The organism is Luteimonas sp. MJ250, assembly GCF_039548455.1.
Lineage (GTDB): Bacteria > Pseudomonadota > Gammaproteobacteria > Xanthomonadales > Xanthomonadaceae > Luteimonas.
In genome coordinates this window covers 56,021-111,475 of sequence record NZ_JBCLVB010000014.1, presented here as the reverse complement: position 1 = coordinate 111,475, position 55,455 = coordinate 56,021, and the positions used below count along the sequence as shown (strand labels likewise).

Genomic DNA, 55,455 nt, shown 5'->3' with positions numbered 1-55,455 from the left:
CGCGGCCGCGCGACTGGCCGGCGCTGGCCGCCGACGTGGCCGGCATGCGTGCGCGCATGCGCGCCGAGCTCGACCGGGGCGGCGGCGGCCTGTTCGACCTCAAGCAGGGCGAGGGCGGCCTGGTGGACCTGGAGTTCCTGCTGCAGGCGCTGGTGCTCGGGTACGCGGCGGAGCATCCGGGCCTGCTGGAGCCGCGCTCCACGCGCGCGCTGGTCGCCGCCTGCCGAGACGCCGGCCTGCTCGACGCGGCTGCTGCCGAAGCGCTGACCGCCGCGCATGCCGAACTGGTGGCGCAGGGCCTGGCCCAGACCCTCGATCGCCGCGCACGCATCGTTCCGCGCAGCGAAGCCCTCGACACCGCCCGCAACGCCATCACCGGCGCACTGCGCGCAGCCGGCCTGCACCCGCCCCCCTGACACAGGGCGATATTGCGCCCGCGCTCAGCCGGACTTCGCGCCCGCGTCGATGTCGATGTCGATGCCGGCCAGCCGCTGCAGGGCTTCGGCGTACTTCGCCCGCGTGCGCTCGATCACGCCGGCCGGCAGGCTCGGCCCGGGTGCGGTCTTGTCCCAGTCCAGCGTCTCCAGGTAGTCACGCACGAACTGCTTGTCGTAGCTGGGCGGGCTGGTCCCGGCTTCGTAGGCATCGGCCGGCCAGTAGCGCGATGAGTCGGGCGTGAGCATTTCGTCCATCACGTACAGGCGGCCATCGGCATCGGTGCCGAACTCGAACTTGGTGTCGGCCAGGATGATGCCGCGCCCGGCCGCGTACTCGGCGGCGAAGGCGTAGAGGCGCAGGGTCGCGTCGCGCACCTGCTCGGCCAGCTCGGCGCCGATCTTGCGCACCATGGCGTCGAAGTCGATGTTCTCGTCGTGGTCGCCGGCGGCGGCCTTGGTCGAAGGCGTGAAGATCGGCTGGGGCAGCTTTTCCGCCTGGCGCAGGCCGTCGGGCAGGGCGATTCCGCTCACGCGCCCGGTGCGCTGGTAGTCCTTCCAGCCGCTGCCGATGAGATATCCGCGGGCGATGGCCTCCACCGGGACCGGCTTCAGGCGGCGGGTGACTACCGAGCGCAGGCGATAGGTCTCGGCGTCCACGCCTTCGGGCAGCACGGTGGCCACGTCGACGCCGGTGAGGTGGTTGCGCACCAGGTGCTCGGTCAGCTCGAACCAGAAGTTCGACACCTGGGTGAGCATCTCGCCCTTGCCGGGGATGGGGTCTGGCAGGACCACGTCGAAGGCGCTGAGGCGGTCGGTGGCGACCATCAGCAGCAGCGGTCCGAACGCCTCCGGCCCGGAGCCGGGAGGCAGCGCGTACACGTCGCGGACCTTGCCGCGGTGGAGCAGTTCGAACCCGGGCAGGCGGGCTTCGAGCAGGGTCGTGGCCATGGGTCGTATCGCAGCCGTCGGGCGAGCATTGTAGCGATGCGCGGTGTTTGCGCGACCCGTGACGCTAGAATCAGCCGCATGAAGCGATGGTATGGAAAACTCCTCGGGTTCGTCGCCGGTTGGCTGCTGATGCGGCACCCGGCCGGCGGCCTCATCGGCCTGCTGATCGGGCACGCATTCGACAGCGACTGGTTCCGGCGCCCGGGCCACGATGCCTGGAGCGTCCTCGGCCTGGGTCCGGAGGCCAGCGAGGCCGAGGTCGACCTCGCCTATCGCCGGCTGATGGCCCAGTACCATCCCGACCGCATGGCCGGCGCCGCGCCCGAGCTGCTTGAACAGGCGCAGCGCCGCGCGGCCGAGATCAACCAGGCCTACGACCGGATCCGGACCAGGCGCCGCAGCGGCCGGTAGAATCGGCGGTCCAGGTGCGTCCATGCGCGCCCCGGCGCGAACCCGCGGAGCGGGCGCCGCCGAGGTTGGCGTGGCCACCGGCTGCCCACCTGTCCGCCTGCGAGCCCGCCATGCTGCCGACCGTCATCGCCCCGTCCATCCTGTCCGCCGACTTCGCGCGCCTGGGGGAGGAAGTCGACAAGGTCCTCGCCGCCGGCGCCGACTGGGTGCACTTCGACGTGATGGACAACCATTACGTGCCCAACCTGACCATCGGCCCGCTGGTGTGCAGCGCACTGCGCAAGCACGGCGTCACCGCGCCGATCGACGTCCACCTGATGGTGTCGCCGGTGGACCGCATCGTCGGCGACTTTGCCGAGGCGGGCGCGACGCTGATCAGCTTCCATCCCGAAGCGAGCGGCCACGTGCACCGCACCATCCAGTTGATCCGCGCCGCCGGCTGCAGGCCGGGCCTGGTGCTGAACCCGGCGACGCCGGTCGACGTGCTGGACTACGTGCTCGACGAGCTGGACCTGGTGCTGCTGATGTCGGTGAACCCCGGTTTCGGCGGCCAGGCCTTCATCCCTTCGGCGCTCGACAAGCTGCGCAAGGTGCGCGAGCGCATCGACGCCAGCGGGCGCGAGGTGCGGCTGGAAATCGACGGCGGGGTGAAGCCCGACAACATCGGCGCGATCGCGGCCGCGGGTGCCGATACCTTCGTGGCCGGGTCGGCGATCTTCGGCAAGCCGGACTACGCCGACGTGGTCTCGCGGATGCGCCGCGAGGTCGCGCAGGCCTGCGGCACCGCCGCCCCGTGAGCGCCGGTCCGGACTGCGACCGCCGCGTCCGGCTGCAGGCATGAACGCGCCGCGCTGGCTGCTGGTCATCAACGGCAAGTCCGCAGGCGACGATGCGCTGCGCGAGGCCGTGGACGCGATCCGCAAGCGCGGCGTGCACATCGACGTGCGCGTGACCTGGGAGCCCGGGGACGGCGCGCGTTGCGTCGACGCCGCGCTTGCGGATGGCGTTGACGCCATCGTTGCCGCCGGCGGCGATGGCACGCTGAGCGAGGTCGCGACCGCGCTGGCCGGACGTGACGCGGGGGCCGGTGCGCTGCCCGCGCTGGGGCTGGTGCCCATGGGCACGGCCAACGATTTCGCCTCGGCCGCGGGTCTCCCCGACGCGCCGCTGGCCGCGCTCGAGCTGCTGCTGGCGGAACCCGCGCGCGACATCGACCTGCTGCGGCTGGAGGTCGAGGGCGAGGTGCACTGGGCGGCCAACCTCGCCAGCGCCGGCTTCGGCACCCAGGTCACGCTCGATACCGACGAGGGCTTGAAGAAGCTGCTCGGTGGCCTGGCCTACCTGGTGACGGGGCTGGCGCGCCTCGGGCGGATCGACCCGATCGCCGCGCGCCTGCGCGGACCCGGCTTCGCGTGGGACGGCGGATTCATCGCCCTGGGCATCGGCAACGGCCGCCAGGCCGGAGGTGGCCAGGCGCTGTGTCCCGATGCCCTGATCGACGACGGGCTGCTCGACGTCACCATCGTCCCCGACCTCGAGGGCGAGGTCGCGGCCACGCTGGGCACGGTGCTGGCGGAGGGTCGTGGCGCCGCGCTCGAACGGGTGGCCGTGCGCGCGCGCCTGCCGTGGCTGGAGATCCAGGCCGCGCAGCCGATGACGGTCAACCTTGACGGCGAGCCGGTGGAAGGCCGTCGCTTCCGCGTCGAAGCCGTCGCCCGCCGGCTGCGCATGCACCTGCCGCCCGACTGCGCGCTGCTCGCTCCGGGCGACGCCGACCCATCCGCCACGGGGCCACGATGATTCCCGCCCAGTTCCATCTGCATGCCGCCGCCGGCCACACCCGCATCCCGGTGGTGCGCGAAGTGCTGTCCGACCTCGACACGCCGCTGTCGGTCTACCTGAAGCTGGCCGACGGCCCGCACAGCTGCCTGTTCGAATCGGTCGAGGGCGGCGAGCGCTTCGGTCGCTACTCGATCATCGGCCTGCCGGCCTCGCGGGTGCACGAGTTCCGGGGGCATCGCTACGCGCTGCGCGAGCACGGCGAAATCGTGGACGAGCGCGAAGTTGCCGATCCCTTCGCCGAGGTCGAGCGCCTGCGCGCCGAACACTCGGTGCCGGAGGTCGACGGCCTCCCCGGCTTCAGCGGCGGGCTCGTGGGCTGGTTCGGCTTCGAGACCATCGGCTATATCGAACCGCGCCTGGCCGCGGACGTGGGGCTGCGCGACGACCTCGGCACGCCCGACATCCTGCTGATGCAGTGCGACGAACTGGCCGTGTTCGACAACCTCAAGGGGCGGCTGTACCTGGTGGTGCACGCCGACCCGCGCGAGGCGCAGGCGCTGGCGCGCGCGCAGCGCCGGCTGGATGCGCTGGTGCACCGCCTGCGCCAGGCCGGCACCGGCTATCCGGAGACCCTGCATCCGGCGGCGCTTGGCGAGGCCGATTTCGTGTCCGGCTTCACCCGCGAGGGCTTCATCGACGCGGTGGCGAAGGTCAAGGAGTACATCGCCGGCGGCGACGTGTTCCAGGTGGTGCTGTCGCAGCGTCTGTCGGTGCCGTTTCAGGCGCGGCCGGTCGATGTCTACCGTGCGCTGCGGGCGCTCAATCCGTCGCCGTACATGTACTTCCTCGACGTCGGCGGCACCCAGGTCGTGGGCAGCTCGCCGGAGATCCTGGTGCGCATGCAGGGCGGCGAAATCACGGTGCGCCCGATCGCCGGCACGCGCCCGCGCGGCGCCTCGCAGGCCGAGGACATGGCCCTGGAAGCCGAGCTGCTGGCCGACCCCAAGGAGCGCGCCGAGCACCTGATGCTGATCGACCTCGGGCGCAACGATGTCGGCCACGTCTCGCGGCCGGGCACGGTGGAGGTCGGCGAGCATTTCGTGGTCGAACGCTACAGCCACGTCATGCACATCGTCAGCGAGGTCACCGGCAAGGTGCGCGAAGGCCTGTCCTACGCCGACGTGCTGCGCGCGACGTTTCCCGCTGGCACCGTCAGCGGCGCGCCGAAGATCCGAGCGCTGGAGATCATCCGCGAGCTGGAGCCGATCAAGCGCAACGTCTACGCCGGCAGCATCGGCTACATCGCCTGGAACGGCGACGCCGACATGGCGATCGCGATCCGCACCGCGGTGATCCAGGACGGCCGGCTGCACGTGCAGGCCGGCGCCGGCATCGTGTACGACTCGGATCCGGTCAAGGAGTGGGAGGAAACGATGAACAAGGGGCGCGCGCTGTTCAGGGCGGTGGCGCAGGCGGCGAAGGGGCTCTGAAGCCTGGCCTCGGCGCCGGGTGATTGCCCGGTTGTCCGCGTGCTGCCCGAAGCGTCGTACATCCGGACACCTCAGTGAAGACGGTGCCGGACCATGAAGATCAACGCTCCATTCCTTGCTTTTTTTCCGCTGATGCTGGCGTTCACAGGCGATGTCGAGGCCGGCCAGGACATCCAGAACGCGACGGGCATCTGCCAGGCGGCCCTGCCGGTATTCGACGGCCAGATCCGCAAGCGCCCCCTGGCGATCGGCAATGAAGGCGAAGCGTCGGCCTTTGTTTCATGCTCTCTGCGCAGCGAGTACCTGGGCGGGGGCCTGGGCGACTCGATCGGACTCCAAGTCCTGGTCACCAACCAGGCGGCGGGGACGAGCACCATCAACTGCACGATGGTCGCTGGTTGGGAATTCGGTGACACTCCTCCGCTGTACGTCTCCATGTCGGCGGTGGTGGCGCCGGGCAGGTCATCCAATATGTACTTCTATTCAACCGAAGGCTTCCAGAACCCTCTCAACCTGAGCTGCATGCTGCCTCCCGGCACGAGGATCGCCTCGATATTGCGGTCCTGGTTCGACAGCCCGGAACCCTGACAGGGAAAGCATTGCCGCCCGCAGGTCGGCTACGAGGCGCCGCGTCGCGCCAGTCGCGCGAATCCGTGCCACAGCAGCCACATGGCGCCGGCCAGGTAGGGGATGCAGCTCGGCACCCACATCAGCACGCCGGCCAGCTGCTGGTCGGCCATGACGTCGAGGCCGAGCTGCGGTGCGCGCTCGGCATAGACCGGGTACAGCGGCCGCGTTGCAAAGGTCAGCAGCGCGCCCAGGAAGCCCATCTGCATCATCACCGCGACCATCGCCACCACGCCGGCGCCGGCGCCGACGTGCGGGTCGCGGATACGACGCCACATCGCCGCCCACAGCCAGAGACCCGAGGCGAGGAAGCTTCCGTGCATCGCCCAGTGCACCGGGTCGCTGGCCAGCGCCAGGGTGGTCGCGACCGGCAGGTGCCAGGCCAGGAGCACCGCGCCGTGCACGACCGAAGCCATGGTGAGCGCGGCAGTGGCGCGCGAGGTCGCGGCACCAAGCGCGCGGTGAAGCCTTCCCGCGACGCGTGCGGGCAGGGCATGCGCGGCGACGGCCAGGGGCTGTCCCGCGAGCAGCAGCGGCGGCACGAAGGCGATCAGCAGCATGTGCTGGGCGATGTGCGCGGCCAACGACCACTCGCCGTAGGCATCGAGCGGCCAGGTGGTGGAGAGCAGCAGCACCATGACGCCGAGCGTGGCGATGGCCACACCGCGCGTTCCCACCCCTTTGCCGACGCCGGCGCGCACCCACAGCCGGCGCAGGCCGGCGGCATACAGCACGATCCATGCGGCCAGTGGCAGCAGCAGCCAGGGCGTTGGCGTCCACGCGGTGGCCAGCGTGGGCGGATGCGCGTGCCCGGCATGGGCGGACACGGCTCCCCACGGCAGCGCCAGCACGGCGGCCAGCAGCAGGACGGCGGGCGCCGGCATGCCTGCGCGCCACGACCGCGTAGCGCGCGATGGCGTTCGGGCACGTGGCCTCCGCGCCCACCACGGCCGCTTCGCGCCGTCGGGTGCACACTGGCGTGAACCTGTCGGGGGCGCACCGTGTATTTCTGGCTGAAGATCCTGCATGTGTCGGCGATGGTCCTCTGGTTCGCGGGCCTGTTCTTCCTGCCGCGATTGTTCGTGGCGCGCCGCCGCGGCCAGCGCGATGGCGCCGCGGCCTACTTCAACGTGGCCGCCAATACGGTGTTCTTCCGCCTGGCCACGCCGGCGGCCCTGGTCGCCGTGCTCTCGGGCATGGTGCTGATCGCCTTCGGCCCGAGCGGCGCGTGGCTGGTGATGAAGCTGGTGTTGGTGACCGGCGCGGTGCTGCTGCACCTGTACATGGGAATGGTGCTGTACGAACTCGGACAGGGGCGCGAGCGCCACGGCGTCGGTTTCTACCGCGTCCTCGGCTGGGCGCCGCTGGTGATCGTGCTCGCGGTCGCCGCGCTCACCGGCGCCAAGCCTGCAACGGTCGGCGATCTGCCGCCGCCGCCGGGGGCCACGGCGCGTTCCTGATTCGCCGAACGGGCATGCCGTCCGCGCGGTATCAGGCTTCCGGGGGGGCATCCGGTCCACGGTCTTCGCCGCCCTCGTGTCCGGCCACGCCGATGCCGTGGTGGAAACTCAGCCCGCCGCCCAGCCAGCCGGCAACGCCCACCAGCACCAGCATCACCGAAGACAGCAGCAGGCCCCAGGGCCAGACCGCCGCCACCGGGTCGGGCCAGCGCAGCCAGGTGTTGGCCGCCGCGACCGCAAGCAGGGTCACCGCCGAGATCGCATGGCTCCAGGCCGAGACGTGCCGGCGCACCACGCGGATCAGCAGCAGGTCGACCGTGCCGACGGCGCCGGCCACCAGGCCCATCAGCAGCCCCGCGACATTGAGCACGCCGGCCATCTGCGCCCAGAACGGCAGTCCACTCCACAGGTACAGCAGGTCCAGCGGCGCCACCACCGACAGGAACGCGATCGGGAACACCACGAGCATGGGATGCACCGGGTGCTTGCGGATCGCCACCCGGCTTTCGACGGTGCGGGTGAGCTGCGGTGGCGTTGGTTGTTTCAGCGAGCGGCGCATGTCAGGCGCACCCGGGCAGCAGCAGGACGGGGATGGTGGTGAAGCACACCGCGACGGTCGCCATCGCCGAGAGCGCGCCGGTGGTCGCGGCCGCGAAGCGGCGTCGTGCCGCCTGCGCCGGAGCGTCGCTGCCGGGCCGCGCGTCGCGCCAGGCGCGCAAGGCGCGCAGGCCCAGCCAGGCAAGGGCGGCGAGGGCGACCACCGTCAGGCCGGACAGCCACCACGCCAGTGCCTCTGCACCGGCGAAGCGGATGCGGTCCAGGCCTTCGGCACAGGCCACGCCCTGCAGCGAGTAGACGGCGACGAAATGCAGTGCCCAGACCACCATGGGGGCGGCGATGCCGGTGAGCCGGTATGGGGACAGCGGACCGGTCATGCCAGCCTCGGGAACAGGTGCAGGACGGCCCAAGCCAGCAGCCCCTGCGCCACGGTGTAGCGCCACAGCGCGGCGGTGACGCGCGATTCCAGCGGGCGGTCCGGAGTGACCAGTCCGCGTTGCAGGCGCGCGGCCACGAAGACCGCGAACAGGGCGGCGATCACCACGTGCACGGCATGGAAGCCGGCCAGGGTCCAGGCCACGGAGGCATAGGCGTGCACCTGCGGTCGGCCCGAAGGCAGCAGTGCCCAGCCGTGCGTGATCACGAAGACCATGCCGAAGGCGGCCGCGGCCAGCCAGCAGAGCGCGGCAACACGCCGGTCGTCGCGCCGCAATGCGCGGACGGCGAATCGCGTCGCCGCCGCGCAGGCCAGGAGCAGCCCGAGCGCGACCACCGCCAAGCCCATCGAGGACACGCCCAGGCCAGCAGGCGGCCAGGCTTCAGTGCCCAGCCACAGATAGAAATAGCTGAAGACAAGCGAAGCGAAGAGGGAGCCGTCGACCAGCAGCGAGATCACCAGCGCCCACCAGCCAGGCGCGTTGCGCGCGGCGTACTGGCTGGGGAGCGTCATGCCGGCTCCGGCCTCGAGCATCGCGGGTGCTCCGGGATGGCCCGTGGTCCACGCCCAGCGCCAGAGCAGCGCCAGCAGCGGAGCCACCGTCGCCAGCGCGAACCAGTAGGCCTTGGCGATGAAGCAGGCCAGCACTACCGCGAGCGCGATCGCCGCCAGCAGCGGCAGCCAGGTCGGACCAGAGATGCGGATCACCTGCTCCGGCTTTGCGTCGAGCAGGCCGGTGCCGAGCACTTCGCGATGCCCGTGGCTGGCATCGCCGAGCAGCCCGTCTGGACGTGCGCTGGTCTCGGCGAGCAACGGATCGGCCCACAGCGGATCGCGGCCCTGCACCTGGGGGACGGAGGCGAAGTTGAAGTTCGGGACCGGCGCCTGCATCGCCCACTCCAGCGTTCCGGCGCGCCAGGGGTTGCGACGGCAGCGGGGGCCGTGGCGGAAGCTGAGCGCGACGTCCAGCAGCACCGCCACCATGCCGATCGCGAGCACGAAGCCCGCCGCCGTCGACACCAGGTTGAGCCAATGGAAACCGAGTTCGGGCAGATAGGTGTAAGCGCGCCGCGGCATGCCCAGCAGGCCGGTGAGATACATCGGCAGGAAGGTCAGGTTGAAGCCGATGAACACCAGCCAGAACGCGGTGCGGCTGAGGCTCTCGGACGGCTCGCGCCCGCTGGCCAGCGGCAGCCAGTAGTACAGGCCCGCGAACAGCGGGAACATCAGCCCGCCGATCAAGACGTGGTGCAGGTGCGCGACGATGAAATGGCTGTCGTGCGCCTGCCAGTCGAAGGGCACCATCGCCACCATCACGCCGGTGAGCCCGCCGGGCACGAAGACGAAGAAGAAGCCGAACAGGTAGAGGGTCGGCACGCGCAGCCAGGGGCGGCCGGCCCAGAGCGTCGCGATCCAGGCGAAGACCTGGATGCCCATCGGGATCGCCACCGCCATGCTGGCCGCGCTGAAGAAAGCCAGCGCCAGCAGCGGGATGCCGACGGTGAACATGTGGTGCACCCACAGCCCGAAGCTGAGGAAGCCGGTCGCCACCAGCGCAAGCACGACCCAGGTGTAGCCCACCATCGGCCGCCGCGCGAAGGTCGACACCACCATCGACACCACGCCCGCCGCCGGCAGGAAGATGATGTAGACCTCGGGGTGGCCGAACAGCCAGAACAGGTGCTGCCAGAGCAGCGGGTCGCCGCCGCGCGCGACATCGAAGAACACGAAGTCGAAGGCGCGCTGCACCTCCAGCAGGATGCTTGCGAGGATCAGCGGCGGGAAGCCGAACACGATCATGAAGGACGTGACCAGCATCGCCCATGCGAACAGCGGGATGCGCCGCAGGTCCATGCCCGGGGCGCGGCTGATCAGGATGGCGACGATCATCTCCACCGCCGCCGCCACCGCAGCGATCTCGGAGAAGGTCACGCCGATCAGCCAGAAGTCGGCATTGAGTCCCGGCGACCAGGTCGAGTCGGTGAGCGGCACGTACATGAACCAGCCTGAATCCGGCACCGCGTCGAACAGGAAGCTCGAGTACAGGAACAGGCCGCCGAACAGATAGCACCAGTAGCCGAACGCCGACATGCGCGGGAAGGGCAGGTCGCGCGCGCCGATCATCTTCGGCACCAGGTACAGCGCGAAGCCTTCCATCACCGGCACCGCGAACAGGAACATCATGGTGGTGCCGTGCATGGTCACGAACTCGGCATAGCGCTGCGGGTCCAGCACCTCGTTGCCGAACCAGGCCAGCTGCAGCCGGATGAACATCGACAGCAGGCCGCCGATGAGGAAGAACGCCAGGCCCGTGACGATGAAGCGCAGGCCGATGGTGGAGTGGTTGACCGCGGTCAGGCGGCCGCGCCACCCGGGTGGCGAGCTCCACACGGCGTGCAGCGCGCGCAGGCGCGCGTCCATGTCGCCCGGCGCAGCGGCCCTGGTCGCGGTGCTCAAGGCGCGCTCCCGTCGCCCGCCCGCTCGGCCAGCCACGCGGCGTGCGCCGCGTCGCCATGCACCAGGACGTCGAAGGCCATGACCGCGTGCCCGGTGCCGCAGTATTCGGCGCACTGGCCGCGGACCGGCCCGCCGCGGTCGGCGCGCAGGCGCAGCAGGTTCACGCGCCCGGGGATGGCGTCGACCTTGCCACCCAGGCGCGGGATCCAAAATGAATGGATGACGTCCTTGCTGGTGATGTGGAACTCGACCATGCGTCCGCGCGGCAGCGACAGCGTGTCAAGCGACTCGGCCACCACCCGGCCGTTGTCGTCCAGGTAGCGGAAACGCCAGCGCCAGCGTTCGGCCACCACCTCGATGCGCGCATCGACCTGGTCCGCCGCGCCGGTGATGCGCGCGCTCGAGACCGAACCATATACCAGCAGGCCCGCCAGCAGCACCGGCGGCAGTACCAGGCCGCCGCCGACGATCAGGCGCTCGGGGCGGGGCAACGCGCGCGTATTGCGGCCGCGGTACAGCGCACGTGTCACCAGCGCCATGACCAGCACCCAGACGGCCAGCGCGCCCCAGAACATCGCCCACCAGATGCCGGCGATGGCGGCCGCGGACGGCCCCGCGGGATCGAGCGCCGACTGCGGGCCGGCGCACGCTGCAAGCAGCAACGCAGCTGGCGCAGCCGCGCCGCGAACGGGCGGGAGGCGTGCCTTGGTCGCGACGATGTCAGTCCCCTCCTGTGGCTGGCCGGACCGCCTGGCGGGAGCAGGTGGGTGCGGTCGGGACAGGCTAGCCATGCGCGCGCCGCGTGCGTGTGAATGCGCGCGCGCCGTCGGCTTTGGGCGAGAATAAGCGGCTTGGGAGGCCCCGGTCGCCACCCGGCGGAGCCACGCAGCCATGCTGCTGATGATCGACAACTACGACAGCTTCACCTTCAACCTCGTGCAGTACCTGCAGGTGCTGGGCGCCGAGGTGGAGGTGATGCGCAACGACGCGCTCAGCGTGGACGCGATCGCGCGGCGCGCGCCGAGCCATATCGTGATCTCTCCCGGCCCGTGCACGCCCAACGAGGCCGGCGTGTCGCTGGAGCTCATCGGGCGCCTGGGCGCAACCACGCCGATCCTCGGCGTCTGCCTCGGCCACCAGGCCATCGGCCAGGCCTACGGCGGCCGCGTGGTGCGCGCCGGCCGGATCATGCACGGCAAGACCTCGGCCATCCACCACGCCGGCAGCGGCGTGTTCGCCGGACTGCCGGACGCCTACGAGGCCACGCGCTACCATTCGCTGGTGGTGGAGCAGGCAAGCCTGCCGGACTGCCTTGAAGTCACGGCCTGGACCAGGAACGCCGACGGCAGCCGCGAGGAGATCATGGGCCTGCGCCACCGCGAGCACCCGGTCCAGGGCGTGCAGTTCCACCCGGAGTCGATCCTCAGCCAGCACGGCTTTGCGCTGCTGAAGAATTTCCTCGACGCCTGAGGCCACCGCCGGTCCCCGTGCCGCGCTCCCGGCATCCCCCCATCGCTGACAGAAGCCAGTTCCCGACCATGCCCATCACCCCCCAGGAAGCCCTGCAGCGCACCATCGAACACCGCGAGATCTTCGAGGACGAGATGTTCGACCTCATGCGCCAGATGATGCGCGGCGACGTGTCTCCGCTGATGAGCGCGGCGATCATCATCGGGCTGCGGGTGAAAAAGGAGACGGTGGGCGAGATCACCGGCGCGGCGCGCGCGATGCGCGAGCTTGCGCGCAAGGTGGACGTCGCGGACCGCACGCATCTGGTCGACATCGTCGGCACCGGTGGCGACGGCGCCAACACCTTCAATATCTCCACGGCCTCGAGCTTCGTGATCGCGGCCGCCGGCGGGCGCGTGGCCAAGCACGGCGGGCGCAGCGTGTCGTCGACCTCGGGCAGCGCGGACGCCTACGAAGCCCTTGGCGCGACGATCGAGCTGCCGCCCGACGCCGTGGCGGACTCCATCGCGCGCACCGGCATCGGCTTCATGTACGCGCCGGCCTACCACCCGGCGATGAAGGTCGTGGCGCCCGTGCGTCGCGAGATGGGCGTGCGCACGCTGTTCAACATCCTCGGGCCGCTGACCAATCCGGCCGATGCGCCGGCGATCCTGATGGGCGTGTTCCACGCCGACCTGGTCGGCATCCAGGTGCGCGTGCTGCAGGAGCTGGGCGCCGAGCGCGCGCTGGTGGTCTGGGGCCGCGACGGCATGGACGAGATTTCGCTTGGCGCCGGGACGCTGGTTGGCGAGCTGCGCGACGGCAAGGTGCGCGAGTACGAGATCCATCCGGAAGACTTCGGCATCCCGATGGCGGCCAGCCGCAACCTGAAGGTCGATGGCGCGGAGGAGTCGAAGGCCATGGTGCTGGAGGCGATCAGCGACGCCGACGGCCTGCCGGGGCGGATCGTGTCGCTCAACGCCGGCGCGGCGCTGTACGTCGCGGGCGTGGCCGATTCGATCGCCGGCGGCGTCGAGCTGGCGCACGCGACCATCGCGTCGGGTGCGGCGAAGGCGAAGCTTGATGAATTCGTCGCCGCCACCCGCGCGCTGGGCAACGGCGCGATCGCGACCACTCCCACAGGCGCTTGCGCGGCGCCTGCGGGCTCTACGGTGGGAGCGGCTACAGCCGCGATCGATGCCCGCGGTCCGGCTGAAGGGAGCCAGGCATGAGCACGGTGCGGGCGCCGGACGTGCTCGCGCGCATCCTTGCGCGCAAGCTTGAAGAGGTCGCCGAGCGCAAGCTGTACGTGTCGCGTGCCGAAATCTTCATGCGTCTGGCCGACGCGCCGCCGGTGCGCGGCTTCGCGGCCGCGCTTGAAGCGAAGATCGCCGCCGGGCACGCCGCGGTGATCGCCGAGGTCAAGAAGGCCAGCCCGTCGAAGGGCGTGATCCGCGAGGACTTCGATCCCGCGGCGATCGCGCGCAGCTACGAGGCCGCCGGCGCAGCCTGCCTCTCGGTGCTCACCGACGTCGACTTCTTCCAGGGCGCCGACGACTACCTGCGGCAGGCGCGCGAGGCGTGCGCGCTGCCGGTGCTGCGCAAGGACTTCATCGTCGACGGCTACCAGGTCGACGAGGCCCGAGTGCTTGGCGCCGACTGCGTGCTGCTGATCCTCGCGGGCCTGGACGATGCGCGCCTGAACGATTTGTGCGTACAGGCGCTGGAGCTGGGCATGGACGTGCTGGCCGAGGTGCACGACGCCATCGAGTTCGAGCGCGCGCTGCGCCTGCCGATGGTCGATGGCCGCGCGCCGCTGCTGGGTGTCAACAACCGCGACCTGCGCAGCTTCGAAGTCTCGCTGGACACGACGCTGGCGCTGAAGGCGCAGGCGCCGCCGGGCCGCCGCCTGGTAACCGAGAGCGGCGTCATGACCGCCGACGACGTCGCGCTGCTGCGCGGCGCCGGCATCGATGCCTTCCTGGTGGGCGAGGCCTTCATGCGCGCCCCGGATCCCGGCGCTGCGCTGCGCGGGATGTTCGGCACGTGAGCGGCGATCCGATCGCGGCCATGGCCGCTCCCACGAAGGCAGGTCGCGATGGCCCTGTGGGAGCCGCTACAGCGGCGAATCCCGGCGAAGCGCGCCGCTACCGGACGCCGCGCGACGACGCCCCGCTGGTGGTCTTCGACTTCGACCACACCCTGTACGACGGCGACTCCGGCAGCCACCTGTTTGCCTGGCTGATCAAGCGGACCTGGTGGCGCCGGCTGCTGGCGCTGCTGCTGGCGCCCGTGTTCGGCCCGATGGTCGCATTCCTGCCGACGCGACGCATGGGCATCTCCGGCTTTGTCTGGGCCGGCACCGTTGGCTTCAGCCGCGTGCGTGAACTCGATGCGCTGATCGATGCCTACGTCGCCAGGCACGCCGAGGACATCCGCGGCCGCCTGCTGCCGGTGGCGCTCGAGGTGTTCCACGCCCACCGGATACGGGGCGATCGCGTGGTGGTGGCGACCGGCGCGCCGCCGGAGCTGGCACGCGCGATCCTGTCCTTCGTCGCCCACGAGGACGTGCCGGTGGTCGGCACCCTGGCCGGCCCGCGCTTCGGCGCCGTTGTCGCCGCGCGGCACTGCCACAACGAAGAAAAAATGCGGATGCTGCGCGAGCTGGGCTGGAGCGACATCGACGCCGCCTATTCCGACTCCTGGGCCGACCTGCCGCTGCTGCTTGGCGCGCGCCGGCCGGTGGTGGTGAATCCCAAGCAGGGCTCGATCGAACGCTTCCGCCGCGCACTGCCGCCGGGCACACCGGTCCTCAACTGGGGCTGCCCCGGCCGCGGCGGCGAGCCGGTCACCGCCGGCGTCGGCGTCAACGGAACGCTGCCGGCCGACCGCGTTTGAAGCCAGGCTGGCGATTGGCGGGGGCTTCAGCCCGCCAGTGCCAGCCAGATCTGGACGCCCGAGATCGCCAGCACCAGGCCGCCCACCGCGAACAACACCAGTCGCTCGCGCACGTGGCGCACCAGCAGCGCCGCCAGCGGTGCCGCGATCACGCCCCCCACCAGCAGGCCCAGGATCACCTGCCAGTGCTCCAGTCCGATCGAGAGCAGGAACGTGATCGAGATCGCCAGCGTGACCACGAACTCGGCCGCGCTGACCGTGCCAATGCTCGTCCTCGCCTCGCCGCCCCGGGCGAGCAGGGTGGACGTGGCCATCGGCCCCCACCCGCCGCCGCCGATGGCGTCGAGCAGTCCTGAGACGAAGCCGAGCACGCCCACGCGCTTCACCTCGCCCCGCGGCAGCCGGCGCCCGGCCGCGCGCAGCAGGATCAGCAGCGCAAGCACGAACAGGTAGCCGTGGATCCATGGCCTGATCGCCTCGCCGTCGATGCGGCTGAGCAGGCTGGCGCCGATGACGCCGCCGACCACGCCGGGCGCGGCCAGCCGCAGCATCAGCCTGCGGTCGACGTTGCCGAGGATGCCGTGGGCGGCACCCGAAACGCCGGTAGTGAACACCTCTGCCGTGTGTACGCTCGCGCTCACCGCCGCCGGCGGCATGCCCATGGCCCGCAGGATCGAGGACGACACCAGGCCGTAGGCCATGCCCAGCGCGCCGTCGACGAGCTGCGCGCACAGGCCGATCGCCACGAACAGGAGGAAAGGGCTCTCCAGCAGGTCCATGTGGGGTGTCCAGGCGCAGCGGGCGCCGACGGGAGGCGCGCAGGTTAGCCAGCCGGGCGTGACGGCGCCTTGTCGTGGATCAGGGTCGGGCCGGGGGCCTGGATCAGGCGTCGCCCAGGCGTTTGATGAAGCGCAGGGTGCCGTCGCCGAAGCCGCAGGCCCTGTAGAAGGCGTGGGCGTCGGTGCGCTGCGAGCCGCTGGCCAGTTCGACCCGCGCCGCGCCGGCGGCCCGCGCGCGGCGCTCGGCTTCGCGCAGCAGCTGGCGGCCGAGCCCGCGGCCCTGGGCAGCGGGCGAGACCACCAGCGCGGTGATCCGGCACGTGGTGGTGTCCAGCGGCAGGTAGTACATGAAGTCCAGCGCGATCAGCCCGGTGACCATGCCGCCGCAGCGCGCCACCACCAGGGCCTGGCGGTCGTCGCCGCTGATCACGGCGATCCGGCGGGCGGCATCCGCGGTGTCGCAGGGATAGCCGAGTTCGCAGAGCAGGACGGCGACATCGTCGGCGTCGATCGACGAAGCGCAGCGCAGGTCGGCGTCCGGAAGCACCCCGCGGGGTTCGAACGCGACCATCCGGCTCAGCGGGTGCCGAACAGCACGATGGTCTTGCCGCGTGCGTGCAGCTTGCCGTCGATCTGCAGCTTCTTGAGCACGCGTCCGGCCATCTCGCGCGAGCAGCCGACCAGGCGCGCCAGCTCCTGGCGCGAGACCCGGAGCTGGGTGCCGTCGGGGTGGCTCATGGCCTCCGGCTCCCGGGTCAGGTCGTGCAGGGTGCGGGTGATGCGGTCGGTGACGTCGAGGAAGGCCAGGCGACCGGCCTTGCGGCTGGTGTCGAGCAGGCGCCGCGAGAGCTGGGCTCCGATCGAGTACATGATCTGCGTGGCGTCGCCTGACAGCGAGCCGTCGAACAGCTGGTACAGACGCTCGTAGCTGATCTCGGCCAGCTCGGTCTGCACCCGCGTGCGCAGGATCACCTCGCGGACGTCGGATTCGATGAACAGTCCCATCTCGCCCACGAATTCGCCGGGGCCGAAGTAGCCCAGGATCAGTTCGCGGCCGTCGTCCTCCTCGGTGATGATGCTGACCGAGCCGCTGACCACGTAATACATGGTCCCGGCCTGGTCGCCCGGGCGGAAGACCTCGGTGCGGGGCGGATAGCGGCGACGATGGCAGTGCGCCAGGAAGCGCTCGATCGTCGCCGGTGAGGGCATGAGTGGATGCAGGGGTCGTTTTACGATGCTGATTATGGCCACAGGGCTGATAGTCATGAAGAAGTTAAACGGGGGATGAAGCAAGAGTAGGCCGTCAGCCCCCATCCGGCAAACCGTTGGTACCCCTGGGAGCGCCTCGCGCCGCTGCCCGGTCGCAGCCGCGGCCCCTTTGCCGCATACTCGCGGACTTTCCGCCCGAACCGGGGTCCGCACGACGTGGTCAAACCGCTGCCTCGCTTGAAACTGCAGGGATTCAACAACCTCACCAAGGCCCTGAGCTTCAACATCTACGACGTGTGCTACGCCGTCTCCAAGGACGAGCGCCAGCGCTACATCGAATACATCGACGAGGAATACAACGCCGACCGGCTGACGCAGATCCTGACGGACGTCGCCGAGATCATCGGTGCCAACATCCTCAATATCGCGCGCCAGGACTACGACCCGCAGGGCGCCTCGGTGACGATCCTGATCTCGGAAGAGCCGGTGATCGACAAGGCCGACGCCAAGGGCGTGATCTCCGACGCGGTGGTCGCGCACCTGGACAAGAGCCACATCACCGTCCACACCTATCCGGAAACGCACCCGCAGGCGGGCATCGCGACCTTCCGCGCCGATATCGACGTCGCCACCTGCGGCGTGATCTCGCCGCTGAAGGCGCTGAACTACCTGATCGAAAGCTTCGAGTCGGACATCGTGATCGCCGACTACCGGGTGCGCGGTTTCACCCGCGACATCAAGGGCAAGAAGCATTTCATCGACCACAAGATCAATTCGATCCAGGACTTCCTGGCCAAGAACATCAAGGCCCGCTACGAGATGTTCGACGTCAACGTCTACCAGGAAAACATCTTCCACACCAAGATGCACCTGAAGGACTTCGACCTCGACCAGTACCTGTTCGAGGAGAAGGCGCGCAACCTGTCGTTCAAGGAGCGGATGAAGATCGAGATGCTGCTCAAGCGCGAGATCGAAGAGCTGTTCCACGGGCGCAACCTGGTGGTGTGAACCTTGCTGGCATCGGGCGCCGCCGGTTACGCGGCGTTCGACACGGCGCTGGCAGGATGCAGCGACGATCCATCAGTGCGGGACGACCCGCACGCGGGGCCTGGCGCCCGCGCACGAAGACCGACGGCGGTCCGGAGCGAAGGCTCCGGGCCGTTTTTCATTGCATCCACCGAGGAAACGCCCCATGGCATGGATCTACCTGCTGCTCGCCGGCCTGTTCGAGATCGGCTTCGCGATCGGACTCAAGTACACCGACGGGTTCACGCGCCTGTGGCCCAGCGTGTGGACGGTCGTGACCGCGGCGATCAGCCTGTGGCTGCTGACCCAGGCGCTGAAGGTGATCCCGGTGGGCACCGCGTATGCGACCTGGACCGGGATCGGCGCGGTGGGCGTCGCGACCATCGGCATCCTGGCGCTGGGCGAGAGCGCTTCGCCGGCGCGGCTGGCGTGCATCGGGTTGATCGTCGCCGGCGTGATCGGCCTGAAGCTGGTTTCAGCCTAGAGGCGGTAGGCGACGGTCTTCATGAGCTTCGATGCCGCCGCCATCAGCGTCGGGATGGGCTGCGGCAGGATGCGCGCGCCGGCGGCCTCGGCGTTGTCGGCGTGGCGGGCCTCGTCGGCCTTCATGGTCTCGAGGATGGCGCGGCTTCGCAGGTCGGCATCGGGCAGCGTCTGCAGGTGTTCTTCCAGGTGGGCTTCGACCTGGCGTTCGGTCTCGACCACGAAGCCGAGGTTCCAGCCATCGCCGCGCAGGCCGGCCAGCAGGCCGATGGCGTAGCTGCCGGCATACCAGAGCGGGTTGAAGAGGCTGGGCCGGCTGTCGAGCTCGCGCAGGCGGTCGTCGCACCAGGCCAGGTGGTCGGTCTCTTCCTGGGCCGCCTCCAGCAGGTGCGCCCGGGTGGCCGGGTCGCGCGCCACGGTGGCCTGGCCGATGTACAGCGCCTGCGCACAGACCTCGCCGACGTGGTTGATGCGCATGAGCCCGGCGGCGTGGCGGCGTTCGGCGGCATCCAGCTCGACCTCGGGCTCGGTGGCGCCCGGGTTCGGGCGTTCGGCGCGTGGCCGCCCGGCCACGGTTTCCAGGGCGTTCTGGGCATCCGCCAGCAGGCGGTCGATAGGGGAGAGGGTGCGGGTGGTCATGTCCTCATTGTGCGCCGGCGCCGGCAAGTTGCGGTACCCGGCGCGGCCCGGTACAATTCCGCCTCTTGCGTTCCCTGAACGTGAAAACGCGAGGCGAAGTTCCGCAGGGCGATGGCCCGCGCAACCAGCCCGACCAGTCACCCCTGAGAGTTCCCGATGAAAACCTTTACCGCCAAGAACGAGACCGTCCAGCGCGACTGGTACGTGGTCGACGCCGCCGGCAAGACCCTCGGTCGCCTGAGCACCGAGATCGCGCGTCGCCTCCGCGGCAAGCACAAGCCCGTCTACACCCCTCACGTCGATACCGGCGATTACATCGTCGTGATCAACGCCGAGAAGATCCACGTCACCGGCAACAAGCTCGCCGACAAGATGTACTACCGCTTCACCGGGTACATCGGCAACCTGAAGTCCGAGACCCTGGGGCAGGCGCTTGAGCGCCACCCGGAGCGCGTCATCGAGCACTCGGTCAAGGGCATGCTCCCGAAGAACACCCTGGGCCGCGCGATGTATCGCAAGCTCAAGGTCTACAAGGGTTCCGAGCACCCGCACGCCGCCCAGCAGCCGCAAGTCCTGGATATCTAAGTCATGGCAATCACCCAGAATTACGGCACCGGCCGTCGCAAATCCTCCACCGCCCGCGTGTTCCTGCGCCGCGGTACCGGCACCATCACCGTCAACGCGCGTCCGCTCGACGAGTTCTTCGGCCGCGAGACCGCGCGGATGATCGTGCGCCAGCCGCTCGAGCTCACGAAGAACACCGAGAGCTTCGACATCTTCGTGACGACCCACGGCGGCGGCACCACCGGCCAGGCCGGCGCCATCCGCCTGGGCATCGCCCGCGCGCTGGTGGAGTACGACGAGACCCTGAAGAGCGAGCTGCGCAAGGCCGGCTTCATGACCCGTGACGCCCGCGAGGTCGAGCGCAAGAAGGTCGGTCTGCACAAGGCGCGCCGCGCCACGCAGTTCTCGAAGCGCTGATTGCTGCATTCAGGATCGCTTCGCGCGATCCTGCGTTACAATTTCCGCATAGCCCCGTCGCCAAGCGGTAAGGCACCTGACTCTGACTCAGGCATTCGGAGGTTCGAATCCTTCCGGGGCTGCCACATCGCCAGAATGCTGAAGCCCGCCTTGCGCGGGCTTCGTGCTTTCCGGGCCCGGCGCTGACGGTGGCGCCGGACCGGTCGTCCGCGAACCGTCGAGGGCATCGCCATGGCCGTCATCTTCCCACCGCCCTATACGCCCCGGGGTCGTGAACTGCAGGCCCTGCGCGACGAGGGGTATGCCGTGCTGTCGCCGGCCGCGGTGGCGGCGGTCACCGGGCTGTCCGCGGAGGCAATCGCCGGCCTGGGCCTTGGTTGGGACGCGCTCCCCGCTGACGACTACCTGCGCGACGGCGGCCGCTATCGCCGCCGCAGGCATTCGTGCTTCGTGGTCGATGGCGGCCAGGCGCGCCAGGCTCCGCACCGTGCGCACTGGCAGTCGGTGGACTACAACGCACTGCACGGGGGCATGGAGCGCATGTACCGGCCGCTGTCGCCGGAGCTTGCGTCGCAGCCGGCGTGGCTGCGGCTGCTGGGCGCGCTGGGCGTGCTGTGCAGCGGAGTGCGCGACGCCGGCCCCTGGCACGTCGAAGCCCATCAATTCCGCATCGACACCAGTGACGGCATCGGTCGGCCGACGCCGGAAGGCGCGCACCGCGACGGCGTCGACTTCGTCGCCGTGTTCATGGTCGGCCGAGAGGGCATCAAGGGCGGCGAGACCCGCGTCTTCGACGCGGCAGGGCCGGACGGCCACCGCTTCACCCTCGAAGCACCCTGGTCGCTGCTGCTGATGGACGACACCCGCGTCATCCACGAATCCACGCCCATCCAGCCGCTGTCCACCGACGGCCACGGGCATCGCGACACCCTGGTCCTGACCTATCGGGCCGGGGCGTTCCAGGGGGAGGACTAGAGAAAGGCGTGATCCACGGTGAAAGAATGCTCTCCCCACACCATCGCCGCAGCCCCGCTACAATCGCGGGATTGCATATTTCGTGGAGTGGCAATGAAGCTGGGTTCTCTGAAAGAGGGCGGCCGCGACGGCACGCTGGTGGTGGTGTCGCGCGACCTGTCGCGCGCCGTGCGTGCGACCGGGATCGCGACGACGCTGCAGCAGGCGCTGGAAGACTGGTCGAACGCGGCGCCGCGCCTGGTCGCGCTGGCCGCCGCGCTTGACGCCGACAGCGCCGACGGCAGCTTCGATCTTGAACCTGCGCAGCTGGCAGCACCGCTGCCGCGCGCCTACGAATTCCTCGACGGCAGCGCCTACCTGCCGCACGTGGCGCGCGTACGCCGTGCGCGCGGCGCCGAGGTGCCGGAGAGCTTCTACACCGACCCGCTGATGTACCAGGCGACCAGCGCCGGCTTCCTTGGCCCGCGTGATCCGGTGCGCGTGACCAGCGAAGAGCACGGCATCGACCTCGAGGCCGAGATCGTGGTGATCACCGACGACGTGCCCATGGCCGCCACGCCGGAACAGGCCGCCGGCCACATCCAGCTCATCGGCCTGGTCAACGACGTCAGCCTGCGCAACCTGATTCCCGGCGAGCTCGCCAAGGGTTTCGGCTTCCTGCAGTCCAAGCCGCGCTCGGCGCTGTCGCCGGTGTTCGTGACCCCGGACGAGCTCGGCGACGCCTGGCGCGGCAACAAGCTGCACCGCCCGCTGGTCACCCACGTCAACGGCGAATGGTTCGGCGCGCCCGAGGCCGGCGTGGACATGCAGTTCGACTTCGCCCAGCTGGTCGCGCATGCGGCGCGGACGCGGCCGCTTTCCGCCGGAACCATCGTTGGTTCGGGGACGATCGCCAACGAAGACACCTCGCTGGGCGCCTCGTGCTTCGCCGAACGGCGGACCGTCGAGGCCCTCGAGCACGGCGCGCCGAAGACGCCCTTCATGTCCTTCGGCGACCAGGTGCGCATCGAGATGTTCGATGCCGATGGTGCTTCGATCTTCGGCGCCATCGAGCAGCGCATCGAGCACCAGGCGGCACCCTGAGGCGAAGGGCGGGTCGCGCGCCGGATGCGCGGGCCCGGCCGGCCGGAGGGCGTTGTGGCAGGGATTGATCAAGGGGAGAGCATGGCGGCCGACAGCGACACGGGGACGGACGGAACTGGCAACGGCAACGGGACCCTTTGCCTGCATTCGTACTGGCGTTCAAGCGCGGCCTATCGCGTGCGCATCGGCCTCAACCTCAAGGGCCTGAAGTACGACACCGCCGCCGTGCACCTGGTGCGCGGCGGCGGTGAACAGCATGGCGCGGAGTTTGCCGCGCTCAATCCCCAGGAACTGGTGCCGGTGCTCCAGCATGGCCAGCGCAACCTGCGCCAGTCGCTGGCGATCCTGGAATACCTCGATGAAATGTGGCCGGAGCCGCCGCTGCTGCCGGCCACCGCGCGCGACCGCGCACGGGTGCGGGCGCTGGCACAGGTGGTGGCCAGCGACATCCATCCGCTCAACAACCTGCGCGTGCTGCAGTACCTCGAACACGATTGGGGCGTGCCCCAGCCCGAGCGCGAGGTCTGGGTGAAGCATTGGATCGACAAGGGCTTCCGCGCGCTCGAGGCGTTGCTGGCGGACAATCCGTCCACCGGCGAGTTCTGCGACGGCCACCAGCCGACGATCGCCGACTGCTGCCTGGTGCCGCAGGTCTACAACGCGCGCCGCTTCGGCATCGACATGGCCAGGTATCCCATCATCGACCGCATCGAACGACACTGCCTGGCGCTGCCGGCCTTCGACGCGGCGCGCCCGGAGCGGCAGCCCGACGCACCGGTAGGCTGACGCGCACCGGTGGGGTGAAGTTGCACTGCGATCGCGGTCATGGCCGCTTCCACCGCTCGCCGGCCCCTCAGCGCTCGCCGGTGTCGAAGATCTCGGCGTAGGGGTCGTGCTCGCCGTCGCCGCCTTCCGACAGCCGGAACTTGAGGTCCAGGCCGTCGCGCGAGTCGGCGGCGCGCAGCGCGGTCTCGCGCTCGATCCGGCCGTCCTTGTAGAGGCGGAACAGGCACTGGTCGAAGGATTCGATGCCTTCCTCCAGCGATTCCTCCATCGCCTGCTTGATTTCGTGCACCTGGCCGCGTCGCAGCAGGTCGCGGATCATGGGCGTGTTGATGAGGACCTCGGTCGCCGGCATGCGGCGGCCGTCGATGCCCACCACAAGGCGCTGGCTGACGACCGCCTTGAGGTTGAGCGACAGGTTCATCAGCACGTTCTTGTGCGCGGCCTCGGGGAAGAAGTTGAGGATGCGCTCGATGGTCTGGTCGGCATTGTTGGAATGCAGCGTGGCCAGGCACAGGTGACCGGTTTCGGCGAAGGCGATCGCGGCCTCCATCGTGGTCGCATCGAGGATCTCGCCGATGAGGATGACGTCGGGTGCCTCGCGCATCGCATTCTTCAGTGCGTTGTGGAAGGCGTGCGTGTCGAGCCCGACCTCGCGCTGGTTCACGATCGACTTCTTGTGCCGGTGCAGGTACTCGATCGGATCCTCGATGGTGAGGATGTGGCCCGCCGTGGTGCTGTTGCGGTGGTCGATCATCGACGCCAGCGTGGTCGACTTGCCGGAGCCGGTGGAGCCGACGATCAGCACCAGCCCGCGCGGGGCCATGATGATGTCCTTCAGCACCTGCGGCAGCTGCAGCTCCTCGATTGTCGGGATCACGCTGCGGATCGCGCGGATCACCATGCCGACTTCGCCGCGCTGCTTGAACACGTTGACGCGGAAGCGCCCCGAGTCCTGCAGCGACAGCGCCATGTTCAGCTCCAGGTCGCGCTCGAACTGCGGCACCTGGCCCTCGTCCATCAGCGAATAGGCGATTTTCTTGACCATGCCGGGAGGCAGGCCGGTATTGCCGAGGGGATAGAGCTTTCCCTCGACCTTGATGTACACCGGCGCGCCGGTGGTCAGGAACATGTCGGAGGCGTTCTTCTCCGTCATCAGCTTCAGGAAGTAGCCGATGTCCATCGTGGGATTCCCCTATCGCGCCGCACCGGATGTTTGCGATCCGGGCGGATGCTGTTGACAATGGCCGTGCGTCCCCTTTCCCCGCGGCGGCCCCCTTATGCGCACAAGCTTCGCACACTTCCAAATCCGCCTGCATGGCGCATGTCTCGTTCTTGCGGTCGCGCTTGCCGGCTGCGCCACCCTGCCGCCGCCCACGGCCGAGCTTTCGGCCGCCCGGGAGGCGGTGGCACGCGCCGATGCGGCCGACGCCCAGCAGTACGCCCCGCAGGACCTGGACCGGGCCCGCACCGCCCTGAGCCGGGCCCAGGCGGCCATGACCGCCGGCAAGGAGCGCGATGCCCGCGCCCTCGCGGGGCTGTCGGAGGCCTCGGCCGACCTTGCCAGCGCGCGCAGCGCACAGGCGCAGGTCGATTCCACCCTGGCCCAGCGCCGCGCCGAGGTCGCTTCGCTGCGCCGGAGCCTGGGCATGGAGGACCAGCGATGAGCCGCCTGCTGCTTGCCGCGGCCCTCGCGGCCCTTCTGCTGCCGGCTTCAGCCCTGGCCCAGCAGTCGCACGCGGCGGCCGCCGACGAAGGCCGCGCGGCGCTCGATGCCCGCCTGCTTGCACTCGACGCAGACCCGGAACGCCGGTCCCTGGCGGCCTACGAGCGCCTGCGCGCGCGCCAGGCAGTCGATGCCCTGGCTGCTGCACGCGGGGCGCAGGCCCGGACGGATGCCCGACACGTGGCCGAGTGGCGGACCGAGATCGCGGAGATCGCCGCCGCGACCGAACTGTCCCGGCGCGAGGTGGAGCGTCTGGACCGCGAGCGCAGCGAACTCCTGGTCGAGGCCAGCCGCCAGGACGCCGCGCGCGCGCGCGCAGAAGCCGAGCGCCTTCGCATCCAGGCGCAGATCCAGGCTGAAGAGGCCGAGCGCCTGCGGCTCGAGGCGGAGATCGAGTCCGGCGCCCGTCAGCGCGCCGAGGGCGTCCTGGACGATGTCGCCAGCACCCAGGCCGCGCGCCTGCGGGCGGCCCGCGAGCGCGAGGCCGAGCTCAAGCGCCAGGAAGCCGAACTGCTGAAGTCCCTCGAAGACCCGCGCTGAGCGCGTTCGGGGTCGCGCCGGCGCAGTGCGGAGCCCATTCCGGCCCCCTTCCTGAACCTTCGCCGGCCCCGGTATGGAAGGGCGCGGCCCGCGCCCTTGCCGCCCCTGCCGGGGAAGAGTAGGGTCGAATCAAGAGGCCGGTTCCGCCACGCGGCGCCGCCTCGCTGAAGGGACGGTATCGTGACGGACAGCAGCGACTCCAATGGGAACGTCGCCGCGGGCAAGCCCCCGCGGAGGTTCCCGAGGGGCCGTGTCTGTGTCCTGCCACTGCCGTTCCACTCGACACGCCCCGTGCCTCCAGGCCCGGGGCGTTTTTGCATGCCCGCGCGGCACGCATGCGCGGGCCAGGCTGAAGGAGGTCTCCATGTTCGAAGGGCAACCCCAGACGGAACTCGACGCGCTGTTCAGCAAGAATCCCGAGTTCAGGCGCCTGTACCACCACCACAAGGAGCTGGACAAGAAGGTGCTGGACGCCGAACTCGGCGTGCTGCCGATGGACGACACCACGCTGTCGCGGATGAAGCGCGAGAAGCTTGCCGCCAAGGATCGCCTGTCCACGATGTACCAGGCGCTCGACCACTGATCGCCGGATCCCCCACGTAAGGTCGAAAGCTGTCGCGGGCGGCGGCGCCCATCCTCGTCGGTCGCTGCCGCCCGCATTTGTGGCCTGCCACAGGCCCCGCACGGCCCACGCGCGTTTGCGCGCGATGCGATAATCGGCGCCCCGTCTTGCATTGACAGGTTGCCCGACATGCCGATCCACGAATCCGTCCTCGGACTCATCGCCGATACGCCCATCGTCAAGGCACAGCGCCTCGATGCAGGCGGCTGCGAGCTCTTTTTCAAGCTCGAAAGCCAGAACCCCGGCGGTTCGATCAAGGACCGCATCGGCATGAGCATGATCGAGGCCGCCGAGAAGCGCGGCGACATCAGGCCCGGTGACACCCTGGTCGAAGGCACCGCCGGCAACACCGGCATCGGCCTGGCGCTGGTCGCGCAGCAGAAGGGCTACAAGCTGGTGCTGGTGGTCCCGGACAAGATGAGCCGGGAAAAAATCTTCAACCTCAAGGCCATGGGCGCCGAAGTGGTGCTGACCCGCTCGGACGTCGCCAAGGGCCACCCCGACTATTACCAGGACCTGGCCGAGCGCATCGCGCGCGAGACCCCGGGTGCCTATTTCATCAACCAGTTCGGCAACCCCGACAACCCGGCCGCGCACGAGTTCGGCACCGGTCCCGAGATCCTGCGGCAGATGGCCGAGGTCGGTGGCGTCGATGCCGTGGTTTTCGGCTGCGGCAGCTCCGGCACCATGAGCGGCCTGTCGCGCTGCTTTGCCGAACATGCGCCGGAAGTCGAGATGATCCTTGCCGATCCGGTGGGCTCGATCCTGACCGAATACATCAACGAGGGCACGCTGTCGGAGAAGTCGGGAAGCTGGATGGTCGAAGGCATCGGCGAGGATTTCCTGCCGACCATCTCCGACTTCAGCCGGGTGAAGAAGGCCTACGCGATCAGCGACAAGGAGAGCTTCCTCGCCGGGCGCGAGCTGCTGGCGACAGAGGGCATCCTCGGCGGCTCCTCCACCGGCACCCTGCTGGCCGCGGCGCTGAAGTACTGCCGCGAACAGACCACGCCGAAGAAGGTGCTGGTGTTCGTGTGCGACACCGGCAACAAGTACCTGTCGAAGATGTACAACGACTACTGGATGCTCGACAACGGCTTCATCGAGCGCGAGCAGCATGGCGACCTGCGCGACCTGATCCTGCGCCCCTACAGCCAGAAGGACACCGTGGTGCTTGCGCCCGGCGACCTGCTGGTCACCGCCTACCAGCGCATGAAGCTGTACGAGATCTCGCAGCTGCCGGTGATGGACGGCGAGCGCCTGGCCGGGATCCTCGACGAGTCCGACGTGCTGCTGCATGTCTATGGCGACGAAGCCCGCTTCCGCGACCCGGTATCGACGGCGATGGTCAGCAAGCTTGAAGTGCTGGACGTGAAATCGCCGGTCGAAGCCCTGCTGCCGGTGTTCGATGCCGGCAAGGTGGCGATCGTCACCGATGGCGACCGGTTCCTGGGGCTGATCACCCGGATCGACCTGCTGAACTGGCTGCGGAGGCGCGCCGGCTGAAGGCGCACCCCGCCCGGCGGCGGGGTCGGCGAAGGGTCGGTTTCGCCGGCTCCGGTTGGGGCCGGGTTGGCACGCCGATGCTACAATTTGCGGTCTTTTCCAGCGGAATCACAGGCATGCAGGACGATCACGGGCAGGCCCGGGCGAAGGCCGCGGGCTGGGGCCACGGCACCAGGGCGATCCATGCGGGGCAGTCGCCGGATCCGTCGACCGGCGCGGTCATGACGCCGATCTACGCGACGTCGACCTATGCCCAGTCCAGCCCTGGCGTCCACCAGGGCTTCGAATATTCGCGCACCCACAACCCGACCCGCTTCGCCTATGAGCGCTGCGTGGCGGGACTCGAGGGCGGAAGCCGCGGTTTCGCCTTCGCCTCGGGGCTTGCGGCGTCCTCCACCGTGCTCGAGCTGCTGGACAGCGGCGACCACGTGATCGCCATGGACGACCTTTACGGCGGCAGCTATCGCCTGTTCGAAGGCGTGCGCCGGCGCAGCGCGGGGCTGGACTTCAGCTTCGTCGACCTCACCGACCCCGCCGCCTTCGAAGCCGCGATCACGCCGAAGACGCGCATGGTCTGGGTGGAAACCCCGACCAATCCGATGCTCAAGATCGTCGACCTGCAGGCGATCTCCACGATCGCGCGCAAGCGCGGCCTGCTGATGCTGGTCGACAACACCTTCGCTTCGCCGATCCTGCAGCGCCCGCTGGAGCACGGCGCCGACCTGGTGCTGCACTCGGCCACCAAGTACCTCAACGGCCACTCCGATATGGTCGGCGGCATGGTGGTGGTGGGCGACAACGCCGAACTGGCTGAAAAGCTGGCCTACCTGCAGAACTCGGTGGGCGCGGTGCAGGGGCCGTTCGACAGCTTCCTCGCCCTGCGCGGCCTGAAGACGCTGCACCTGCGCATGCGGGCGCACTGCGACAGCGCGCTGGTCCTGGCGGAGCGCCTGCAGCGCCACGCCGCGGTCGAGGGCGTGATCTACCCCGGCCTGGCTGCGCACCCGCAGCACGCGCTCGCCGCGCGGCAGATGGACGGCAGCGGCGGCATCGTCTCGGTGCGCATCAAGGGCGGCTACGAAGGCGCGCAGCGGTTCTGCGAGCGCCTGGAGCTGTTCACCCTGGCGGAGTCGCTGGGTGGCGTGGAAAGCCTTGCCAACCATCCGGCGGTGATGACGCACGCCTCGGTGCCGGTGGAGCGTCGCGCGGCGCTCGGCATCGCCGAAGACCTGGTGCGACTGAGCGTGGGCGTGGAAGACGTCGCCGACCTGTGGGCCGACCTGGACGCTGCGCTGGGTGCCGTTGCTCCATGACGCATGCGCGCGAAGCGGCGCCAGGACGCATCCCGGATGCGTCCGCGGCGCTCGCACTCGCTATCGCCGGCGTGCTGCCGGAAGGTGACGCCGCACCACGCCTGAGTTATCGCAGCGTGGGCGATGGCTACGATGATGCCCGCGTGGTGGCCGGCCGCGTGATTGCGGTTGGCGATGGCGTCCAGCTGGGATTCGACCTGCCGGCCGCGCCGATGGACTACATCCTGCTCGAGCCGGCGGCGGTGCCCGGCAGCTATCGCATTCCGCACATGACGTGGGCGGGAGAGACAGTGGCCGACCTCCGGCGGCGGGTGATGGTTGGCGGGGGCGCCGGGGACCATGCCGGTCCCGAAGGCGTGCGCATCGAGAACGGCCACGGCCGGCCGGCGGTCGAGTTCGATGTCCGTGGCCTTGCCGGTGGCGAAGGTGGTCGGCGTATCGAGCTGCTCCTGCAGCGCGGTCCCGATGGCGCCGCTGCCGCGGACGCCGTCGCGCAGCTTGCGGACCGCCTGTCGCGGCAACACGCCCTTGGCCATGCCGGTATCGCGCGGCTGGGAAGGGAGCTCGCATCCGCTTCCGATCGCATCGGCGACGTCATCGATACCGTCTCGGGCCTGCCGGCGGTCGCTGCCGGCCAGCTGCAATTGGGTGCCCGGCTTGATGCCCGGCTTGATGCCCTCGAGGCGGCGGTCGAAGGACGTGCCGCGGAACGATCGCTGGCCGGGCTCGTCGCCTTCATCGAGCGCACAGCTGCCGAGCGCGTTGCCGCCGAAGCCGCTGCCGCGGAAGCGTCGGCGCGCGACCTGGAGGGCATCCGGCGCGCGCTTGACGAACTGCGGGAGCAGGTTGATCGCGTGACCAATTCGGTGGAGAACGTTTTCTGGCGCCGCTGGCTCCGACGCCTGCGCAGAGGTGGCCGGTGAGCGCCGCGACACAGGACGTCCTGGTACGCCAGGGGCCGGTGCGGCTCGATCATGACCCGCTCAACCAGCTGCAGCCGCTCGAGGATGGTTGCTGGCTTGCTTCGGGCAATGACCCGCATTTCAGTGTCGACGTACCCCCGGAGTACCGGAAGGCCGGCATTGTCCGGGTAACCGCCGAGCTCGACGGAGAGTGCCTTGAGCGGCCCTGCGTGTACTTCGATACCGGCCACGGGTGGACCGAAGCCGGCCGCGTCGAACTGCGGCCCGACGGTCCCGGCTTTTGGGCCGCGGTCGTGCCGGTCACGGCGCTTGCCGGAGCGGCCCGCTTCGATCCCAGCGAGCACGCGGGCCGGTTCCATTTTCGCGGACTGCGGATGGAACGGCTCGACCCGGCCGGGTTGCTGCTGGACCTGATCGCCGAGGATTCGGCCGCATTCCCGGCGTCGGCCGCGGCGGTGCTTGCGCACGCCATGAAGCTGGGCCAAGCGGAAGGAAAGCAGGCGGCGTGCGAATGGCTGCTGTCGGGCGGTGCCGGACGCCTGCGGGAACCGCCAGGCTCCTATCCGGCCTGGATCAGCGCACATGACACCCTGCCTGGCGGGGCGCTGGAAGCGTTGCGCGGCAAGCTGCGTGCGATGCCGGCGCGGCCGCTGCTGTCGCTGCTCCTTCCCCTGCATGGCGCGAGCGACGACCAGCTCCGCGACTGCGTCGGCTCGGTGCAGGCGCAGTGCTATCCGGACTGGGAACTGCTGCTGGTCGGTGATGAAGCAGCCTCCCGATCCCCGTTCGTCGAGGCCGCGCTTGCGTCCAGCAGCCGCATCCGGCGAATTCCGGGACGTGCGGATGATGTCGCCGCGTGGAACCGGGCGCTTGAAGTCGCCGCCGGCAGCTTCCTCTGGCTGGTCGAGGGTGCACCGCTGCTGGCGCCGCATGCCCTGTTGGCCGTTGCCGAAGCGGCGGCAGCCCATCCCGACGCCAGCATGGTGTATTCCGACTGTGACCGGATCGACGCACTGGGCCGGCGTCATTCCCCGAGCTTCCGCCCGGCCTGGAACCCGGGCCTGTTCCTGTCGCGCGACTACGTCGGCGGCACCGCCTTGCTCAATACCCGCCTTGTCCGCGCGGCCGGCGGCTTCCGCGCCGACCATGCCCCGGCCGTGGGCGGGGACCTGGCGCTGCGCTGCCTCGACAACGGCGGGCGGCCACGACACCTGCCGCTGGTGCTCTCGCACTGGCCCGACGCCGGCGGCCCGGACCAGGCCGCGGTGGCCGTGGCGCGCCGCGCCGCGCTGGCCGGTCAACTCGGTGACCGCGTGCTCGCGGTCGAAGCCGCTGGCGACGGCGCGCGCCTGCGCTGGCCGCTGCCGGAGCCTGCCCCGCGTGTCAGCGTCATCATCCCCACGCGCGACCGGGTCGACCTGCTGCGCCAGTGCGTTGAAAGCATCCTTGCGCTGAGCACCTATCCGGACATCGAGCTGCTGGTCGTGGACAACGGCTCGGTCGAGCCCGCGGCGCTGGACTATCTTGCCGGGCTCGAGTCGCGGCCGCGGGTGCGGGTATTGCGTTACGACCGTCCGTTCAACTATTCCGCGATCAACAACTTCGCCGTGGGGGAGGCCAGCGGCGAGGTGCTGGCACTGCTCAACAACGACATCGAAGTGCTGACGCCGGGCTGGCTGGAAGAGATGGTCGCCAACGCGCTGCGCCCCGGCGTGGGTGCGGTGGGCGCGATGCTCTATTACCCGGACGACACCATCCAGCATGCAGGCGTCGTCGTCGGGCTTGGCGGCGTTGCCGGGCACGTGTATTCGCGCCAGCCCCGGGGCGCAGCGGGCGAGGAAGGGCGGGCGAAGCTTGCGCAGGACCTTTCCGCGGTGACGGCCGCCTGCCTGGTGGTGCCCAGGTCCGCATGGCTGGAAGTTGGAGGCCTGGACGAAGGTCTGGCCGTGGCGTTCAACGACATCGATTTCTGCCTGCGGCTGGGCAAGGCCGGCTATCGCAACCTGTGGACTCCGCACGCGGAGTTCTACCACCACGAGTCCGCCAGCCGGGGCAGCGAGGACAGCGAGGAGAAGCAGCGGCGCTTCCACTCCGAAGTGATGTTCATGGTCGAGCGCTGGGGGGACCAGCTTGACGATGACCCGGCCTACAACCCGAATCTTTCACTGCAGCATGGTGCGGCAAACGAACTCGCATCCCCGCCGCGCAGCGGCCTGCGTCACTGGCTTGGCCACATGGGCGTGGTCGTCGAATCGCCCCCCGAAGAAAAAGGACGTTGGATTCTCCGATGAAGGAACGTGACGCGGTCCCCCCGGCCGCCGGGGCCATCGTGCTGCCGCTGCGGCCGCACAACCACCTGCGCAATACGGCCGGCGACAGCTGGGAGGCCCTGGGCAACGACCCGTGCTTCCACTGCCTGCTGCCGGAAGCTGGGATCGAGGCGGGCTGGTATGAAGTCGATGTCGACCTGGAGCTGCTTCAGGGGCCCGGCATGTGGAGCTATTTCTACCCCGACTACGGCGATCCCGATCTCGAGCGGCACAAGATCCACGCGCCCCTGCGCGACGTCGGAGGCGGCAGGCGGAGGGCGATCGTGCTGTTCACCAACCACGTGCGGCGACTGCGCTTCGACCCCGCGCTGGCGGTCTGCAAGTTCCGCATCCGGGACCTCCGCCTGCGGCGCGTGACGCGAAGGGTCGCCGCGGCAAGCATGCTGCGCGCGCTGTTGCTGCAGGGGCCGGCCGGCATCGGCAAGCGGGTACGCAGGGCCGGGTCATTGCTGCTGAAGATGGTGTCCGGTGGTCCATCCGCGTTCGCCGGCTATCTCAATGCGCTGTATTCCAGCCCGCCGCAGGGCCACGCGCGCGTGGGTTACGAAACCTGGATCGAACTCTACGATCCGCAGACGCCCGAAGTGCTGGAAGGCGTGCGGCGTGAAGCATCGGAGCTTCCGGTGAAGCCGCTGTTCTCGATCATCGTGCCGGTCTACGACACCGGGGAGCGCTGGCTGCGCAGGTGCGTGGACAGCGTCCGCGGGCAGGCGTACGAAAACTGGGAGCTGTGCCTCGCCAACGATGCGTCGCCGTCGCCCCACGTGCGCAGGCTGCTGGATCGCTTCGCCGGGGAAGACGCGCGGATCAAGGTCGTCCACCGCGACAAGAACGGCCACATCTCCGCCGCTTCCAACAGCGCGATCGGGATCGCGACCGGTGACTGGCTGGTGCTGCTCGACCACGACGACGAGTTGCATCCGGCTGCGCTGGCGGAGCTGGCCGGCGCGATCAATCGCTTCCCCGACTGGAAGCTGGTGTTCACCGACGAGGACAAGATCGACGCGGAAGGTCGCCGCTTCGACCCGTACATGAAGGCCGACTGGAACTACGACCTGTTCCTCTCGCACAACTGCGTCAGCCACCTCGGTGCCTACGACGCCGCCCTGATACGCGAGATCGGCGGCTTTCGCATTGGCATCGAGGGCAGCCAGGACTGGGACCTGGCGCTGCGCTGCATCGAGCGGATCCGTCCCGACCAGATCGGGCATATCCCCAAGGTGCTGTATCACTGGCGGGCGATCGAAGGTTCGACCGCGCTTGCGCCCCAGGAGAAGGACTACGCGCACGACGCCGGCCTGCGGGCGATCGGCGAACACCTCGAGCGGACTTCGTCGACGGGGCGGGTGGAGGACATCCCGGGGCAGCGTGGAAACTATCGCGTGCGCTATGCGCTGCCGGAGCCCGCGCCCCTGGTGAGCATCATCATTCCCACCCGGGACCGCGTCGAGCTGCTGCGTGCCTGCGTCGAGTCCGTTCTCGAGGAAACGACGTACCCGAGCTACGAGATCATCGTCGTCGACAACCAGTCGCGCGAAGAAGCGACACGCGACTACTTCGCCTCGCTGGCCGACGAGCCTCGGGTGCGGGTGATCGCGCACGACGCGCCGTTCAACTATTCCGAAATCAACAACCGTGCCGCTGCCGAGGCCCGGGGCGCGCTCCTGTGCCTGATGAACAACGACATCACCGTCATCAGTCCAGACTGGCTCGAGGAAATGGCGGCGCATGCGTGTCGACCGGGGGTCGGTGCAGTGGGCGCGATGCTGTACTACCCCAACGACACCATCCAGCACGCCGGGGTGATCATCGGCGCGCACGGCGTGGCCGCGCACGCCTATTCCGGACATGGGCGCGGCTATCCGGGGCACATGAGCCGCGCGCGCCTGATCCAGGAGCTGAGCGCGGTCACAGCCGCGTGCATGGTGGTTTCACGCGAGGCTTTCGAGCGCATCGGCGGCCTGGACCCGCAGCTCAGCGTTGCCTTCAACGACGTCGATTTCTGCCTGCGCCTGCGCGAAGCCGGCTACCGCAATATCTGGACGCCCTTCGCCGAGCTCTACCACCACGAGTCAGCCACCCGTGGCTACGAGAATTCGCCCGAAAAGGCGGGGCGGTTCAACGGCGAAGTGGTGTACATGCGCGACCGCTGGGGCGAGGCCTTGCAGTACGATCCCGCCTACAGCAACAACCACAGCGTGACCGACGAGCTGTACCAGCTGGCTTTCCCGCCGCGCACGACATGGCCGGGTCCGTTGCTGCGATCCCGCGGCGACTGAGGCGCATGGTTCCCGGTTTCCGACACCTGTCCAATTTTTCCGGAGACGTTATGAAGAAGATGATCCTGATGGCTCCCGCGATCGCAGCGGTGCTCATCGCGGGCTGCGGCGCCGATCCCCAGACCAGCGCCGACACCGCACCGCCGGCCGCCGCCGCCGCCGTCCCCGCTGTCGACGTCGTACCGGCCCCGTATGCGATGGCCGCCGATGCCCCGACCAGCGGATATTGCGCGCTCGATTCCGCGAACGGCCAGCGTGGCGAGGTCGTGACCCTTCCGGGTTCCGATGTCGCCGTGTTCGGCGGCTGGGCGGCTGACGCCGAAAAGCAGGTTCCGGAAGGCGCGCTGTTCGTGTTCGGCAACGGCGCGGACAGCCATGCCGTCCCGCTGGTCGCCGGCGCCAACCGTCCGGACGTTGCCGCAGCGCTTGGCAGCGAGGCGCTCGCCCAGGCGGGCTTCAACCTGCGGCTCGACCTTGCCGGCATCCCCGCTGGCAGCTATGACCTGTCGGTGGTCACGGACCCGGCGACGTCCGCGCACTGCGACCTCCGGACCAGGCTGGTGATCGAGTGACGGCAGCCGGCCACGCCGATGTCTGATCCCGTCGTCATGAGTCGCGGGCAGGGATGGTGGTGGGCGCGACTTCTGGCGCCATTCTCCGCCCTGGGGGCCTATCGCGACCTCACCCGCGAACTGGTCCTGCGCGACATCCTCGGTCGCTACCGCGGCGCCACCTTCGGGCTGTTGTGGTCCCTGCTGGGTCCGCTGATGATGCTGATGATCTACACGGTCGCATTCGGGGAAATCCTGGGCAGCCGCTGGCAACAGGCGTCAGGGGGTGATGCGCCGTTCGGCGTGGTGCTGTTTCTCGGAATCATGGTGCACGGCTTTTTCGCCGAATGCCTCGGCCGCTCGCCGCGGCTGATGGTCGACAACGCGAATTACGTCAAGCGCATCGTTTTCCCGCTGCACATCCTGCCGTGGACGGTGATGCTCTCGGCGGCCTTCCACCTGGTGGCCAACGTGCTGGTATTCGCAGTGCTGGCGACGATACTGGCGGGCACGTTCTCGCCGTGGATCTTCCTGGTTCCGGTGGTCGTCCTGCCGCTGGCGCTGCTTGGAGTGGCGATGGGCTGGCTGCTGTCGTCGCTGGGCGTCTACCTGCGTGATCTCAGCCAGGCCATGCCGGTGGTGGTCACCGCGCTGCTGTTCCTGTCTTCGGCGATTGTTCCGGTGGACGCCCTGTCCGAGAAATACCAGCTCGTGTTCCAGCTCAATCCGCTGACGTTCTTCATCGACCAGGTGCGTGAAGTCGCTCTCTGGGGACGGCTGCCCGACTGGAGCGGGCTGGCCTGGCGCGGCGTGGCCAGCGTGGTGGTGCTGTACCTGTGCTACGCCTGGTTCCGGGTCAGCAGCCGGGGGTTCGCAGATGTCGTCTGAGACGGTCATCCGCCTGAGCGGCATCGGCAAGTCGTTCCCGATGTTCGACAAGCCCTACCAGCAGCTGCTGCACGTGCTGGCGCCGTCGCTGAAGCCGGTGAAGCAGTTCCACGCGCTGCGCGACATCAATCTCGACATCCGCCGCGGCGAAAGCATCGGCGTGATCGGCCGCAACGGATCCGGCAAGTCGACCCTGCTGCAGATCATCGCGGGGATCCTCCGGCCCAGCAGTGGCGAGCTGCAGGTGTCGGCGCGGATCGCTGCGCTGCTCGAACTAGGCGCCGGCTTCAACCCCGAGTTCACCGGGCGCGAGAACGTGCGCATGAATGCCAGCCTGCTTGGCCTGACCCAGCGGCAGATCGACGAGCGCATGGACCAGATCCTCGCCTTCGCCGAGATTGGCAGCCACGTCGAACAGCAGGTGAAGACATATTCGAGCGGTATGTTCATGCGCCTCGCCTTCGCCGTCGCGGTGCATACCGATCCCGACGTGCTGATCGTGGATGAAGCACTGTCGGTCGGCGACATCTATTTCCAGCGCAAATGCTTCAAGCGGATCGAGCAGATGCGCCAGGAAGGCTGCACGCTGCTGTTCGTCACGCATGCGGTCGACTCCATCCTGCAGCTTTGCGACCGGGGCATCGTCCTGGACGGCGGACGGCTGGTGTTCGACGGCGATACCCAGCCGGCGGTGAAGCAGTACCTGAAAGTGGTGTTCGGCGAACTGCAGGATGACGCGGCGCCTGCGTCCGACGAAGCGGTGGTTGAAGGTGCCGCGGCGACAGGGACGGGCGCGAAGGTGGAAGCCACGCAGGCGGACCTGGACCGTGCAGAGATCGAAGCCTTCATGGCCGCCGGCCCGCGCGAGCTGATGGCGACCCGACCCGGATACAACCGCGACGAGACGCGCCTCGGCGACGGGCGCGTGCGGACCGTGGACTGCATGGTGGTCGGCGGGCACGGCAACGGCCCGATGGTGCCCGCGCGCGAGCCCTTCCGCATGCTGGTGCGCTACCACGCGCCCGAAGCAATGGATCGCCTGATCTTCGGCCTGCGCGTGCTCACGGTTACCGGGGTGGTGGTCTACAGCTCCAACACCATGGTCTCGCGCGGCGAACTGTACGGCTGCGATGCCGGCACGACCCTCGTCGCGGAGTTCGGCCTCCGCTGTGCCCTGCTGCGCGGGCAGTATTTCGTGACCGTCGGCGTATCGCAGCTGGACGAGGACGGCCATGAGATCCATGCCATCGACCGCAGGACCGACGTGCTGATACTCACCGTGACCGGCGAGCTCAACCACGCCGAAGGCGTCGCCGACATGGAGGCCGGCTTCGGTTTCGAAGCGCGCACCGGCGGGATCCGGGTGATGCAGTGAGCGGCTGGCCCGCCGAGCGGCTGCTGGTGTCGTCGGTCAATGGAGGCGGCGTGTTCCTGCTCGGGCCGACCGGGGTCGAGCGCTGGTCACGGGTGGACACGGTCGGCATGTCGCTCGTGCCGACCGGCGCGGTGCTGGCCAGGCAGGCCGAAGGCATCGCCGAGCTGCGCTGGTTGCGCGGCGGTGAATCGATACGGGTGAAGCTGGCAGACCGTTCCCTGGATCTCCACGACGTCCGCCGGCACGGCGACCGTATCCACGTCGTGGCAACCCAGGCCAACGCAATCCTCGAGTTGGACGCGGATTTCGCCACCCTGCGGAACTGGGCGTTCCCGGGCGAGGAGGATTCGCAGCACATCAATTCCGTGTGCATGCACGAAGGTCGCCTGCTGGCCTCCAGGTTCGGGCGCTTTGCCACGCAAAGGGGCTACAAGGGCGCCACGCGCGGGGCCGGGGAGGTCTTTGACGTCGAAACCGGCGAAGTGCTGGTTGCCGGCCTGTGCCAGCCGCATTCGCTGGTGTCACACGCAGGCCTCCTGTGGCTGTGCGACTCGGAGGCGCGCACGCTGCGCAGCTACCGCGGGTTCGAGGCGGTCGGGGCGCTCGAGCTGGATGGCTATGTGCGAGGCCTGGCATTCGGTGTTGGCGGCATGCTCTACGCGGGACTCAGCCGCAGCCGGAACGCCGAGCCCGGCGAGCTTGGTTCGGCGTGCGTGGTGGCAATCGATACCGGAAGCATGCGCGAGCTTGCGCGCATGGCCTTGCCGGCGAACGAGGTCTACGAGATCGTCGTCGTGCCGCCAGCGGCGCTGGATCAGTTGCGTACCGCTGCCTTCGCCGATGCCATCGCGGAATACGACACCATGGTCGATGCCAGGAACAGGGCGGCAGGCAACGTGCTGGCCGAACTGCAGTCGCTGGCCGCCGTCCACCACCAGGCGAACCTGCGGATCGCCGCGCTCGAATCCGAGGCTGCGGGCACCCGTGTCGCGCTGGATGCAGCGCGGCGTGCACTGGCCAGCGCAGAGGTCCGCGCGCGGGAAGACTCTGCCTGGGCGGCGGTTCTCGAAGCAGGGCTCGCCGACATGGCGCCCACTTCCGCCGACGCCGTGGCAGTGCTGGCGTCGCGCACCGGCGTCCCGGTCACCGGGCTGGACTTCGAAGCGCACGAGGCACCGCTGGTGTCGATCCTGGTGACTTCGTACGGCAAGTTCGAGCAGACGCGGGCCTGCCTCGAGTCGATACGTGGGGCCGGCTGCGCCGTCCCGTACGAAGTGATCCTGGTTGAAGACGCCTCGGGTGAAGCCGAGATGGACCGCTTCGCGACCGTGCCCGGCCTCCGCTACCGGCGCAACGACGCCAACCTCGGCTTCCTGCGCTCGGTCAACGCCGCGCTGCCGCTGCTGCGCGGCGAGTACGTGCACCTGCTCAACAACGACACGGTCGTCAGGCCCGGCTGGCTGGACGGGCTGCTGCGTTCGTTTGCCCTTTTCCAGGACTGCGGCATGGCGGGTTCGATGCTGGTGTATCCGGACGGCCGGCTGCAGGAGGCGGGCGGCATCGTCTGGTCCGACGGCAGCGGCTGCAATATCGGCCGCGATGGCGATGCGAGCGATCCCGCCCACGCTTCGGTGCGTGAAGTGGACTACGTATCCGGGGCTTCGATCATGCTGCGGACCGGTGTGTTCCGCGAGCTTGGCGGCTTCGATGAGCGCTACGCACCGGCCTATTACGAAGACACCGACCTCGCGTTCCGCCTGCGCGAGCGCGGGCTGCGCACCTATTACCAGTCCGGCTCCGTGGTCGTGCACCAGGAGGGGCTGTCGCACGGCACTGACGTCGGTGGGGGTGGAAAGTCCTGGCAGGCGCGCAACCACCAGGTGTTCCGCGAGCGCTGGGCGACCGAACTGCAGCGTGCCCAGGTCGCGCCCGGGGAGCACGTGCTGCTGGCCCGCAGCCGCGCGCAGCTCAAGAAAATGGTCCTGGTGGTCGACGCCCTGCCGCCGCACACCGACGTCGACGCCGGGTCGCGGGCGATGTGGCAGTTCATGCGCCAGCTCTGGCTGCATGGCCTGGAGGTCAAGTTCTGGAGCCACCAGCGCGAGAACGACCAGCGGCACCTGGACCTGCTGTCGATGCACGCCATCGAAGTGGTGGGCAACGGTGCCGGCGGCCGGGACTTTGAAGCGTGGATGCAGGCCAACGGCCGCTACCTCGACTACGTGGTCCTGAGCCGGCCGCACGTTGCCAGCGACACGATCAACGATATCCGCCGCCACTCGGACGCGAGCGTCCTGTATTACGGGCACGACGTGCATTACCTGCGCCTGCAGCGCGAGCGCGAAGTGCTTGGCGACGGCGGCGACGCCGCCGGCGTTGGCATGAAGATGATGCAGGAGATGGAGCGGCGCATCTGGGTGGAAGCCGACCTGGTCCTGTATCCGTCCGTCGACGAGACCGCCTGCGTCAGGGAATGGCAACAGGCCAACGGCGCGCGCGGAGACGCCGCGACCATCCCGCTGTTCGCATACGATGCGCCAGCCCCGCTGCCCGAAGCCTCACACGAGGTGCTGCACGGCCGCGACACGGTGCTGTTCGTCGGCGGGTTCCAGCATGCCCCAAACGCCGATGGCATCACCTGGTTTGCCGAAGAAGTCTGGCCGCTGGTGCGGCGTGAACGCGCGAACCTGCGGCTGGTGGTCATAGGCGCAAATCCCAGCGAGCGGATGCTTGCCCTTGCGGATGACGGGATCGAGGTTGCCGGTGCCGTTTCCGAGTCCGATCTCGTCGCCGCCTATGCGCGCGCGCGCGCGGTCGTGGTGCCGCTCCGCTTCGGCGCAGGCATGAAGGGCAAGGTGCTCGAGGCGATGCACCTGGGCGTGCCCTGTGTCACCACATCGGTGGGCGCGCAGGGCCTTCGCGACGCCGCCTGCCTGGCCGTGGCCGACGACGCGGTGGAAATGGTGGATGCGCTCGTGCGAGCGGCCGACGACGATGCGTGGTGGATGCAGGCATCGAAAGCTGGCCAGGACTTCATCAGCGCGCGCTTCTCGCCGCAGGCGGTGTGGGAAGCGATCGCGCCGGTGGTGGACGACACACCGTACGCGAGCGTGGCGGAGCGCCTGGCCCGCCATGGCGGAAACGGCTAGCGCGCTTCCACCACGCCCCGGGACTGGACGAGCCGCGTATCGGCCTGGCCCTGTGCCAGCCGGGCCCGCAGCAAGTCCACGCGGATGCGCTCCTGCAGCTTGCGGTTGGTGGCGATCAGGTCCGCGAGCAGTCCGCACATTGCGGCCAGCGCGGACAGGGTCAGCAGCAGCGACGCGAGGATCAGCGACTGCACATGGCCGCCGCCCTGCCCGCTGAGGTAGTGGTACACGAACCGGACGCCGATCAGCACGCCCGGCGCGGCCAGCAGCACGGCCAGCCAGAAGAAGAAGAACATCGGGCGATATGTGACGAACACGCGGAAGATCGTCACCAGCGAGCGCCGCACGTAGCTCGAGATGCTCTTCACCAGGCGCGAAGGGCGCAGGTCCTCGTTGGTGCGGACGGGTACCGAAGCGATCCGCATGTTGCTCTGCCCGGCCTGGATGATGGTCTCGAGCGTGTAGGTGTAGGGGTTGAACACGTTGAGCCGCATCGCGGTTTCGCGCGAAATCGCACGGAAGCCGCTGGGGGCATCTGCGACGTCGGTCTTGCTTGCCATGCGCACCGCCCAGCTGCCGAGGTGCTGCAGCTTCTTCTTGATCCAGGAGAAGTGCTCGGTCTCGCTGATCGGCCGCGCGCCGATGACCATGTCGGCCTCGCCGGCCAGGATCGGCACGGTCAGCTGGGGAATGTCGCGGGCTTCGTACTGGTTGTCGGCGTCGGTGTTGACGATGACGTCGGCCCCCAGCGAGAGACAGGTGTCCATGCCGGTCATGAAGGCGGCGGCCAGGCCGCGGTTGACCGGATGGCGGACCACGTGGTCGACGCCGAGGCTGAGCGCGAGTTCCGCGGTGCCGTCGGTCGAGCCGTCGTCGATCACCAGCCACTCCACCGCATCGAAGCCGGCGACTTCACGCGGCAGCGCTGCGATCGCGATGGCAAGGGTGCCTGACTCGTTGAGGCAGGGGATCTGGATGATCAGTTTCATGGTGTTCCTGGTTCAGATGGGTGTGGGCGCGCTCACGGGGCCGGCGGCGCACATCCTGCATGCGACAGCTGTGCCATCGAGCCGTCGCTCTGTTCGGCCAGCAGCCGGATGTCGCACGGGGTGGTGCCCGGGGGAAGATTGTCGATGCTGAACTGGAAGCCCGAGCTCGCCAAGGGCTTTGAACCGAGCGCCTCTGCGACATCCAGCCTGGGCTTGCCGGTTCGCGCAGTGCCTACGACCTGGCCATCCGTGAGCACCAGGATGCCTGGAGCCGGCGTGAGATCGGCCTTGTTGGCCGCCCACCCCCGCAATCTTGCCGTGCCGTCCGACACCGTGATGCTGTCCACGTAGCCGGCCTGGGCGCCGTTGAGATTGAGCTGGACATCAAGCGGTGTGACCCCGGTGGCGGCAGGGTAACGGAGGGCTTCGACATTCGCAGCCAGCTGTGCGCGTACCTGCAGTCGGGTAGTCATCGAGGGCGCGACGCTCAGCAGCAGGGCTGCTGCGAGCGCGAACGTCGCCAGCAGTGCCTTGCCAGCTGCGGCGTTGCGGCTCTGAAGGAAGCAGAAAATGAAAATTGCCGGCAACGCATAGCCGTAGTAGCGCGGCTGCATTCCCGAAAGAACTCCGGCGTTCAGATGCGAGTTCCAGACAACCAGGACATGGGCCAGCACGGAGGTCGCGAGTGCCAGCATGAAGGCATTGGTCATCCAGGCATCAGGAGCGCGCCGGCTCCTGTAGGCGCTCAGCAGCCAAGCCAAGAGCGGCGCTGCCAGCATTACCCAGAACAACACTCCCCATCCGTCCAGCGGCGACAGGGAAGCGTGGGAAGTGATTGTCGGCAGTCGTCCCATCATCTGCCGGGTGAACTCGGCTGCGAACGACCAGAATGACAACGGGTGTGCCGGTGGATTGGGGGGGTACAGCGCCATCGCATTGGGGAACGGCGAGCCATAGGCGAAAATCGCATAGAGGTAGTAGGCGCTGCTGATCAGGGCAACGCCAGCCAGAGCCGCCAGCAGATGCCGGTTGCGCAGAGGGCTCGAGGCATGGCGCAACTGCGGCAGGGCCCAGATCACGAAAAACAGGCACAGGAAAAGGGCCGCGGTAGCCTTGCTGAGAAAGGTCGTGAGAACGCCGAGCGCGCCGATGTACGGCGCGATCCGCGGCCAGTACCTCAGCTGGACCAGCCCGTAGAATGCGATCGCAACCCCCAGGTAGGCCAGGTTGTCGTTGTTGATGCTTCCCGCCAGGAACGGAACCATCGGTATCGCGTTGGTCGCGGCGGCGATGGCGATCAGCCAAGACGTCGGCATCCCGAGTCCGCGTCCGGTCAGCATCCACAGAAAAATGCCCAAAGCGGCCATCACTGCGCTCAGCGCCCGATAATTCCCGTAATCAGCCACTACGGCCCAACCGAGCGCGCGACCGGTCAGGCCAAGTACGCTGTAGTAGAGAGGTGGATGGTTCAGGTAGTTGCCCCGGGACTCGCCGGGCAGGATCTGCGAACCTGCGTAGTCCGGGATCAGGCGTCCCTCGGTTGCGATTTCGTGCACATAGGTCGCGTGTGCCCACTCGTCGGGCGAAACGCCCAGGGCGGTGTCCTCCAGGGATATCCAGGCGCTTCCGAATGAGAACAACGCGATTGCCAGCGCCAGCAGAAGATCACGCCACCGCGTGGAGGTACCTTGCATACCGCCCGGTGGCATCGTTCCTGTCATGTCTTGGCTCACCTGCATATCGTTTCCATTCCTCGTCGTCCCGACCATGGTCCAGCCGAGGGGGCAGCTGCTCGAGCCATCGCGCTGACCGCTCCGATTCCATATTGTGCGTCATGGAGTCGGGACGAAGCCTCTCGTTCGTGCCAATCCGTGTGGCAACTTCCGTACGACCCGGGTGCGTGCGTTGGCCCTTGGCGGCCCCGTGATGGCCCGGACCAGTGTTTCCGTGCTGCCGCGGATTTTAGCCGTCATCGTCCAGCAGCGCGAACTGCCAAGTGGAAATGGCACCAAAGGGCAGTGCCGGCCTGTGAGAGCGGGGGGTTAGACTCCCGGTTCCGGATCCAATGGACGCAAATCGCCATGCTCGATGAAGCAGTGCACACGCATACACCATCCCCCAGCACCGGCAGCAAGCACTATCCGGATGCCGCCACGGCCCTGGCCGGCCTCGTGGCGGATGGCCAGGTTCTCGCTGTCGGCGGCTTTGGTCTGTGCGGGATCCCGGAAGCGCTGATCGCGGCCCTGCGTGATTCTGGAGTGCAGGGCCTCACCGCCATCTCCAACAATGCCGGCGTCGACGGCTTCGGCCTTGGCCAGCTCCTGGAAACGCGGCAGATCCGCAAGATGATTTCGTCCTACGTAGGTGAAAACAAGGAGTTCGAGCGCCAGTTCCTGGGTGGCGAGCTTGAACTCGAGTTCAACCCGCAGGGCACCTTGGCCGAGCGCCTGCGCGCTGGCGGCGCGGGGATCCCGGCGTTCTTCACCGCTACCGGCTACGGCACCGTGGTCGCGGACGGCAAGGAAACCCGCGAGTTCAACGGCAAGCACTACGTGATGGAGACTGCGCTGATCGCCGACCTTTCGCTGGTCAAGGCCTGGAGGGCCGACACGGCCGGCAACCTCGTGTTCCGCAAGACCGCGCGCAACTTCAACCCGGCCTGCGCGATGGCTGGAAAAATCTGCGTGGTCGAGGTGGAGGAGCTGGTGGAGTTGGGTGATCTCGACCCGGACCAGGTCCACCTGCCCGGAATCTACGTCGATCGCATCGTGGTCAACGCTGCGCCCGAGAAACGCATCGAGCAGCGCACCGTGCGCGAAGGAGGCAAGTAATGGCCTGGACCCGCGACCAGATGGCGGCGCGTGCCGCGCGCGAACTCGCCGACGGCATGTACGTGAATCTCGGCATCGGCCTGCCGACGATGGTCGCCAACCACATTCCGGAGGACGTGGACGTGTGGCTGCAGTCGGAGAACGGTCTGCTTGGCATCGGCCCGTTCCCGAGCGAAGACGAGATCGATGCCGACCTGATCAACGCCGGCAAGCAGACCGTCACCGCACGCAAGGGCGCCAGCTACTTCGGCAGCCATGATTCATTCGCGATGATTCGCGGCGGCCACATCGACCTGGCCATCCTCGGCGCCATGGAGGTCACCGGCCGTGGCGACCTCGCCAACTGGATGGTGCCCGGCAAGATGGTCAAGGGCATGGGTGGCGCCATGGACCTTGTGGCCGGCGTGAAGCGGGTGGTGGTGCTGATGGAGCACTGCACGAAAAACGGCGACCCGAAAATCCTGCCCGAGTGCACCCTGCCCCTGACCGGCGTCGGGGTGGTCGGCCGGATCATCACCGACCTGGCGGTGTTCGACGTCACGCCCGAAGGGCTGAAGCTTCTGGAAACCGCCGAGGGCGTGGACGAGGCCCGGCTGAGAGAGTGCACGGGCGTCGCCTTCATGGTTGACTGAATGGGCCTTGGGGGCGTGGAGCGCGATTCGGACGCCCCGCTCACGGGCGAACGCTGCAGCGAAGCCCACGCAAGGGTAGTCTTTAAGACCCTGTACCCCGAGCCCGGACCCATGGCCCCTCGTTCAACGCCTTTCCTGGTCACTGCGCTGGCAATCACTCTGCTGGCAGCCTGCGCGCCCGAATCCCCAACAACCCCTGCCGGCACGACCGATGTCGCAGTAACAGCGGTCACGGTCGAAGCCGGACAAGCCGCGACTGCTGCGGCGGGACTGCAACCCGGAAATCCGGGCCCGAGGCTGTCCGTGGTTCGTGCCGGGGATGCGATTGCCGCCTATCCCAACCGCGGCGACCTGGTCGGATACGATCACGTGCGCCTGCCCGAGCGCAGGGGCGCGCACACGTTCTACCCCGCGCGGGTGAGCGAGGCGCATGCGCTGGAGGCGATCGGCGGCACGCTGTTCCTGACCGGCCCCGACGGGAGCCGGGTAGCGCTGCAGTACGAGCGCCACGTCGAGCATCCCAGTGGTGACTGGAGCTGGATCGGCCGCGATCGGAACGGTATCGACGCCATCCTGACCTTTGGCGAACAGGCCGTGTTCGGCGTGGTCCCCTACGGCGAGGGCGACACCCTGCGCCTGACCACCAGCGCCGGCCAGACCTGGTTGGCAACGACCGATCGCAATGTGCTGTCGCCGCTTCAGAAGCGCATCCGCGCGGGGATCACGGGGCCGGACTTCAGCATTCCGTCGCCTGTGGACGACGAGGACGCCGTGACCGCGGCATCGCTGGTGTCGGCGGCTTCGGCCTCCGTGCGGGCGGCTGGCACCGAAGGCGCGCCGGCGCAGGCGGCGATCGGCGGCACCACCATCGACGTGCTGCTCGGCTATACGCCGGGCTTTGTTTCCATGCTCGGCGGCGTGTCGCAGGGGCAGACCCGACTCAACCACATCATCACCGTGGGCAACCAGGCATTTGCCAACAGCAACGTGGCGGTCAACCTGCGCTTGGTCGGGTCGCTCCAGGTCAACTACACCGATTCGGGCACCAACAAGACCGCCATCGAGCAGCTCACCGGCAGTGATGGCGGGTCCAATGTGACCGTCCCCGCGTCGCTGCAGCCGCTGCGCGCTGCGCGCGAGACCTACGGTGCCGATCTGGTATCGCTTGTCCGTCGTTTCCGCGACGGCGACCACGAAGGCTGCGGAATCGCGTGGCTGGTCGGCGGCAACCAGACCGCTATCACGCCGGTCTACGAGAAGTTCGGCTATTCGGTGATCAGCGATTCCAACGGCATGCAGGCACCGGACAACGGCCACTATTGCCGCGACGAAACCCTGGTCCACGAGCTTGGCCACAACATGGGTTCGCAGCACGACAAGGAAGCGGCAGAGGACGACAAGGGCGAGATCGGATACGGACGCTATCCGTACTCCTTCGGCCTCAAGACCACGGCAGCGAACGGCGATTTCTACACCGTGATGTCCTACGGCGATGCCGGGCAGACTGCGTATCGCATCTTCTCCAACCCACAGTCGACTTTCTGCGGCGGCCGCGCATGCGGCGTTGCCAACGAGGCCGACAACGCACGCAGCCTGCGGGCCACGACGCCGCTGATCGCTGCGTTCCGGAACGCGGTGGTTTCGGGCGGATACGTGCACAACGACATCAATGGCGACGGCAAGTCCGATCTGCTGTTCCACAATGCCGCCACGCGGCAGTTCAGCTACCGCATCATGAACGGCACGAGCGTGGTGCGCACGGCGCTGATCTCCGGCGTCGGCCCGGGTTACTACGTGGCAGCCACCGGGGACTTCAACGGCGACGGCCTGGCCGACATCGTCTGGACAAGTCCGGCGCGCGACCTGTACATGTGGACCGGAAACGGCAACACGTTCGCATCGGTGAAGTTCGGCACGTATCCGGCGGGCTGGTCGGTGGTGGGTGCCGCCGATGTCGATGGCGACGGCAGAAGCGACGTGCTGTTCCACAACCCCGCGACGCGACAGTTCAGCTACCGCGTCATGAACGGCACGAGCGTGACGCGTTCGGGTTTGATCTCCGGCGTCGGCCCCGGTTATTACGTGGCGGCTGCGGGAGATTTCAATGGCGACGGGCTTGCCGACATCGTCTGGACGAGTCCGGCGAAGGACCTGTTCATGTGGACCGGGAATGGCAACACGTTCACCTCGGCGAGGTTCGGCACCTATCCGGCTGGCTGGGCGGTGGTTGGCCCCGGTGATGTCGACGGCGATGGCCGCTCGGACCTGCTGTTCCACAATCCGACGACCCGCCAGTTCAGCTATCGGATCATGAACGGCAGGAGCGTGGTACGCACCGGACTGATCTCGGGCGTCGGCCCCGGCTACTGGGTCGGCGCCACGGGTGATTTCGGCGGTGACGGAAAGGAGGACCCGGTGTGGACCAGCACCTTGGGCGATCTCTTCATGTGGACCGGCAATGGCAACGGATTCAACTCCGTCCGCTTCGGCACCTATCCATCCGGTTGGCGCCCCCTGCGCTGAGGGATCCGTCGCGGCACGGTTACGCAGTGGACCGACGGCGCCTTCGGGGCGCCGTCAGTCCTTCGTGGCAACAATGATCAGGTTGAGCGAAGGCGACAGGTCCTTGCCGATGCTGATCACGGATTCGTCGAAATCGAACTCCAGGGCTTGGGTCGGCTTGGCGCCGCGGTCGCGCACCGCGTGCACCGCATTGAGCATCGCGACCCGTGCCCGGTCGGGAATGAAGGGCAGGGTGAACGGGAGCGCCAGCCATCTCAGGCGATTGCAGCGTCGCAGCTCGATGTCGATGACGTCGCGACGTCCGCTCATGTGCAGCGTTTCGACCGAAGGAAAATAACGCTCCACCCTTCTGCGGAGGCCGGCGGAGTCATATTCCTTCAGGTGCCAGCGGTTCCACGGCTTCTGCAGCGGGAGCAGCCGGGTGCTGCGGTCGGGCGTGACCAGGACAAGCCTGCCACCGGGGGTGAGCACGCGCCTGATCTCCGACAGGTAGCCGCTGGTGTCCTGCACGTGTTCAAACACCTGGAATGACAGCACGGTGTCGAACGAGGCGTCGGCGAAGGGCAGCGGGCGGGTGGGGTCGATGCGGTCGAACCGGAGGTTGTCGGCCTGGTGCTGCGAGCGGGCGTAGTCGACGGCATCCTGGGCAACGTCAACCGCAGTGACATGCGCGGCGTTGCGCGCGATCCTTGCCGCGCCGTATCCGCTGCCGCAGCCATAGTCGAGGACGCGCTTGCCGGCCGTGTACTGTTCGGCGAAATCGTAGGTCGCGATGTGGAGCAGGTAGATCACATAGTCCTCGGGCGAGGACTTGTAGTGCTCCAGGATCATCCGCTCGCCGGTAGGTTCGAGGTTCATGGTGTCGAAGGTCGTGGGATGGGGGCCGGGCAGGGCGCCAGGCTGCGGAGATTACCGCAGATGTCCGTCGCCCGCAGGAGGGTCAAGCGTTGCGGCCTGGCTGGCCGCCTGCTTGCTCCGGAGGGCCCGGGTGCGCGGCATCATGGACAGCCCGGCGACGAAGCAGAGCAGGTCGCCCAGGGTGGTCGCTATCCGCAGCATGAGGATCAGCAGCGTGGCGTTCGCCGTGCCCAGGCCGTGTGCGAGCAGCAGCAGCAGCAGTCCCTCGCGGACACCCAGGCCGGCGGGCGCGCCCGGAGTCACGAAGCCGACCGCCCAGGCCAGGGTGAATGCAGCTACCAGAAGTGCGTAGTCGACGGGCTCCCCGGGGAACAGGCCATGGCTGAGCGCCGCCAGCCCGCCCCCGGTCAGCAGCATCGCGATCGCGTACAGCCCCAGGACCTCGAACATCGTCGCCATCGGCAACGGACGTGGCGGTGTGCCGGATCCGCCGCGACGCTTGACTACGAGCCCGGTGAACCACGGGAGCAGGCGCGACAGCAGCGGCAATGCGGCAAGCCCGAGCACGGCGATCGCCACGGCGATGACGATTGCGGAATCACTGTCGCCCAGCCGCAGGAGCACGCCCAGGCCCGGGCCAGAGAGGGCGCCGCTGGCCAGTGCGATGAACAGGTGGGCGAGCAGCAGCAGCGCCACTTCGTAGGCCATGCTGGCGACCAGGACCGCAAGCGGGATTCCCAATGCGATCGAAAGGCCGATGCGGCCGACATGATGCCCGACATTGCCCGGCAGGTACTTGCCGACCTGCGTGGCGGAGACGATGGCCACCAGAGGGAAAAGCCTTTCCCGGTGGCCGAGCGCCGCGAGGATCCGCTGCCACGCGAAGGCGCTCAGCGGCATGACCAGGGTGTACAGCAGGGTGGCGACGCCGAGCGCGGCGAAGCTCCGTGGATTGAGGTGCTCGCGCAGGCTTGCGAAGTCCAGCGTCCGCAACACGAAGCCGATGAAGACCGCGCTGCCGGCGATGGCCAGCAGCGAACCCAGCCAGCGCACCCAGCGACTCATGGCTTTGCCCCCTGCAAGATGCCCAGCAGCTGCCGGCCGATCGCCACCGGCGTTGTGCGCTGGCCCAGTCCGGCGCGGCGCGGATCGGGCCGCGGCGGGTTGCGGTGCCAGCCAAGCACGGCGGCGGCAAGCGCATCGGCGTCTCCGGCCGGGACCAGCGCGATGTCACTGCCACCGTTCCCGACCAGCTCGCGAACGGCATTGGAATCGCGTGTGATCAGCGGCCGGCCGGTGGCCAGGATCTGGAACACCTTGTTGGGAATCACGCTCGCGGCCTTGTCCGAGGTACCGAAGATGCCGAGGCAGGCATCGGCCGAGAGGATCTCGCGGCGGAGCTGCGCGTACTCGATCCAGTCCACCCAGCGCAGCGCGGGCAATGGGTCTGCGTTGAGCATTGCGCGCACCTGCGGTGCTTCCTGGCCCCGGCCCACGATCGTCCACTGCACTGGCTCTTCGCGCAGGATTCGCGCGGCCTCGATGATCGTCGGGATGCCGTGGAGCGGAATGAACTGTCCGTAGAACAGGACGCGGGTCGGTCCGCCGGGAGCGGCATGATCCGCGGGAGCGGGGTCGGCTGACTCGAGGAACCCGCGCTCCACGCCCACCCAGACGTGGCCGCAGGCTCCCGGCGCCAGCCCGAACAACTGTTCCATGCGCCGCGCATGCGTCGCGGTATCCATGAACGGCGCGTCCGCCAGCCGTACCGCCACCCATTCCGCCGCGTACACCAGCCACGCCAGGGGATGGCGTGGACCGACCAGCCGCCGGTCCAGCACGATGGTGTCGTAGGCGGACAGGAACCAGTCCATGGCCACGCGCGCGCCGCGCATCCATGCCAGCAGCCGGATCACGAAGATGTCGGGGATCGACGGATATCCGAGCAGGACCCAGTCGTGCGCCGGTGCCCGCAGGTAGGCCCATGCCAGCCTGGGATAGGCAATCGCGATCCGCGCCAGCAATCCAAGCCAGCGGCCGATGCCTTTGACCTGGCTCTTGTCCTCGATCCCGCGCCACGGATCGGCGCGGATTTCGATCACCTCGACGCCCTGCGCGCGCAGGCCGTCGATCAGTATCCGCACGCGCGGCTTGCCCGTGTCGCAGGTGCCCCACAGCACCACCCGGCCGATGCCGGGACTGGCATGCGGGGCTTCGCTCAAAGTGCGGCTTCCAGCTCCGGCAGCACCTGGAACAGGTCGCCGACCAGCCCGATGTCGGCGATCTCGAAGATCGCGGCATCCGCATCCTTGTTGATCGCGACGATCGTGCCCGCGTCCTTGATCCCGGTGAGGTGCTGGATCGCGCCACTGATGCCGATCGCGACATACAGCTCGGGCGCGATGATCTTGCCGGTCTGCCCGACCTGCATCTCGTTGGGGCAGTAGCCGGCGTCGACCGCGGCGCGCGACGCGCCCACGGCGGCGCCCAGCTTGTCGGCGAACTTGTAGATGACGTCGAAGTTCTCCGCCGAGCCCACGCCGCGACCGCCCGAGACCACGCGCCTGGCGGCCTGCAGGTCCGGACGATCGGAGCTGCCCGCGGCCAGGCCCACGAAGCGGCTGTGCGTCGGTAGCGCAGCCTCGACGCTCGCGGCCTGGACCGCGGCGCTGCCGCCCTTGCCGGCTTCCTTCCAGGAGGCCGTGCGCACCGTGGCAACCACGGTCTGGTCGGCGGGTGCCTCGACGGTGACGATGGCGTTGCCGGCGTAAATCGGGCGCTTGAAGCTGTGCTCGCCCTCGACCGACATCAGGTCCGACACCTGCGGCACGCCCAGCAGCGCGGCCACGCAGGGCATCAGGTCCTTGCCGAAGGTGGAGCTGGGACCGAAAACGTGGCTGTAGCCCTCGGCCAGCTTCGCAATCTGCGGCGCCAGCACCTGGGCGATGGCGTTGGCGTTGGCATCATTGGCGACGGTGAGCACGCGGCTGACGCCGGCGATCTGCGCGGCCTCGGCGGCCACCGCGGCGGGGTCGGCGGCGAGCACCACGATGTCGATGGCTTCCGGCGAGAGCGCCTGCGCGGCGGACACGCACTTGGCGGTGGAACCGTTGAGCTTGCCGTCCTGGTGTTCGGCAACGATGAGAACCTTGGCCATCAGAGCAACCCCTTGTCCTTGAGTGCGGCAACGAGCTCGGCCGCATCCTTCACCATCACGCCCTTGCTGCGCTTCGCGGGCGCGGCGTGGTGCGTGGTCTTCAGCCCCTGGCCTTCTTCGACGCCAAGCTCGGCCCAAGCGATCGACTCCATCGGCTTGGATTTGGCCTTCATGATGTCGGGCAGCTTGATGAAGCGCGGCTCGTTCAGGCGCAGGTCGGTGGTGATGACCGCCGGCAGGTCGACTTCCAGCGTTTCCAGACCGGCGTCGACCTCGCGGGTGACCGTGGCCTTGCCGTCGGCGACCTCGAGCTTGGAGGCGAACGTCGCCTGCGGGCGGCCCCAGAGGGTGGCCAGCATCTGGCCGGTCTGGTTGGCGTCGTCGTCGATCGCCTGCTTGCCGAGGATCACGATGTCCGGCGATTCCTTCTCGACCAGCTTCAGCAGGGCGCGCGCGGCCGCCAGCGGCTGCACGTCCTGGCCTGCCTCGGTCACGACGTGGATGGCGCGGTTGGCGCCCATGGCCAGGCCGTTGCGCAGGTGGGCCTGGGCGTCGGCAGGAGCAATCGTGGCGACCACGACCTCGGTGGCGATGCCCTTGTCGCGCAGGCGCAGGGCCTCTTCCAGGGCGATTTCATCGAAGGGATTGGCCGACAGCTTGACGCCGTCGGTGACCACGCCGGAGCCGTCCGGCTTGACCTGGATGCGGACGTTGTAGTCCACCACTCGCTTGTAGCCGACGAGGATCTTCATCGTTGCGGTGAGTCCTTGGGGGAGAAAGGGCGGAACCCCGTGATTTTAGCCGGCGGCGGACGCGTGTGCGAATGCGGCGGCGGGGGCGCTCAACCGCGGGCGGCGCGGGGGCCCATCACGCGGCGCCCGAGCAGGAAGGTGACCGGGACGCTGGCCGCTACCGACAGCAGCGGTGCCACGCGCGGATCAATGCCAAGCGGGCCGATGGCGAGTTCCAGCACGCCCGCGCCGACGGCCCAGCCGGCCAGGCAGACCAGCGGCCACGCCGCAAAGCTGCGCCAGCTGCGCTGGGCGCGAAACGCATAGCGGCTGTGCAGCAGGTAGCCGAAGCAGACGCCGAAGACGAAGCTGGCCGCATAGGCGCCCTGCGGCGGCAGCCACGGCAGAAACAGCCAGTACACCACCAGGCAGGAGAACGTATTGACCGCGCCGACGGCCACGAACCGCAGCAGGACGGCGGAGCCGCCGTTGCCACGCAGCGCGGAAAGCATGCCGTTCATGCCCGGCGGGCCGCGACCAGCGCCAGGAACTCGTCGTAGTCGCGGATGTAGTCGGCGGCGTCATAGGCCTGGGAAGCAAACACCAGCAGCACGGCGTCGGGCGAGTACTGGAACTGCGTGCCCCAGGTCATCGGCGGCAGGTGCAGGCCGCTGTCGGGCGAATCAAGCAGAAATTCGCGACGGTGGTGGCCGTCGTCGGCCAGCACCCGCACCGAGCCGTGCGTGCAGACCAGGAACTGGTGGCATTCGCGGTGTGCGTGCTCACCCCGCGTTTCGCGCGATGGCACGCCGAACACCAGGAAATAGCGCTGCGGCGCGAAGGGCAGGTCGACGTTGAACTCGCCCACCGACAGCGAACCACGCAGGTCGATGAAGCGCGGCATGCGGTGCAGGCGCGCGCCGCCGTCGCCGTACTGGACGCCGGGGCCGGCATTCCCGGGCGAGGCCTGATGCCCACCCGCGTCGCGGGAGTCGGCTCTGGAGTCCGTGGCCGCCGCGGTGCCGGCATCGACTACCTGCGCATCGATACGGCCGCCGTCGACATCGGTGACATAGCCCACGATGCGCGCCGGGTTGCCAACCACGATCGCGTTCGCCGGCACCGAACGCGTGATCACCGCGCCGGCGCCGATCATTGCTCCGCGGCCGATGCGCAGGCCCGGGAGCAGGGTGGCATTGGCGCCGATCGACGCGCCATCCTCGACCACTGTCTCGCTGTAGCGCTCCGGGCGCTTGCGGCTGCGCGGGAACGGGTCGTTGCTGAAGGTGGCGTTGGGGCCGACGAAGACGTCGTCGCCAAGGCGCACGCCGTCCCAGAGCTGCACGCCGCACTTGATGGTGCTGCGGTCGCCAACGATCACGTCGCCCTCGATGAACACGCCGTCGCAGACGTTGCAGTCGCGCCCGATGCGCGCGCCCGGGAGCACGTGGGCAAAGGCCCATATCCGGGTGCCGGCGCCGATGTCATCGCTTTCGCACAGTGCGTTGGGATGTACGAAATGGTCCATCAATCATCGTCCTCGAATGTTTCCTCGGAGTGCACCAGGGCCAGCGGACGTGCCTTGGTGTTTTCGAACGTGCGCCAGGCGTAGCTGCCGACCACGCCGAGCCCCAGGGTGTTGATGGCGCCGAAGAACAGGATGGTGAACACCGTTGCCGCATAGCCGGGCACGGTGACCCATCCGGAAACGCGGGCTATCAGCACCACCACCGCCAGCAGCACGGCCGTGACCAGGGCCAGGGCGCCGGTCATAAACAGGATCCGGACCGGCAGGTCGCTGAAGGCGAACACGCTGTCGGAGAAATAGCGGAGCTTCTTGCGCAGGGTCCAGGCGCTGCGGCCGTGCTCGCGGCGCAGGCGCGAGTACGGCAGGAACACGCGGCGGCCACCGAGCCAGAACAGCTGTGCCAAAAGGCTCGTGTTCGACTCCTGCAGCGTCAGCAGACGGTCACGGAAATCAGAGGTCACGGCGAAGATGTCGACGCCGCCGCGGGGGATGTCGGGCATGACCAGGCGGCGGTAGAGGGACCAGAACAGGGTCGACATGAGCCGGGAAGCCGCCGGGTCCTCGCGGCCGTCGCGAATGCCGAACCCGACATCCGCCTGGCCGTCGCGCAGCGCTTCCAGGAAGCAGGACGCAAGCTCCGGCGGTTCCTGGAGGTCGGCGGCCATCACCGCGATGACGCGTCCGCGCGCGCGCTCAAGGCCAACGCGGATCGCCGGGAACGCGCCGAAATTGCGCGTCAGCTCGACCAGCTGTGCGTTGAAACCGGCGCCGGGAAGCGCTTCGCGCAACAGGGCGTGGCTGTCGTCCGGGCTTCCATCGACCACGAATACCGCTTCGAAGCCGCCGTCCACCTCGCGCGCCAGCCCGGCCAGCGCCTGCAGCAGTCGCGGGATCGAGCGGGCGTTGCCGTACACCGGCACGACCACGCTCAGCGCCGGGATCAGAAGCGGTTGCATGCGTCGATCACCCTTTCGACCTCGCGATCGGTCAGTTCGGGAAAGCAGGGCAGGGACAGTGCCGTGCGCGCGTGGCGCTCGGTGACCGGCAGCGACAGCTTGGCATGTCGTGCGCCGAAGCAGGGTTGCCGGTGGTCCGGCAGGGGGTAGTGCACGTCGCTGGCGATGCCGGCCGCCGCGAGATGTGCACGGAGCCGGTCGCGAGCTTCGCAGTACACGACGTAGAGGTGTGCGACATGCTCCTCGCCAGCCGGCCCGGGCACCGTGATCCCCTGATTGCGGATGCCATTCGAGTACCGGTTGGCGATCTCGCGCCGGCGCAGGTTCCAGCCGTCCAGCAGCGGCAGCTTTTCCGAAAGCACCCGCGCCTGCAGTTCGTCGAGGCGACTGTTGCGGCCGCCGCTGGCGGCGTTGACGTACTTGCGCTCCCAGCCGTACTGCCGCAGCGCGCGCACGCGCGACGCGACCGCGGGGTCGCGGCTGGTCACCGCACCGGCATCGCCGAGGGCGCCGAGGTTCTTGGTGGGGTAGAAGCTGAAGGCCGCTGCATTGCCGAATGCGCCTGCCCGGCGGCCGTCGCGCGCGCGCGCGCCGTGGGCCTGCGCGCAATCCTCGACCAGGGCGATGCCGCGTGCATTGCAGGTCGCCATGACCGGGTCCATCTGCGCAAGGCGACCGTAAAGATGCGTGACCACGACCGCGCGCACCGGGTGGCTTCCGTCGCAGGCGCGTTCGAGTGCGGCCGGGTCCAGCGTCGCGTCTTCGCCGACATCGACGAACACCGGCTCCGCCCCGCAGGCCAGGGCGGCAGTGGCCGCATACATCGCGGCGTTGGCCGCCATCGCCACGCGGTCGCCCTGGCCGACACCCGTCGCCTTCAAGGCCAGCTCCAGCGCATCGCTGCCGTTGGCCACGCCAACGCAGTGCGCGGTGCCACAGTACTCCGCGAACGCGGTTTCGAATGCTTCCACACCGGCACCGAGTACATAGTGGCCGCTGTCCAGGACCGACTCCATCGCGGCAAGAAGCCTGGCGCGCAGCGGTGCGACATGGCGGGCCAGCGAGTTGAGCGGTACGGGTTCGACTTGCATGCGTCATGCCGGAACGGTGATCCCACATTCTGCCAGAACCCCATTG

At 68.7% G+C, this 55,455-nt stretch carries 54 protein-coding genes, 1 tRNA gene and 1 pseudogene (1 of these 56 running past the window's edge); 34 read left to right on the top strand and 22 right to left on the bottom strand.

The features are described 5' to 3' along the window. Window positions 1–416 carry the 3' portion of a bifunctional [glutamate--ammonia ligase]-adenylyl-L-tyrosine phosphorylase/[glutamate--ammonia-ligase] adenylyltransferase gene (gene glnE, locus WCE37_RS11690; RefSeq protein ID WP_343279526.1) on the top strand. The gene continues 2,377 nt to the left of window position 1, outside the view, so 416 of the gene's 2,793 nt are visible here — the last part of the coding sequence; its start codon lies beyond the left edge, outside the window; its stop codon occupies window positions 414–416. Between the two features lie 24 nt (window positions 417–440). Here glnE and WCE37_RS11685 read toward each other — a convergent pair whose 3' ends face one another. After that, complete coding sequence (locus WCE37_RS11685; RefSeq protein WP_343279525.1) at window positions 441–1,385, bottom strand: phosphoribosylaminoimidazolesuccinocarboxamide synthase; 945 nt, start codon at window positions 1,383–1,385, stop codon at window positions 441–443. 78 nt (window positions 1,386–1,463) lie between these two features. Here WCE37_RS11685 and WCE37_RS11680 point away from each other — a divergent pair, with 78 nt between their 5' ends. The 5 genes from WCE37_RS11680 to WCE37_RS11660 all read left to right on the top strand — a co-directional run bounded on the left by WCE37_RS11680 (window position 1,464) and on the right by WCE37_RS11660 (window position 5,656). Continuing rightward, window positions 1,464–1,796, top strand: coding sequence for a DnaJ domain-containing protein (locus WCE37_RS11680; protein ID WP_343279524.1), 333 nt, complete (start codon window positions 1,464–1,466; stop codon window positions 1,794–1,796). 110 nt (window positions 1,797–1,906) lie between these two features. Next, window positions 1,907–2,593, top strand: a complete 687-nt coding sequence (gene rpe, locus WCE37_RS11675; protein WP_343255069.1) for a ribulose-phosphate 3-epimerase — start codon at window positions 1,907–1,909, stop codon at window positions 2,591–2,593. A gap of 40 nt (window positions 2,594–2,633) precedes the next feature. Then, a complete protein-coding gene (gene yegS, locus WCE37_RS11670) occupies window positions 2,634–3,596 on the top strand; it encodes a lipid kinase YegS (RefSeq protein ID WP_343279523.1) in 963 nt (320 codons plus the stop codon). Continuing rightward, complete coding sequence (gene trpE, locus WCE37_RS11665) at window positions 3,593–5,068, top strand: anthranilate synthase component I (RefSeq protein WP_343279522.1); 1,476 nt, start codon at window positions 3,593–3,595, stop codon at window positions 5,066–5,068. The genes yegS and trpE overlap by 4 nt, the downstream gene beginning before the upstream one ends. Window positions 5,069–5,161: 93 nt before the next feature. Next, complete coding sequence (locus tag WCE37_RS11660) at window positions 5,162–5,656, top strand: hypothetical protein (RefSeq protein WP_343279521.1); 495 nt, start codon at window positions 5,162–5,164, stop codon at window positions 5,654–5,656. A 29-nt stretch (window positions 5,657–5,685) separates the two neighbouring features. Here WCE37_RS11660 and WCE37_RS11655 read toward each other — a convergent pair whose 3' ends face one another. Continuing rightward, a complete protein-coding gene (locus WCE37_RS11655; protein WP_343279520.1) occupies window positions 5,686–6,579 on the bottom strand; it encodes a cytochrome c oxidase assembly protein in 894 nt (297 codons plus the stop codon). A 117-nt stretch (window positions 6,580–6,696) separates the two neighbouring features. On the opposite strand from WCE37_RS11655, the gene WCE37_RS11650 reads away from it, so the two are divergent. Further along, window positions 6,697–7,155, top strand: coding sequence for a CopD family protein (locus WCE37_RS11650; protein WP_343279519.1), 459 nt, complete (start codon window positions 6,697–6,699; stop codon window positions 7,153–7,155). Window positions 7,156–7,186: 31 nt separating this feature from the next. Here the strand turns inward: WCE37_RS11650 and WCE37_RS11645 are convergent, their stop codons facing one another. Genes WCE37_RS11645 through coxB form a run of 4 tightly spaced genes read right to left on the bottom strand, consistent with a single transcriptional unit; the run spans window position 7,187 to window position 11,268 of the window. Next, window positions 7,187–7,714 carry a DUF2231 domain-containing protein gene (locus tag WCE37_RS11645; RefSeq protein ID WP_343279518.1) on the bottom strand — a complete coding sequence of 176 codons (528 nt, stop codon included), beginning with the start codon at window positions 7,712–7,714 and terminating at the stop codon, window positions 7,187–7,189. A gap of 1 nt (window position 7,715) precedes the next feature. Continuing rightward, window positions 7,716–8,090 (bottom strand): hypothetical protein, encoded by a 375-nt coding sequence (locus tag WCE37_RS11640; RefSeq protein WP_343279517.1) that lies wholly within the window; start codon window positions 8,088–8,090, stop codon window positions 7,716–7,718. Continuing rightward, window positions 8,087–10,606 (bottom strand): cytochrome c oxidase subunit I, encoded by a 2,520-nt coding sequence (gene ctaD, locus WCE37_RS11635; RefSeq protein ID WP_343279516.1) that lies wholly within the window; start codon window positions 10,604–10,606, stop codon window positions 8,087–8,089. The genes WCE37_RS11640 and ctaD overlap by 4 nt, the downstream gene beginning before the upstream one ends. Beyond that, window positions 10,603–11,268, bottom strand: coding sequence for a cytochrome c oxidase subunit II (gene coxB, locus WCE37_RS11630; protein WP_343279515.1), 666 nt, complete (start codon window positions 11,266–11,268; stop codon window positions 10,603–10,605). The genes ctaD and coxB overlap by 4 nt, the downstream gene beginning before the upstream one ends. Window positions 11,269–11,497: 229 nt before the next feature. Between coxB and WCE37_RS11625 the strand changes: the two genes are divergently transcribed. From WCE37_RS11625 to WCE37_RS11610, 4 genes and pseudogenes are all read left to right on the top strand, one after another. Continuing rightward, window positions 11,498–12,076 (top strand): aminodeoxychorismate/anthranilate synthase component II, encoded by a 579-nt coding sequence (locus tag WCE37_RS11625; protein WP_343279514.1) that lies wholly within the window; start codon window positions 11,498–11,500, stop codon window positions 12,074–12,076. A 68-nt stretch (window positions 12,077–12,144) separates the two neighbouring features. Beyond that, window positions 12,145–13,167 (top strand): annotated as a pseudogene (gene trpD, locus WCE37_RS11620) (anthranilate phosphoribosyltransferase); the annotation flags it as partial. Window positions 13,168–13,283: 116 nt separating this feature from the next. Further along, a complete protein-coding gene (gene trpC / locus WCE37_RS11615) occupies window positions 13,284–14,105 on the top strand; it encodes an indole-3-glycerol phosphate synthase TrpC (RefSeq protein ID WP_343279513.1) in 822 nt (273 codons plus the stop codon). A gap of 20 nt (window positions 14,106–14,125) precedes the next feature. After that, window positions 14,126–14,953, top strand: coding sequence for a haloacid dehalogenase-like hydrolase (locus tag WCE37_RS11610; RefSeq protein ID WP_343279512.1), 828 nt, complete (start codon window positions 14,126–14,128; stop codon window positions 14,951–14,953). 26 nt (window positions 14,954–14,979) lie between these two features. Here the strand turns inward: WCE37_RS11610 and WCE37_RS11605 are convergent, their stop codons facing one another. From WCE37_RS11605 to crp, 3 genes are all read right to left on the bottom strand, one after another. Beyond that, window positions 14,980–15,732, bottom strand: a complete 753-nt coding sequence (locus WCE37_RS11605; RefSeq protein ID WP_343279511.1) for a sulfite exporter TauE/SafE family protein — start codon at window positions 15,730–15,732, stop codon at window positions 14,980–14,982. A 103-nt stretch (window positions 15,733–15,835) separates the two neighbouring features. Next, window positions 15,836–16,303 carry a GNAT family N-acetyltransferase gene (locus WCE37_RS11600; RefSeq protein WP_343279510.1) on the bottom strand — a complete coding sequence of 156 codons (468 nt, stop codon included), beginning with the start codon at window positions 16,301–16,303 and terminating at the stop codon, window positions 15,836–15,838. Window positions 16,304–16,308: 5 nt separating this feature from the next. Further along, a complete protein-coding gene (gene crp, locus WCE37_RS11595; protein WP_343255054.1) occupies window positions 16,309–16,941 on the bottom strand; it encodes a cAMP-activated global transcriptional regulator CRP in 633 nt (210 codons plus the stop codon). Window positions 16,942–17,157: 216 nt separating this feature from the next. On the opposite strand from crp, the gene speD reads away from it, so the two are divergent. Continuing rightward, complete coding sequence (gene speD, locus WCE37_RS11590) at window positions 17,158–17,949, top strand: adenosylmethionine decarboxylase (RefSeq protein ID WP_343255053.1); 792 nt, start codon at window positions 17,158–17,160, stop codon at window positions 17,947–17,949. Between the two features lie 184 nt (window positions 17,950–18,133). Beyond that, window positions 18,134–18,451 carry a quaternary ammonium compound efflux SMR transporter SugE gene (gene sugE / locus WCE37_RS11585; protein ID WP_343255052.1) on the top strand — a complete coding sequence of 106 codons (318 nt, stop codon included), beginning with the start codon at window positions 18,134–18,136 and terminating at the stop codon, window positions 18,449–18,451. On the opposite strand, the gene coq7 is transcribed toward sugE, so the two are convergent. Continuing rightward, window positions 18,448–19,089, bottom strand: a complete 642-nt coding sequence (gene coq7 / locus WCE37_RS11580; RefSeq protein ID WP_343279509.1) for a 2-polyprenyl-3-methyl-6-methoxy-1,4-benzoquinone monooxygenase — start codon at window positions 19,087–19,089, stop codon at window positions 18,448–18,450. The genes sugE and coq7 overlap by 4 nt on opposite strands. Window positions 19,090–19,245: 156 nt before the next feature. Here coq7 and rplM point away from each other — a divergent pair, with 156 nt between their 5' ends. From rplM to maiA, 6 genes are all read left to right on the top strand, one after another. Further along, window positions 19,246–19,674, top strand: a complete 429-nt coding sequence (gene rplM / locus WCE37_RS11575; RefSeq protein ID WP_343255050.1) for a 50S ribosomal protein L13 — start codon at window positions 19,246–19,248, stop codon at window positions 19,672–19,674. Between the two features lie 3 nt (window positions 19,675–19,677). Beyond that, the gene (gene rpsI / locus WCE37_RS11570) at window positions 19,678–20,070 is read left to right on the top strand and encodes a 30S ribosomal protein S9 (RefSeq protein WP_343255049.1); all 393 of its coding nucleotides are present in this window, start codon (window positions 19,678–19,680) and stop codon (window positions 20,068–20,070) included. A 50-nt stretch (window positions 20,071–20,120) separates the two neighbouring features. Continuing rightward, window positions 20,121–20,195 (top strand) — tRNA-Gln (locus tag WCE37_RS11565). A 106-nt stretch (window positions 20,196–20,301) separates the two neighbouring features. Further along, window positions 20,302–21,045, top strand: a complete 744-nt coding sequence (locus WCE37_RS11560; RefSeq protein ID WP_343279508.1) for a 2OG-Fe dioxygenase family protein — start codon at window positions 20,302–20,304, stop codon at window positions 21,043–21,045. Window positions 21,046–21,138: 93 nt separating this feature from the next. Continuing rightward, on the top strand, window positions 21,139–22,128 hold the full coding sequence (locus WCE37_RS11555; RefSeq protein ID WP_343279507.1) for a fumarylacetoacetate hydrolase family protein: 990 nt from the start codon (window positions 21,139–21,141) through the stop codon (window positions 22,126–22,128). Window positions 22,129–22,209: 81 nt separating this feature from the next. Further along, window positions 22,210–22,914 (top strand): maleylacetoacetate isomerase, encoded by a 705-nt coding sequence (gene maiA / locus WCE37_RS11550; RefSeq protein ID WP_343255046.1) that lies wholly within the window; start codon window positions 22,210–22,212, stop codon window positions 22,912–22,914. Window positions 22,915–22,981: 67 nt separating this feature from the next. Here maiA and WCE37_RS11545 read toward each other — a convergent pair whose 3' ends face one another. Next, window positions 22,982–24,094 (bottom strand): PilT/PilU family type 4a pilus ATPase, encoded by a 1,113-nt coding sequence (locus WCE37_RS11545; RefSeq protein WP_343279506.1) that lies wholly within the window; start codon window positions 24,092–24,094, stop codon window positions 22,982–22,984. Window positions 24,095–24,191: 97 nt separating this feature from the next. Between WCE37_RS11545 and WCE37_RS11540 the strand changes: the two genes are divergently transcribed. The 12 genes from WCE37_RS11540 (at window position 24,192) to WCE37_RS11485 (ending at window position 40,113) form a co-directional block, all read left to right on the top strand. Then, window positions 24,192–24,578: a DUF4398 domain-containing protein gene (locus WCE37_RS11540; RefSeq protein WP_343255044.1), complete on the top strand. Its 387-nt coding sequence runs from the start codon at window positions 24,192–24,194 to the stop codon at window positions 24,576–24,578. Beyond that, entirely contained in the window at window positions 24,575–25,177 is a 603-nt protein-coding gene (locus tag WCE37_RS11535; RefSeq protein ID WP_343279505.1) for a hypothetical protein, read from the top strand. The genes WCE37_RS11540 and WCE37_RS11535 overlap by 4 nt, the downstream gene beginning before the upstream one ends. Window positions 25,178–25,541: 364 nt before the next feature. Then, window positions 25,542–25,760: a YdcH family protein gene (locus WCE37_RS11530; RefSeq protein ID WP_343255042.1), complete on the top strand. Its 219-nt coding sequence runs from the start codon at window positions 25,542–25,544 to the stop codon at window positions 25,758–25,760. 168 nt (window positions 25,761–25,928) lie between these two features. Next, window positions 25,929–27,305, top strand: coding sequence for a pyridoxal-phosphate dependent enzyme (locus WCE37_RS11525; RefSeq protein ID WP_343279504.1), 1,377 nt, complete (start codon window positions 25,929–25,931; stop codon window positions 27,303–27,305). 116 nt (window positions 27,306–27,421) lie between these two features. Next, window positions 27,422–28,618, top strand: coding sequence for a cystathionine gamma-synthase (locus WCE37_RS11520; RefSeq protein WP_343279503.1), 1,197 nt, complete (start codon window positions 27,422–27,424; stop codon window positions 28,616–28,618). Beyond that, the gene (locus WCE37_RS11515) at window positions 28,615–29,541 is read left to right on the top strand and encodes a hypothetical protein (protein WP_343279502.1); all 927 of its coding nucleotides are present in this window, start codon (window positions 28,615–28,617) and stop codon (window positions 29,539–29,541) included. The genes WCE37_RS11520 and WCE37_RS11515 overlap by 4 nt, the downstream gene beginning before the upstream one ends. Beyond that, window positions 29,538–31,832 carry a glycosyltransferase family 2 protein gene (locus WCE37_RS11510; RefSeq protein WP_343279501.1) on the top strand — a complete coding sequence of 765 codons (2,295 nt, stop codon included), beginning with the start codon at window positions 29,538–29,540 and terminating at the stop codon, window positions 31,830–31,832. Before WCE37_RS11515 ends, WCE37_RS11510 begins: the two co-directional genes overlap by 4 nt. After that, entirely contained in the window at window positions 31,829–34,150 is a 2,322-nt protein-coding gene (locus WCE37_RS11505) for a glycosyltransferase family 2 protein (protein WP_343279500.1), read from the top strand. Before WCE37_RS11510 ends, WCE37_RS11505 begins: the two co-directional genes overlap by 4 nt. A 50-nt stretch (window positions 34,151–34,200) precedes the next feature. Further along, window positions 34,201–34,722: a hypothetical protein gene (locus WCE37_RS11500; protein WP_343279499.1), complete on the top strand. Its 522-nt coding sequence runs from the start codon at window positions 34,201–34,203 to the stop codon at window positions 34,720–34,722. A gap of 18 nt (window positions 34,723–34,740) precedes the next feature. Continuing rightward, window positions 34,741–35,589: an ABC transporter permease gene (locus WCE37_RS11495; protein WP_343279498.1), complete on the top strand. Its 849-nt coding sequence runs from the start codon at window positions 34,741–34,743 to the stop codon at window positions 35,587–35,589. Beyond that, the gene (locus WCE37_RS11490; protein ID WP_343279497.1) at window positions 35,579–36,964 is read left to right on the top strand and encodes an ABC transporter ATP-binding protein; all 1,386 of its coding nucleotides are present in this window, start codon (window positions 35,579–35,581) and stop codon (window positions 36,962–36,964) included. Before WCE37_RS11495 ends, WCE37_RS11490 begins: the two co-directional genes overlap by 11 nt. Beyond that, complete coding sequence (locus WCE37_RS11485) at window positions 36,961–40,113, top strand: glycosyltransferase (protein WP_343279496.1); 3,153 nt, start codon at window positions 36,961–36,963, stop codon at window positions 40,111–40,113. Before WCE37_RS11490 ends, WCE37_RS11485 begins: the two co-directional genes overlap by 4 nt. Here the strand turns inward: WCE37_RS11485 and WCE37_RS11480 are convergent. Both WCE37_RS11480 and WCE37_RS11475 read right to left on the bottom strand, forming a co-directional pair. Continuing rightward, complete coding sequence (locus tag WCE37_RS11480; protein ID WP_343279495.1) at window positions 40,110–41,102, bottom strand: glycosyltransferase family 2 protein; 993 nt, start codon at window positions 41,100–41,102, stop codon at window positions 40,110–40,112. The two genes, WCE37_RS11485 and WCE37_RS11480, sit on opposite strands and share 4 nt — an antisense overlap. 32 nt (window positions 41,103–41,134) lie before the next feature. Beyond that, on the bottom strand, window positions 41,135–42,835 hold the full coding sequence (locus WCE37_RS11475; RefSeq protein WP_343279494.1) for a hypothetical protein: 1,701 nt from the start codon (window positions 42,833–42,835) through the stop codon (window positions 41,135–41,137). A 348-nt stretch (window positions 42,836–43,183) separates the two neighbouring features. Here WCE37_RS11475 and WCE37_RS11470 point away from each other — a divergent pair, with 348 nt between their 5' ends. From WCE37_RS11470 to WCE37_RS11460, 3 genes are all read left to right on the top strand, one after another. Then, window positions 43,184–43,933 carry a CoA transferase subunit A gene (locus WCE37_RS11470; RefSeq protein ID WP_343279493.1) on the top strand — a complete coding sequence of 250 codons (750 nt, stop codon included), beginning with the start codon at window positions 43,184–43,186 and terminating at the stop codon, window positions 43,931–43,933. Then, on the top strand, window positions 43,933–44,565 hold the full coding sequence (locus tag WCE37_RS11465) for a CoA transferase subunit B (protein ID WP_343279492.1): 633 nt from the start codon (window positions 43,933–43,935) through the stop codon (window positions 44,563–44,565). Before WCE37_RS11470 ends, WCE37_RS11465 begins: the two co-directional genes overlap by 1 nt. Before the next feature lie 303 nt (window positions 44,566–44,868). Next, window positions 44,869–47,088, top strand: coding sequence for a reprolysin-like metallopeptidase (locus WCE37_RS11460; RefSeq protein WP_343279491.1), 2,220 nt, complete (start codon window positions 44,869–44,871; stop codon window positions 47,086–47,088). A gap of 54 nt (window positions 47,089–47,142) precedes the next feature. On the opposite strand, the gene WCE37_RS11455 is transcribed toward WCE37_RS11460, so the two are convergent. From WCE37_RS11455 to WCE37_RS11415, 9 genes are all read right to left on the bottom strand, one after another. After that, window positions 47,143–47,946 carry a class I SAM-dependent methyltransferase gene (locus WCE37_RS11455; RefSeq protein ID WP_343279490.1) on the bottom strand — a complete coding sequence of 268 codons (804 nt, stop codon included), beginning with the start codon at window positions 47,944–47,946 and terminating at the stop codon, window positions 47,143–47,145. A gap of 51 nt (window positions 47,947–47,997) precedes the next feature. Next, complete coding sequence (locus WCE37_RS11450; RefSeq protein ID WP_343279489.1) at window positions 47,998–49,011, bottom strand: lysylphosphatidylglycerol synthase domain-containing protein; 1,014 nt, start codon at window positions 49,009–49,011, stop codon at window positions 47,998–48,000. After that, on the bottom strand, window positions 49,008–50,168 hold the full coding sequence (locus WCE37_RS11445; protein WP_343279488.1) for a glycosyltransferase: 1,161 nt from the start codon (window positions 50,166–50,168) through the stop codon (window positions 49,008–49,010). The genes WCE37_RS11450 and WCE37_RS11445 overlap by 4 nt, the downstream gene beginning before the upstream one ends. Beyond that, window positions 50,165–51,103, bottom strand: coding sequence for an electron transfer flavoprotein subunit alpha/FixB family protein (locus tag WCE37_RS11440; RefSeq protein ID WP_343279487.1), 939 nt, complete (start codon window positions 51,101–51,103; stop codon window positions 50,165–50,167). The genes WCE37_RS11445 and WCE37_RS11440 overlap by 4 nt, the downstream gene beginning before the upstream one ends. After that, on the bottom strand, window positions 51,103–51,855 hold the full coding sequence (locus tag WCE37_RS11435) for an electron transfer flavoprotein subunit beta/FixA family protein (RefSeq protein WP_343279486.1): 753 nt from the start codon (window positions 51,853–51,855) through the stop codon (window positions 51,103–51,105). The genes WCE37_RS11440 and WCE37_RS11435 overlap by 1 nt, the downstream gene beginning before the upstream one ends. Before the next feature lie 89 nt (window positions 51,856–51,944). Next, entirely contained in the window at window positions 51,945–52,355 is a 411-nt protein-coding gene (locus tag WCE37_RS11430; RefSeq protein WP_343279485.1) for a GtrA family protein, read from the bottom strand. After that, on the bottom strand, window positions 52,352–53,362 hold the full coding sequence (locus WCE37_RS11425) for a WxcM-like domain-containing protein (protein WP_343279484.1): 1,011 nt from the start codon (window positions 53,360–53,362) through the stop codon (window positions 52,352–52,354). Before WCE37_RS11425 ends, WCE37_RS11430 begins: the two co-directional genes overlap by 4 nt. Beyond that, window positions 53,362–54,318 (bottom strand): glycosyltransferase family 2 protein, encoded by a 957-nt coding sequence (locus WCE37_RS11420; protein ID WP_343279483.1) that lies wholly within the window; start codon window positions 54,316–54,318, stop codon window positions 53,362–53,364. The genes WCE37_RS11425 and WCE37_RS11420 overlap by 1 nt, the downstream gene beginning before the upstream one ends. Next, window positions 54,303–55,409: a DegT/DnrJ/EryC1/StrS family aminotransferase gene (locus WCE37_RS11415; RefSeq protein WP_343279482.1), complete on the bottom strand. Its 1,107-nt coding sequence runs from the start codon at window positions 55,407–55,409 to the stop codon at window positions 54,303–54,305. Before WCE37_RS11415 ends, WCE37_RS11420 begins: the two co-directional genes overlap by 16 nt. Window positions 55,410–55,455 lie beyond the last annotated feature (46 nt).

Excerpts from the sequence above, each read along its gene's own strand:
- crp (WP_343255054.1), bottom strand. The coding sequence starts at position 16,941 with ATGCCCTCACCGGCGACGATCGAGCGCTTCCTGGCGCACTGCCATCGT.
- WCE37_RS11490 (WP_343279497.1), top strand. The coding sequence starts at position 35,579 with ATGTCGTCTGAGACGGTCATCCGCCTGAGCGGCATCGGCAAGTCGTTC.
- WCE37_RS11540 (WP_343255044.1), top strand. The coding sequence starts at position 24,192 with ATGCGCACAAGCTTCGCACACTTCCAAATCCGCCTGCATGGCGCATGT.
- WCE37_RS11685 (WP_343279525.1), bottom strand. The coding sequence starts at position 1,385 with ATGGCCACGACCCTGCTCGAAGCCCGCCTGCCCGGGTTCGAACTGCTC.
- WCE37_RS11535 (WP_343279505.1), top strand. The coding sequence starts at position 24,575 with ATGAGCCGCCTGCTGCTTGCCGCGGCCCTCGCGGCCCTTCTGCTGCCG.
- WCE37_RS11500 (WP_343279499.1), top strand. The coding sequence starts at position 34,201 with ATGAAGAAGATGATCCTGATGGCTCCCGCGATCGCAGCGGTGCTCATC.
- WCE37_RS11425 (WP_343279484.1), bottom strand. The coding sequence starts at position 53,362 with ATGGACCATTTCGTACATCCCAACGCACTGTGCGAAAGCGATGACATC.
- WCE37_RS11680 (WP_343279524.1), top strand. The coding sequence starts at position 1,464 with ATGAAGCGATGGTATGGAAAACTCCTCGGGTTCGTCGCCGGTTGGCTG.
- rpe (WP_343255069.1), top strand. The coding sequence starts at position 1,907 with ATGCTGCCGACCGTCATCGCCCCGTCCATCCTGTCCGCCGACTTCGCG.
- WCE37_RS11465 (WP_343279492.1), top strand. The coding sequence starts at position 43,933 with ATGGCCTGGACCCGCGACCAGATGGCGGCGCGTGCCGCGCGCGAACTC.
- WCE37_RS11660 (WP_343279521.1), top strand. The coding sequence starts at position 5,162 with ATGAAGATCAACGCTCCATTCCTTGCTTTTTTTCCGCTGATGCTGGCG.
- WCE37_RS11560 (WP_343279508.1), top strand. The coding sequence starts at position 20,302 with ATGGCCGTCATCTTCCCACCGCCCTATACGCCCCGGGGTCGTGAACTG.
- WCE37_RS11505 (WP_343279500.1), top strand. The coding sequence starts at position 31,829 with ATGAAGGAACGTGACGCGGTCCCCCCGGCCGCCGGGGCCATCGTGCTG.
- WCE37_RS11645 (WP_343279518.1), bottom strand. The coding sequence starts at position 7,714 with ATGCGCCGCTCGCTGAAACAACCAACGCCACCGCAGCTCACCCGCACC.
- WCE37_RS11415 (WP_343279482.1), bottom strand. The coding sequence starts at position 55,409 with ATGCAAGTCGAACCCGTACCGCTCAACTCGCTGGCCCGCCATGTCGCA.
- rpsI (WP_343255049.1), top strand. The coding sequence starts at position 19,678 with ATGGCAATCACCCAGAATTACGGCACCGGCCGTCGCAAATCCTCCACC.
- WCE37_RS11545 (WP_343279506.1), bottom strand. The coding sequence starts at position 24,094 with ATGGACATCGGCTACTTCCTGAAGCTGATGACGGAGAAGAACGCCTCC.
- WCE37_RS11495 (WP_343279498.1), top strand. The coding sequence starts at position 34,741 with ATGTCTGATCCCGTCGTCATGAGTCGCGGGCAGGGATGGTGGTGGGCG.
- WCE37_RS11435 (WP_343279486.1), bottom strand. The coding sequence starts at position 51,855 with ATGAAGATCCTCGTCGGCTACAAGCGAGTGGTGGACTACAACGTCCGC.
- yegS (WP_343279523.1), top strand. The coding sequence starts at position 2,634 with ATGAACGCGCCGCGCTGGCTGCTGGTCATCAACGGCAAGTCCGCAGGC.
- WCE37_RS11610 (WP_343279512.1), top strand. The coding sequence starts at position 14,126 with ATGGCCGCTCCCACGAAGGCAGGTCGCGATGGCCCTGTGGGAGCCGCT.
- maiA (WP_343255046.1), top strand. The coding sequence starts at position 22,210 with ATGGCGGCCGACAGCGACACGGGGACGGACGGAACTGGCAACGGCAAC.
- WCE37_RS11480 (WP_343279495.1), bottom strand. The coding sequence starts at position 41,102 with ATGAAACTGATCATCCAGATCCCCTGCCTCAACGAGTCAGGCACCCTT.
- WCE37_RS11605 (WP_343279511.1), bottom strand. The coding sequence starts at position 15,732 with ATGGACCTGCTGGAGAGCCCTTTCCTCCTGTTCGTGGCGATCGGCCTG.
- WCE37_RS11450 (WP_343279489.1), bottom strand. The coding sequence starts at position 49,011 with ATGAGTCGCTGGGTGCGCTGGCTGGGTTCGCTGCTGGCCATCGCCGGC.
- WCE37_RS11530 (WP_343255042.1), top strand. The coding sequence starts at position 25,542 with ATGTTCGAAGGGCAACCCCAGACGGAACTCGACGCGCTGTTCAGCAAG.
- WCE37_RS11420 (WP_343279483.1), bottom strand. The coding sequence starts at position 54,318 with ATGCAACCGCTTCTGATCCCGGCGCTGAGCGTGGTCGTGCCGGTGTAC.
- WCE37_RS11455 (WP_343279490.1), bottom strand. The coding sequence starts at position 47,946 with ATGAACCTCGAACCTACCGGCGAGCGGATGATCCTGGAGCACTACAAG.
- rplM (WP_343255050.1), top strand. The coding sequence starts at position 19,246 with ATGAAAACCTTTACCGCCAAGAACGAGACCGTCCAGCGCGACTGGTAC.
- WCE37_RS11515 (WP_343279502.1), top strand. The coding sequence starts at position 28,615 with ATGACGCATGCGCGCGAAGCGGCGCCAGGACGCATCCCGGATGCGTCC.
- WCE37_RS11555 (WP_343279507.1), top strand. The coding sequence starts at position 21,139 with ATGAAGCTGGGTTCTCTGAAAGAGGGCGGCCGCGACGGCACGCTGGTG.
- WCE37_RS11440 (WP_343279487.1), bottom strand. The coding sequence starts at position 51,103 with ATGGCCAAGGTTCTCATCGTTGCCGAACACCAGGACGGCAAGCTCAAC.
- WCE37_RS11525 (WP_343279504.1), top strand. The coding sequence starts at position 25,929 with ATGCCGATCCACGAATCCGTCCTCGGACTCATCGCCGATACGCCCATC.
- WCE37_RS11470 (WP_343279493.1), top strand. The coding sequence starts at position 43,184 with ATGCTCGATGAAGCAGTGCACACGCATACACCATCCCCCAGCACCGGC.
- coq7 (WP_343279509.1), bottom strand. The coding sequence starts at position 19,089 with ATGACCACCCGCACCCTCTCCCCTATCGACCGCCTGCTGGCGGATGCC.
- WCE37_RS11625 (WP_343279514.1), top strand. The coding sequence starts at position 11,498 with ATGCTGCTGATGATCGACAACTACGACAGCTTCACCTTCAACCTCGTG.
- trpC (WP_343279513.1), top strand. The coding sequence starts at position 13,284 with ATGAGCACGGTGCGGGCGCCGGACGTGCTCGCGCGCATCCTTGCGCGC.
- WCE37_RS11430 (WP_343279485.1), bottom strand. The coding sequence starts at position 52,355 with ATGAACGGCATGCTTTCCGCGCTGCGTGGCAACGGCGGCTCCGCCGTC.
- sugE (WP_343255052.1), top strand. The coding sequence starts at position 18,134 with ATGGCATGGATCTACCTGCTGCTCGCCGGCCTGTTCGAGATCGGCTTC.
- WCE37_RS11600 (WP_343279510.1), bottom strand. The coding sequence starts at position 16,303 with ATGGTCGCGTTCGAACCCCGCGGGGTGCTTCCGGACGCCGACCTGCGC.
- WCE37_RS11520 (WP_343279503.1), top strand. The coding sequence starts at position 27,422 with ATGCAGGACGATCACGGGCAGGCCCGGGCGAAGGCCGCGGGCTGGGGC.
- WCE37_RS11640 (WP_343279517.1), bottom strand. The coding sequence starts at position 8,090 with ATGACCGGTCCGCTGTCCCCATACCGGCTCACCGGCATCGCCGCCCCC.
- trpE (WP_343279522.1), top strand. The coding sequence starts at position 3,593 with ATGATTCCCGCCCAGTTCCATCTGCATGCCGCCGCCGGCCACACCCGC.
- WCE37_RS11655 (WP_343279520.1), bottom strand. The coding sequence starts at position 6,579 with ATGCCGGCGCCCGCCGTCCTGCTGCTGGCCGCCGTGCTGGCGCTGCCG.